43 protein-coding genes, 2 tRNA genes and 1 pseudogene (1 of these 46 only partly in view) are annotated in these 57,671 nt (G+C 71.3%); 26 read left to right on the top strand and 20 right to left on the bottom strand.

Annotated elements, in window-relative coordinates; translation table 11 throughout:
• Positions 1-27: 27 nt before the first annotated feature.
• Complete coding sequence (locus ACZ4TG_RS24765; protein ID WP_468166390.1) at positions 28-1,077, bottom strand: FUSC family protein; 1,050 nt, start codon at positions 1,075-1,077, stop codon at positions 28-30.
• Positions 1,078-1,223: 146 nt separating this feature from the next.
• Between ACZ4TG_RS24765 and ACZ4TG_RS24770 the strand changes: the two genes are divergently transcribed.
• Together ACZ4TG_RS24770 and ACZ4TG_RS24775 are read left to right on the top strand one after the other, a co-directional pair.
• Positions 1,224-1,424: a hypothetical protein gene (locus ACZ4TG_RS24770; RefSeq protein ID WP_468166392.1), complete on the top strand. Its 201-nt coding sequence runs from the start codon at positions 1,224-1,226 to the stop codon at positions 1,422-1,424.
• 316 nt (positions 1,425-1,740) lie between these two features.
• On the top strand, positions 1,741-2,010 hold the full coding sequence (locus ACZ4TG_RS24775; RefSeq protein ID WP_468166394.1) for a hypothetical protein: 270 nt from the start codon (positions 1,741-1,743) through the stop codon (positions 2,008-2,010).
• A 108-nt stretch (positions 2,011-2,118) separates the two neighbouring features.
• Here the strand turns inward: ACZ4TG_RS24775 and ACZ4TG_RS24780 are convergent, their stop codons facing one another.
• From ACZ4TG_RS24780 to ACZ4TG_RS24805, 6 genes are all read right to left on the bottom strand, one after another.
• Positions 2,119-2,541, bottom strand: coding sequence for a hypothetical protein (locus ACZ4TG_RS24780; RefSeq protein ID WP_468166396.1), 423 nt, complete (start codon positions 2,539-2,541; stop codon positions 2,119-2,121).
• A gap of 272 nt (positions 2,542-2,813) precedes the next feature.
• Positions 2,814-3,764: an oxidoreductase gene (locus tag ACZ4TG_RS24785; protein ID WP_468166398.1), complete on the bottom strand. Its 951-nt coding sequence runs from the start codon at positions 3,762-3,764 to the stop codon at positions 2,814-2,816.
• A gap of 77 nt (positions 3,765-3,841) precedes the next feature.
• The gene (locus ACZ4TG_RS24790; protein ID WP_468166400.1) at positions 3,842-4,888 is read right to left on the bottom strand and encodes a glycoside hydrolase family 26 protein; all 1,047 of its coding nucleotides are present in this window, start codon (positions 4,886-4,888) and stop codon (positions 3,842-3,844) included.
• A gap of 162 nt (positions 4,889-5,050) precedes the next feature.
• Positions 5,051-5,950 (bottom strand): NAD-dependent protein deacetylase, encoded by a 900-nt coding sequence (locus ACZ4TG_RS24795; RefSeq protein WP_468166402.1) that lies wholly within the window; start codon positions 5,948-5,950, stop codon positions 5,051-5,053.
• A 151-nt stretch (positions 5,951-6,101) separates the two neighbouring features.
• Positions 6,102-6,175, bottom strand: a tRNA-Met gene (locus ACZ4TG_RS24800).
• Between the two features lie 57 nt (positions 6,176-6,232).
• Positions 6,233-6,589, bottom strand: coding sequence for a hypothetical protein (locus ACZ4TG_RS24805; protein WP_468166404.1), 357 nt, complete (start codon positions 6,587-6,589; stop codon positions 6,233-6,235).
• Between the two features lie 55 nt (positions 6,590-6,644).
• Between ACZ4TG_RS24805 and ACZ4TG_RS24810 the strand changes: the two genes are divergently transcribed.
• Together ACZ4TG_RS24810 and ACZ4TG_RS24815 are read left to right on the top strand one after the other, a co-directional pair.
• Complete coding sequence (locus ACZ4TG_RS24810; RefSeq protein ID WP_468166406.1) at positions 6,645-7,298, top strand: hypothetical protein; 654 nt, start codon at positions 6,645-6,647, stop codon at positions 7,296-7,298.
• Between the two features lie 424 nt (positions 7,299-7,722).
• Positions 7,723-9,687 carry a HelD family protein gene (locus ACZ4TG_RS24815; RefSeq protein ID WP_468166408.1) on the top strand — a complete coding sequence of 655 codons (1,965 nt, stop codon included), beginning with the start codon at positions 7,723-7,725 and terminating at the stop codon, positions 9,685-9,687.
• Between the two features lie 107 nt (positions 9,688-9,794).
• Here ACZ4TG_RS24815 and ACZ4TG_RS24820 read toward each other — a convergent pair whose 3' ends face one another.
• The gene (locus ACZ4TG_RS24820; protein ID WP_468166410.1) at positions 9,795-9,920 is read right to left on the bottom strand and encodes a hypothetical protein; all 126 of its coding nucleotides are present in this window, start codon (positions 9,918-9,920) and stop codon (positions 9,795-9,797) included.
• Between the two features lie 311 nt (positions 9,921-10,231).
• On the opposite strand from ACZ4TG_RS24820, the gene ACZ4TG_RS24825 reads away from it, so the two are divergent.
• Positions 10,232-10,306 (top strand) — tRNA-Trp (locus tag ACZ4TG_RS24825).
• 99 nt (positions 10,307-10,405) lie between these two features.
• Here the strand turns inward: ACZ4TG_RS24825 and gyrB are convergent.
• Positions 10,406-12,457, bottom strand: coding sequence for a DNA topoisomerase (ATP-hydrolyzing) subunit B (gyrB, locus tag ACZ4TG_RS24830; RefSeq protein ID WP_468166412.1), 2,052 nt, complete (start codon positions 12,455-12,457; stop codon positions 10,406-10,408).
• Positions 12,458-13,048: 591 nt separating this feature from the next.
• On the opposite strand from gyrB, the gene ACZ4TG_RS24835 reads away from it, so the two are divergent.
• Complete coding sequence (locus ACZ4TG_RS24835; protein WP_468166414.1) at positions 13,049-13,810, top strand: DsbA family protein; 762 nt, start codon at positions 13,049-13,051, stop codon at positions 13,808-13,810.
• On the opposite strand, the gene ACZ4TG_RS24840 is transcribed toward ACZ4TG_RS24835, so the two are convergent.
• Positions 13,807-14,190 carry a ribosomal protein L7/L12 gene (locus ACZ4TG_RS24840; RefSeq protein WP_468166416.1) on the bottom strand — a complete coding sequence of 128 codons (384 nt, stop codon included), beginning with the start codon at positions 14,188-14,190 and terminating at the stop codon, positions 13,807-13,809. The genes ACZ4TG_RS24835 and ACZ4TG_RS24840 overlap by 4 nt on opposite strands.
• 70 nt (positions 14,191-14,260) lie before the next feature.
• Positions 14,261-14,462 (bottom strand): annotated as a pseudogene (locus ACZ4TG_RS24845) (IS5/IS1182 family transposase); the annotation flags it as partial.
• Positions 14,463-14,646: 184 nt separating this feature from the next.
• Between ACZ4TG_RS24845 and ACZ4TG_RS24850 the strand changes: the two are divergent.
• From ACZ4TG_RS24850 to ACZ4TG_RS24875, 6 genes are all read left to right on the top strand, one after another.
• The gene (locus ACZ4TG_RS24850; RefSeq protein ID WP_468166418.1) at positions 14,647-15,084 is read left to right on the top strand and encodes a hypothetical protein; all 438 of its coding nucleotides are present in this window, start codon (positions 14,647-14,649) and stop codon (positions 15,082-15,084) included.
• Positions 15,085-15,306: 222 nt separating this feature from the next.
• A complete protein-coding gene (locus ACZ4TG_RS24855) occupies positions 15,307-15,549 on the top strand; it encodes a protealysin inhibitor emfourin (protein WP_468166420.1) in 243 nt (80 codons plus the stop codon).
• 1,369 nt (positions 15,550-16,918) lie between these two features.
• The gene (locus tag ACZ4TG_RS24860) at positions 16,919-20,065 is read left to right on the top strand and encodes a non-ribosomal peptide synthetase (RefSeq protein WP_468166422.1); all 3,147 of its coding nucleotides are present in this window, start codon (positions 16,919-16,921) and stop codon (positions 20,063-20,065) included.
• A gap of 9 nt (positions 20,066-20,074) precedes the next feature.
• The gene (locus ACZ4TG_RS24865; RefSeq protein WP_468166424.1) at positions 20,075-22,681 is read left to right on the top strand and encodes a beta-ketoacyl synthase N-terminal-like domain-containing protein; all 2,607 of its coding nucleotides are present in this window, start codon (positions 20,075-20,077) and stop codon (positions 22,679-22,681) included.
• Positions 22,678-26,130 carry a non-ribosomal peptide synthetase gene (locus ACZ4TG_RS24870; protein WP_468166426.1) on the top strand — a complete coding sequence of 1,151 codons (3,453 nt, stop codon included), beginning with the start codon at positions 22,678-22,680 and terminating at the stop codon, positions 26,128-26,130. The genes ACZ4TG_RS24865 and ACZ4TG_RS24870 overlap by 4 nt, the downstream gene beginning before the upstream one ends.
• 78 nt (positions 26,131-26,208) lie before the next feature.
• Complete coding sequence (locus ACZ4TG_RS24875) at positions 26,209-33,444, top strand: hybrid non-ribosomal peptide synthetase/type I polyketide synthase (RefSeq protein ID WP_468166428.1); 7,236 nt, start codon at positions 26,209-26,211, stop codon at positions 33,442-33,444.
• 89 nt (positions 33,445-33,533) lie between these two features.
• Here ACZ4TG_RS24875 and fabD read toward each other — a convergent pair whose 3' ends face one another.
• Positions 33,534-34,487, bottom strand: coding sequence for an ACP S-malonyltransferase (fabD, locus tag ACZ4TG_RS24880; RefSeq protein WP_468166430.1), 954 nt, complete (start codon positions 34,485-34,487; stop codon positions 33,534-33,536).
• A gap of 26 nt (positions 34,488-34,513) precedes the next feature.
• Between fabD and ACZ4TG_RS24885 the strand changes: the two genes are divergently transcribed.
• The 6 genes from ACZ4TG_RS24885 to ACZ4TG_RS24910 are packed head-to-tail and all read left to right on the top strand — an operon-like array spanning position 34,514 to position 42,867.
• Positions 34,514-35,413: a thioesterase II family protein gene (locus ACZ4TG_RS24885; RefSeq protein WP_468166432.1), complete on the top strand. Its 900-nt coding sequence runs from the start codon at positions 34,514-34,516 to the stop codon at positions 35,411-35,413.
• Positions 35,404-36,774 carry an MATE family efflux transporter gene (locus ACZ4TG_RS24890; RefSeq protein ID WP_468166434.1) on the top strand — a complete coding sequence of 457 codons (1,371 nt, stop codon included), beginning with the start codon at positions 35,404-35,406 and terminating at the stop codon, positions 36,772-36,774. The genes ACZ4TG_RS24885 and ACZ4TG_RS24890 overlap by 10 nt, the downstream gene beginning before the upstream one ends.
• A gap of 24 nt (positions 36,775-36,798) precedes the next feature.
• Entirely contained in the window at positions 36,799-37,065 is a 267-nt protein-coding gene (locus ACZ4TG_RS24895) for an acyl carrier protein (RefSeq protein ID WP_468166436.1), read from the top strand.
• Positions 37,062-37,394, top strand: coding sequence for a phosphopantetheine-binding protein (locus ACZ4TG_RS24900; protein WP_468166438.1), 333 nt, complete (start codon positions 37,062-37,064; stop codon positions 37,392-37,394). The genes ACZ4TG_RS24895 and ACZ4TG_RS24900 overlap by 4 nt, the downstream gene beginning before the upstream one ends.
• Positions 37,387-41,955, top strand: coding sequence for an amino acid adenylation domain-containing protein (locus ACZ4TG_RS24905; RefSeq protein ID WP_468166440.1), 4,569 nt, complete (start codon positions 37,387-37,389; stop codon positions 41,953-41,955). Before ACZ4TG_RS24900 ends, ACZ4TG_RS24905 begins: the two co-directional genes overlap by 8 nt.
• 54 nt (positions 41,956-42,009) lie before the next feature.
• Positions 42,010-42,867 (top strand): phytanoyl-CoA dioxygenase family protein, encoded by an 858-nt coding sequence (locus ACZ4TG_RS24910; RefSeq protein ID WP_468166442.1) that lies wholly within the window; start codon positions 42,010-42,012, stop codon positions 42,865-42,867.
• Positions 42,868-43,036: 169 nt separating this feature from the next.
• Here ACZ4TG_RS24910 and ACZ4TG_RS24915 read toward each other — a convergent pair whose 3' ends face one another.
• Entirely contained in the window at positions 43,037-43,825 is a 789-nt protein-coding gene (locus tag ACZ4TG_RS24915) for an MBL fold metallo-hydrolase (RefSeq protein ID WP_468166444.1), read from the bottom strand.
• 120 nt (positions 43,826-43,945) lie between these two features.
• Between ACZ4TG_RS24915 and ACZ4TG_RS24920 the strand changes: the two genes are divergently transcribed.
• Positions 43,946-44,542 carry an ABATE domain-containing protein gene (locus tag ACZ4TG_RS24920; RefSeq protein ID WP_468166446.1) on the top strand — a complete coding sequence of 199 codons (597 nt, stop codon included), beginning with the start codon at positions 43,946-43,948 and terminating at the stop codon, positions 44,540-44,542.
• An 18-nt stretch (positions 44,543-44,560) separates the two neighbouring features.
• Here the strand turns inward: ACZ4TG_RS24920 and ACZ4TG_RS24925 are convergent, their stop codons facing one another.
• Positions 44,561-45,307 carry a GbsR/MarR family transcriptional regulator gene (locus tag ACZ4TG_RS24925; RefSeq protein WP_468166448.1) on the bottom strand — a complete coding sequence of 249 codons (747 nt, stop codon included), beginning with the start codon at positions 45,305-45,307 and terminating at the stop codon, positions 44,561-44,563.
• A 265-nt stretch (positions 45,308-45,572) separates the two neighbouring features.
• Between ACZ4TG_RS24925 and ACZ4TG_RS24930 the strand changes: the two genes are divergently transcribed.
• The 3 genes from ACZ4TG_RS24930 (at position 45,573) to ACZ4TG_RS24940 (ending at position 48,890) form a co-directional block, all read left to right on the top strand.
• The gene (locus ACZ4TG_RS24930; protein WP_468166450.1) at positions 45,573-46,565 is read left to right on the top strand and encodes a hypothetical protein; all 993 of its coding nucleotides are present in this window, start codon (positions 45,573-45,575) and stop codon (positions 46,563-46,565) included.
• A gap of 119 nt (positions 46,566-46,684) precedes the next feature.
• The gene (locus ACZ4TG_RS24935; RefSeq protein ID WP_468166452.1) at positions 46,685-47,794 is read left to right on the top strand and encodes a serine hydrolase domain-containing protein; all 1,110 of its coding nucleotides are present in this window, start codon (positions 46,685-46,687) and stop codon (positions 47,792-47,794) included.
• A 787-nt stretch (positions 47,795-48,581) separates the two neighbouring features.
• The gene (locus ACZ4TG_RS24940) at positions 48,582-48,890 is read left to right on the top strand and encodes a hypothetical protein (RefSeq protein ID WP_468166454.1); all 309 of its coding nucleotides are present in this window, start codon (positions 48,582-48,584) and stop codon (positions 48,888-48,890) included.
• 132 nt (positions 48,891-49,022) lie between these two features.
• On the opposite strand, the gene ACZ4TG_RS24945 is transcribed toward ACZ4TG_RS24940, so the two are convergent.
• A complete protein-coding gene (locus ACZ4TG_RS24945) occupies positions 49,023-50,114 on the bottom strand; it encodes a PP2C family protein-serine/threonine phosphatase (protein WP_468166456.1) in 1,092 nt (363 codons plus the stop codon).
• Between the two features lie 168 nt (positions 50,115-50,282).
• The gene (lepB, locus tag ACZ4TG_RS24950; RefSeq protein WP_468166458.1) at positions 50,283-50,957 is read right to left on the bottom strand and encodes a signal peptidase I; all 675 of its coding nucleotides are present in this window, start codon (positions 50,955-50,957) and stop codon (positions 50,283-50,285) included.
• Positions 50,958-51,342: 385 nt separating this feature from the next.
• On the opposite strand from lepB, the gene ACZ4TG_RS24955 reads away from it, so the two are divergent.
• Together ACZ4TG_RS24955 and ACZ4TG_RS24960 are read left to right on the top strand one after the other, a co-directional pair.
• Complete coding sequence (locus ACZ4TG_RS24955; RefSeq protein ID WP_468166460.1) at positions 51,343-51,897, top strand: hypothetical protein; 555 nt, start codon at positions 51,343-51,345, stop codon at positions 51,895-51,897.
• A gap of 153 nt (positions 51,898-52,050) precedes the next feature.
• Positions 52,051-53,394 carry a hypothetical protein gene (locus tag ACZ4TG_RS24960; RefSeq protein ID WP_468166462.1) on the top strand — a complete coding sequence of 448 codons (1,344 nt, stop codon included), beginning with the start codon at positions 52,051-52,053 and terminating at the stop codon, positions 53,392-53,394.
• Between the two features lie 103 nt (positions 53,395-53,497).
• On the opposite strand, the gene ACZ4TG_RS24965 is transcribed toward ACZ4TG_RS24960, so the two are convergent.
• Positions 53,498-53,899: a restriction system modified-DNA reader domain-containing protein gene (locus ACZ4TG_RS24965; protein ID WP_468166464.1), complete on the bottom strand. Its 402-nt coding sequence runs from the start codon at positions 53,897-53,899 to the stop codon at positions 53,498-53,500.
• Positions 53,900-54,183: 284 nt separating this feature from the next.
• Between ACZ4TG_RS24965 and ACZ4TG_RS24970 the strand changes: the two genes are divergently transcribed.
• Together ACZ4TG_RS24970 and ACZ4TG_RS24975 are read left to right on the top strand one after the other, a co-directional pair.
• A complete protein-coding gene (locus ACZ4TG_RS24970; protein ID WP_468166466.1) occupies positions 54,184-54,747 on the top strand; it encodes a papain-like cysteine protease family protein in 564 nt (187 codons plus the stop codon).
• 10 nt (positions 54,748-54,757) lie between these two features.
• Positions 54,758-55,663 (top strand): hypothetical protein, encoded by a 906-nt coding sequence (locus ACZ4TG_RS24975; RefSeq protein WP_468166468.1) that lies wholly within the window; start codon positions 54,758-54,760, stop codon positions 55,661-55,663.
• Positions 55,664-55,753: 90 nt separating this feature from the next.
• Here the strand turns inward: ACZ4TG_RS24975 and ACZ4TG_RS24980 are convergent, their stop codons facing one another.
• From ACZ4TG_RS24980 to ACZ4TG_RS24990, 3 genes are all read right to left on the bottom strand, one after another.
• A complete protein-coding gene (locus tag ACZ4TG_RS24980) occupies positions 55,754-56,122 on the bottom strand; it encodes a hypothetical protein (protein WP_468166470.1) in 369 nt (122 codons plus the stop codon).
• Positions 56,123-56,172: 50 nt separating this feature from the next.
• Positions 56,173-57,093 carry a hypothetical protein gene (locus ACZ4TG_RS24985; protein WP_468166471.1) on the bottom strand — a complete coding sequence of 307 codons (921 nt, stop codon included), beginning with the start codon at positions 57,091-57,093 and terminating at the stop codon, positions 56,173-56,175.
• Between the two features lie 205 nt (positions 57,094-57,298).
• Positions 57,299-57,671 carry the 3' end of a hypothetical protein gene (locus ACZ4TG_RS24990; RefSeq protein WP_468166473.1) on the bottom strand. Its footprint extends 461 nt past the window's final position, so the window shows 373 of its 834 coding nt (coding positions 462-834); its start codon lies beyond the right edge, outside the window; it ends in the stop codon at positions 57,299-57,301.

A 57,671-nucleotide genomic window follows, 5' to 3' on the forward strand; every position in this document is an offset into this window, starting at 1 on the left:
TCTTGCCTCGCCCGCGCCGCCCGGGCGTCAGGGGCGCGGCGACAGGTGGTCGGCGATCGCCTCGTGGGTCAGGTGGAGACCGGTCCGCAGCACGGCGTCGTGCCGGGTGGGGTGTGCTTCGCGGTGGGCGAGCTCGAGGGCGCGGGCCCGCATGAGGTCCGCGGCGCAGTCGTCGCCGCGCAGCGCGGCGTCCAGGGCTGTGGCGGTGGCCCGGACCACAGGGGCGAGGTCGCGCAGGGCTGGGTCGGACTCCGCGGGCGCGCCGGGGCCGCGGCTCCTGGCCCGTTCTTCGAGCTCCTGGGTGAAGTACTGGAGGGTGAGGGCCGTCCGGGCGGCGAGCCGCAGGCGGTCGCCGAGCCCGTCGGGCGGCCGGATCGGCGTACGTCCGAGCGGCCGGAGTGGCCGGGGGAGCCCGGCACGGTGAGCGGCCCGGTCGAAGTCGTCGCGGCCGGTCCCGGGCCGCAGCCACAGCCGCGCCCCCTCGGGCGGAGGCCCGGGTGCGGCCGCCGGTCCGCCACGGGCGAGCCGGGCGGCAACCCCGTCGAGGAGGCTCCCGACTTCGGACCGGTAGGCGTCGAGGCCGGCCGCGGCCGACCGGTACGGGTCCGGCGGCCACAGCAACGGCCCGAGCAGGACCACCGTGGCGATCCCGACCACGCTCTCCGCCAGGCGCGCCAGGGGATAGCCGGGCAGCGCGGTGGCGTAGATCACCAGAGCGGTGATGAGGACCTGCTGGTTGGGGGAACCGCCCCGGCTCAACAGGTACATGCCGACACAGCCGCAGGCCAGCACGACGAGGAAGGACAGCGACGAGGGCGGCAGCCAGCGCAGCACGAGCGTGCTCAGCGCCACGCCCGCGATGACGCCCGTGAGGCGGTCCCACGCCAGGCGGGGGGCGGCGTACACGTCCTCGCGGAGGATGAGTACGGCCGGCAGGGCGGCCGGCACCGGCAGCGTGCTCGTGTCCCACCACAGGCAGAGGTACCAGGACACCGCGGCGCACACGGCCAGGCGGGCGGCGGACCGCAGCCGCGGGCCAGGGGACGGAACGTGCGGAACGGGGACCGGACCGGGCATACCGGAGATCGTAGGCCGCGCGTACCTCGGCGGACCGGTCCCCCACCCTTGGGCCACGGTCAGATCGGAAATCGTGCGGAATGTGGTGGTTCATGTCAGCGTGAAGGCGAGAAATCCGTACCTCACACCTCTAAGGAGTCGCCGTCATGGGCGGTAGGCAGGACAAGCGTCAGGAACCGGGCCGGGGCCGCGAGGAGCAGGGGCACCAGCGCCCCGGCGACCCGGCGCACCCCCAGCCGGGCAAGCAGTCCCGCGAGAAGGGCCGGCAGCAGGAGCAGAAGGAGACCCCACGCCGTCGCGAGGACGACCTGCTGCGTGAAGAGGACCTGCACGACGAGACGTTCTGACCAGAAGACGGATCGCCCGCCCGCCTTCCCGCGGCTGCCGATCGGTACGACGGAACCCGCCGCTGCCGGCCCCGGCCGGGCCGCACGAGCCGCCGCCACCCCGGCTCCGGCCGGCGCGGCTGGGTTCTACGGCCGGGTTCTACGGCCTGGTTCTACGGTCCGGTTCTACGCGACCTCGGGGCCGCAGCGCCTGCCGATGTAGCTGGACCCGCTGGCGCGCGCGGTCCAAGAGGCCGCTCAGGTCTACGACCGTGGCCGGCCGGCCGCGACCGCGGAAGACCTGCGGGCCACCCTGGCCCGGGTAGCCCCTGATGCAGTGCCGAGCTTCGACGCCGAACGCGCTGCCGCTGTGGCCCGTGCCCGCGAGCAGGTCAGTGCTGCTCCCGTGCGCCGATTCCTGCGGCAGTGGGCCGTGTACGTGGCGATCGAACGCCGCCCCGACCTTGCCGCGCTCCTCCGTGGTCTGGAATGCCGCGCGGCCCGTGTCACGGACCCTGCGGAGGCGAGGGCGATCGCCGCCGAGACCGGCCATGTCCTCGACAGAGCCGCCGCCGAGGCCGGTATCCCTCTCGGCGGAGCCCAGTGACTGCCTGGCGGGGGAGTACGACCCGAACGCGGACGAGGTCATCAATGGGCTCCCTCGCCGATGTCGAAGTCGACATCACCGACATCGGCGAAGGACCTGTGGGGGAAGTCAGGGTTGGCGGTCGTCCTCGACGGTCACCTCGGGGGGCCAGGTCCCGTGCTCGATGAGGTGTGCCACGGCGTGGCCGGCCACGGAGAAGGTCACCGTGTCGCGGTCGGCGTAGGTGTCGATCTGCCCGTTCGACAGCACATAGCCGCCGGAGCTGCCTTCGCCCTGAGGATCGACGAGATGCTCCCCGGGGCCGCCTTCCGCGTTGAGCAGCGCGACCATGGCGCGCTCGCCGTTGGTGACGACGGTCAGCAGTTGGCCCTGGCCGTCCGCGAACCATGTCTCTTGGCTTGCCCAGTTCAGCCGGTTGACGAGCAACTGCCTGGCCTCCTCACCGGTGTAGTCGTGACCGGCAGAGCCCCGCAGGTGCCAGCGGCGTGAGGAGAGCAAAGGGTTCCCGTCCGTCCGATCCGTTCGATCCATCCGATCCGGCCTACCCGGGCGCGCGGAGCCGGGCACGCGCAGTCGACCACGCCGAGTATGTGATGAGCCACCAGTCTGACAAGTCTCACACTCCGCTCGGCCGCCGACGTCCGATGCCCCGCCGGTATGGACCCGGACAGGCGCTGCTCCGCTTCGAGGTCCATCACCTTGTCGCCCGCGTTCGCGCTGTTCAGCCAGGTCACGGGTCGGTCCGGGTGTCGTAGTCCCCACTCGCCCGCGACGCGCAGCGGGTGGCCGAACCCGAAGCCGTCTCAGAACGCGCTGGTCCCCGTGAGCTCGGCCGAGAGGTCCCAGAGCCGGGAGGCGGCTCGGGCGTCGACGGCCCAGGGCTTCACCCCTCCGATGAGCATGTCCTCGGTTTCGGCCGGGCCGGCGATGTCGCAGTCCTGGCAGTAGGCGCCACCGTAGGCGCCGAGAAGGGGGGAAGTCGCGGCCCAGACGGCGGTCGAGGCGCCCTGTTGCGGCGTCTTGAAGCCGTCGGCCGGTCGGCCGTCGGGGGTTACCCAGCCGTGTGCGAGCCACTCGTCGCGCGGGATGTGGCGCTGCAGCGGAGTCAGGATGCTGCCGGGGTGCACAGCGAAGGCACGCAGTCCGCTCGCGGCGCCGAGGCGGTCGAGATGCATGGCGAAGAGGGCGTTGGCGGTCTTGGACTGGGCGTACGCGAGCCAGCGGTCATATCCGGTACGGAAGTGGATGTCATCCCACCGGATGTCGGACAGGAAATGGCCCGACGACGCCACGGAGATCACTCGGGCGCCGGCCGCGAGGCAGGGGCGCAGATGGTTGACGAGGGCGAAGTGTCCGAGGTGGTTGATCGCGAAGTGCGCTTCCCAGCCGGGACCGACGCGGGTCTCCGGGATGGCCATCACCCCCGCGTTGTTGATGATGATGTCGAGGGTGGTTCCGCCCGCGAGGAAGCTGTCGCAGAAGGCCCGTACGTTTCGCAGATCGGCCAGGTCGAGGGCGTGCACTTCGATCCGCCGATGGTCGCGCAAGGCCGCCTCGGCGGCGGCTGCGCGTCGTGCCGGCACGATGACGCGGGCTCCGGCGCGGCTCAGGGCCCGGGTGGTTTCCAGGCCGAGCCCTGAATATCCGCCTGTGACCAGGGCGGTGGCTCCGGTCAGGTCGATTCCGTCGAGGACATCGTCGGCCGTGCTGTGCGCGCCGAACCCGGTGCCGATCTGCTGCTGCTTCGTGATCATGCGCATGACGCTAGAACCTGGAGCGCAGGCGAGGTCAAGCCACATTACGCTCCGACGCCGCAGGACGGCGAAACGGCTCAGCCTCTCGGCGGGCCCTCGTAGTCCTCACGGTCGAAGCCGGAAGGCCGGCCGCGGCCGCGTTCGCCGGACAGGAACTCCCGGAACACCCGCGCCGAGCGCGGGTTCTGGCTGCACTGCCACACGCCGTGCGGGCAGTAGTCGGTGATGCTGTGGTAAAGCGGCTGGTGCTCGGAGATCCATGCCAGCATGCTCCGCATGTAATCGGGGTTGTCGCCGTTGCGGAACAGGCCCCACTCCGGGTACGAGATCTGCTTGCCGTGCGCCTGCGCGAAGTCGACCTGCTGCTGGAGCCCGTAGGGCTGGGTGACCTGCTCCTCGAAGCTATCGCCGGGCGGCTGGTCGTAGCTGTCCATGCCGACGATGTCGACCACGTCGTCGCCGGGGTAGCACCTGGTCCAGGCGATCGCGTCACTGCCGCGGTTGGGGGCGAAGTCGAACCGGAACCACTGCCCCTCCACAGAGCGCATGGCAGCCACGATGCGCCGCCAGTACCTCTTCCAGTTCTCGGGGTCGGGCCGGCACCGGTGGGTGTAGTCGAAGCCGTTCATCTCCCAGCCGAGCACGATCACCGTGTCCGGCACCCCGAGGGCGACCAGCCGCTCGGCCAGCCGCTGGAAGTGGTGGTCGTACTCGCCCTGCGCGCCGGAGCGGAGCAGCTCGGCGACCCGCCAGTCGGGGACACCGGCCTCGTTGTGGTCCAGCATGGGCACGTTCAGGACGAACAACCGATCGGCCCTCGCATTGCGCCACCGTGCCCAGCTGCGCAGGGAATCGGGCGCCCCCTCGATGTTCGACCAGGTGTCGCCGGGCAGGTAGGTGTGCCCGGCGCGCAGCTCGGTACCCCCCAGCCAGTGCGAGAGACCCTGCATCCTCTCGACGCCGGGCGAGCCGTAGTGGAGATAGGCGCCCACGGCGACCTCGGCCCCGGCGCTGTTGCCGGGACCCATGTGCGGCGCCGTGGTGCGGCTGCCCCCGCTCAGGAGCAGGCCGACAGCGACCGTGGTCGCGCAGGCCCCCGCCAGCCAGCGGCCCCGATGGGACATGACGCCTCCACAAGCCTCGCGAAACCGATGTCTCCGGCAGCACGACGTTAGACATTTCATCCGGCCGGGGCACCTCGGGTGTCCCGATGCTGGGCCACTCGCGGCAGCCGACCGCCTCCGCTTGGCCCGACCAGGTGAACCCCGGCCCCGTCACGACCCGCTTCAGACCGCCGTCTCGCCGTCCACGGGGATGTCGAGTCGGTCGGCCAGGGTGGTGAGGGCCGCCCCCAGGGAGAGCGCGACCCGGGTGACGGCGTGCCGGTCGCCGCGGGTCGGGTCCCGGTTGACGATCAGTACGGGCTTCCCGGCCTGGGCCGCCTGGCGGACGAACCGGAGCCCCGACATCACCGTCAGCGAGGAACCCAGGACCAGCAGTGAGGTCGCTTCGCCGACCAGCTCGCGGCAGTGCTCGACCCGCCGCGGCGGAACGGCTTCACCGAAGAACACCACGTCCGGCTTGAGGACGCCGCCGCACCCCGAGCAGGGCACCACGCCGAAGTCCCCGACTTGATCGTCGGTGAGGTCCGCGTCACCGTCCGGGTTCAGTCCGGCGGCCACCGGCTCGAAGCCCGCATTGGCCTCCGCCAGCCGCCGGGCGAGCTCACGGCGCGAGCTGAAGGCGCCGCAGGACAGGCACACGACCCGGTCCAGGCCTCCGTGGAGTTCCACCACGCCCTCGCTGCCGGCGGCCTGATGCAGGCCGTCGACGTTCTGGGTGATCACACCCGAGAGCAGACCGTGCCGCCCGAACGCCGCCACAGCCCGGTGCCCGGCGTTGGGCCGGGCACGGCCGAACGTACGCCAGCCGAGGTGACTGCGCGCCCAGTACCGGCGCCGGGCCCGAGCACTGGTGGTGAACTCCTGGTAGGTCATCGGGGTGTGCCGGCTCAGGCTCCCGCCCTCACCCCGGTAGTCGGGTATGCCCGACTCCGTCGATATGCCCGCCCCGCTGAGCACCAGCACACCGCCGGTCCGCAGCGCATCGGCGACCGGCTCCGGATCCGTGGTGCCGGGCCGCAGGTCCTCGGTGGGCGTCCAGCTCAGTGTGGGGCGCATGCGCATGCCGCCAGCGTACGCAACGGGCGGGCACAGTGCCGTGGCCCTCCGGGGCGCGCAGGGGGCCGCCTCCGGCGTGTGGCTCTACCACCAGGGAACCTGGGCCGGGATACGACTGAAGGCCCGGATCCATGGGATCCGGGCCTTCAGCCTTCAGTAGCGGGGACAGGATTTGAACCTGCGACCTCTGGGTTATGAGCCCAGCGAGCTACCGAGCTGCTCCACCCCGCGTCGTGAACACAACCCTACGGCACTTCGGGACCCCCCTCGACCAGCGGCTTCCCAGGGTCACCTGCCGCCCAGGAAGGAGCGGGCCGGGACGAAGACCTCGTGACCGGTCGGGAAGCGGACGCGTACGCCGGACTCCGTCCAGGTGGCGGATTCGATCCCCTTCGCCCCCAGGGCGGCGTCGACGTCCACCCAGTGCCCGTAGGACACGCCGGGAGACCTGCCGATCACCATCCTGTAGGAGTGCCGCCCGGACAGCGTGTGTTCGTGCACCAGGCTCAGGAAGTGCGGTGACTGGTCGCTGTAGACGATCGCCGAGGGAGCGCTGCTGCCGTACGTCACCTCGCGCTGGGGCCACCACAGGACGGTCAGCAGCACGGCGGTCAGCAGGACCCCCGCCACGCCGCCCAGCAGCACCCTGCCGACTCCGGCCGTCCGGCGGGGCCGTGCGGTCTGGTCGGGTCGATCAGAGATGAACGCGCCGATGACGCCCCTCCAAGGTTCGCGTTGCTCCGCACCGGTGGCCGGAGATGCTCTGCGTGAAGGACGCGGAACCGGGCCGATTGGTTGTGGTGAGCTCGCCCTCGCCGCCGTCTCTGCAGCCCTGCTCACCGTGGCCACCGCCACCGCGGCATCCGCCAGCGTCGACCAGCACGGATACGCGATGGTCACCGTCTGGGACGGCAGCGCCGCGAAGTGCCGCGCGTACACCACGAACATCAACGAGAGCGACTTCAACTCGGACATCAAAGGCGTCTTCCAGTCGTACAACGGAGGCCTCTGCCAGGCCTGGCTGGAGCGCAAGCGCTACAACGACAACGGCAGCGTGAACTACGACTGGACCAAAGTCTCGGACACCTACACGTTCGGCTCCGGCACGGTCCAGACCGGCTGGCACTGGAACGGCACCAACGCGGGCTCCCGCGTCTGCATCATTCGCCTCGACACCCACGAGAGGGCTGCTCGAAGGGCATCTGGTAGTCCCGCGGGGCGGGCGCCAACGCGTGCCCAACCCGCGTCCGTCGCAGACCCGGACGGTGTGGCAGCAGCGGCTCGATCCGCTCCCACAGGCCATCCGACACGATCCACGGCGAAGCCCCATTCCCAGACAACGCTGAAGTCCTGACGCGGGCAGGGTCACCAGGACCCATCCACCTCATTGTGTTAGCCGGCGTTGACCCATTCTGTGCTTGTCTCCTCGGTCGGGTCGCGAGACGAAGCGACCAGATGCCCCCTGGCAGCGAGCTCGATAAGGCAGGCGGGCATAGGGAGCGCAATGAGCGATATACGGAACGGCGGAATGCACGGCACGCCACGCCATACGGTCAGCCGCCATGGATTAAGCCGTAAGGCCATGGTCAACCAAGTAAGTCAAGACTTACCTTCAGGGAACTTTGACCGTAGGGTGTGGCTCGAATCGAAGGAGCTCCCTGTTGTCGAAAATGAATGATCCCGCTGTGCGTGCAGTTGAATCGGAGCGGGATTATGTGTCCTCGTTGTATGAGTTGCTCACCGAGCGGCTTTCCGAGGCGCGAGTACACCGAGCAGGTGTGCTGAAGGCCCCGGCGGAAAGCGCCGGTGAGGCATACGAGAGAGAAATCGCCGCCGAGCGGCTGGCCAAGGAAATCGGCCGCCTGGAGGGCGCCGAAAGGGGTCTGGTCTTCGGGCGCATCGACTGGACGGACGGCACGGCCCTGCGCATCGGGCGGATCGGACTGCATACGGAGGACGATGACCTGCCTCTGCTCGTGGACTGGCGCGCGAACGCGGCGCGGCCCTTCTACGAGGCGACACCGGTCCACCCGATGAACCTGCGCCGGCGCCGGCACCTGCGCCTAGAGGAGCGCACGGTCATCTCGGTGAGCGACGAACTGCTGGACGGGACCGCCCCGACCGACGAAGACGTCGTGGGGGACGGCCCGTTGACCGAGGCGCTGTCGGCACGGCGTACGGGCAGGATGCACGCGGCCGTCGCGACGCTGCAGGCCGAGCAGGACGAGATCGTCCGCTCCGCCCACCGCGGGGTGACCGTGGTGCAGGGCGGGCCCGGCACCGGCAAGACGGTGGTCGCCCTGCACCGGGCGGCCTATGTCCTGTACGCGTTCCCGCGCGCCGCGGAGGAGGGCGTCCTGGTGGTGGGCCCGAACGCCCGGTTCCTCGACTACATCTCCCAAGTCCTTCCCTCGCTCGGAGAGAACGACGTCGTACTGGCGACCTGCCGGGAACTGGCCGGAGTATCCACGGACACGGTGGACCCGTTCGATACGGCGCGTCTCAAGGGCAGCTCCGACCTCGCCGACGCCTTGGCCGGCCTGCTGCGCGTCCACCAAGCCCCCGCCGGTGACTTCACCGCGCGGGTCGGACAGGAACTGGTTCACCTCTCCGGCGAGGAAGTCGCCGCGGCACGCGACGCCGCCGTGTCAGCCGTACCGGGGCACAACCCCGCGCGCCAGGTGTTCAAGGAGCTCTTGGTCGACGCCGTCACCGACGCGATGCAACGGGACATGGGCGACCTCCTGGAGCAGATCGACGCCGACTCCGAAAAGATGACGGGCATCAACCTCGACCGGTTCACGGGAGCCGCCCAGCGCCGTGTCGAAGGCGCACCCGAGGCGGGTCCGGTCCACGAGCTGGACCTGGACGCCATCCGAGCCGATCTCCTCGACGACGCCGCCGTCGACCGAGCGGTCGAGGTGTTGTGGCCGCGGCTGGTACCCGGTGACCTCGTGAAGGCGCTCCTGACGGACGCCGGCGCACTCGCCGAGCGCATGCCCCGCCTGACCGCGCAGGAGCGGTCCCTTCTGCTGCGCGGTCCGGAGGACCCGTGGACCGATGCCGATGTGCCGTTGCTGGACGAGGCGGCGAGCCTGGTCGACGGCGCCCCCGAGCGGACGTACGGGCACGTCGTCGTCGACGAGGCGCAGGAACTGACCGCCATGCAGTGGCGGATGATCGTCCGCCGCTGCCCGGCACGGGCGATGACGCTGGTGGGTGACTTCGCCCAGGCAGGCCCGGTCGCGACGGCACGCGACTGGAAGGAAGCGCTGAGCCCTCACGTCGGACCGCGGTTCAAACTGCACAACCTGACCGTCAGCTACCGCACCACGCAAGAGATCCTGGAGGGCGTCCGGGACCTGCTCACGCGGATCGCTCCGGACCAGAAGCCCACACGCTCACTGCGAAGCGGTGAGACCCCTCGCACCGTGACCACACCTCCGGACGGGTTGGGCACCGCCGTCGTCTCGGAACTCCGCGCCCAGAGCACCGCGCACCCGGGCGAGCTTCTGGGAGTGATCTGCGCGGACACCAGGGTGAGCGAGCTGACGGCCCAGGGCATCGCTCACCACGCACGCATCGTGCCGGCGTCCGAAGCACGCGGCCTGGAATTCGACGGGGTCGTCGTCATGAACCCCGAGGAAATCATCACGGCCCGCCCCGGTGGGGAAAGGGACTTGTACGTAGCCCTGACCCGGGCCACCAAGCGCCTCTGCACGATCACCGTCCAGCCCGCCTGACGACTCGGCGCCCGCGTCGTCGCCGCGGGCGCACCCGGCGTGGTGCAGACACCGGCCCGTGCGCGCAGGGCTGCTCGCCGCCTCACCGCTCGTGCCCGCACCCGGCATCACGCTGCCTGCTCCAAGCCGACGACGACGTTCACATCCCCTTCGCGCAGCAGGGTGAAGTCGACGCCGAGCTTCGGGTCGTACGCGCCGACGGTTTTAGTGAGACCGGTTTTTCCAGTGCGCACTGACGGCCATACGACTGACCCGGTTCAGCTCTGGAACGATATATTGAACCCCATTAAACGTATGGGCCTCCGAGGCGCCCATCAGGTGTACTTCCAAGCTTTGAGGACGCTACTGCCGGTCTTTTCGTCAGCCTCTCTCAGCGAGCTGGAGCTGACAGCCGCCGAACCGGTTGTCGGTGTCGATGCCGACCGTCACCGTGCGGTCGTTGTCCGCTCCTCTGATCACGCCCTTGGGGGAGGGCGCCCGCGCGTGGTGGCTTTCGCCGGCACCGCGGTGCAGAGGATGAACCGGCCTAAGATGCCGGGTGGGCGGGGCCGTAGCGCAGAGGTCGACGCGCGCGGTCTCCAAAACTGCGAGGACGCCGGTTCGAATCCGGCCGGCTCCGTCCGCAGCGCCCGGGCGCAGCCCTGGCGCTGTGGACGGAAGGCGGCCGTTCTTCGTGGCTGGTCGCCGCGGGAGCGTCCCAGCGGAGACGGACTCAGATTCAGATGTCGAGGAACCGAACGTCCTTGGCGTTGCGCTGGATGAAGGAGCGCCGGGCTTCGACGTCCTCGCCCATCAGCACCGAGAACAGGTCGTCGGCCTGCGCGGCGTCGTCCAGGGTGACCTGGCCGAGCACGCGGTGGTCGACGTCCATCGTGGTGATGCGCAGTTCCTCGGCGTTCATCTCGCCCAGACCCTTGAAGCGCTGGATGGTGTCGTCACGCAGGCGCTTGCCGGTTTGTCGGCCGAGTTCGACCAGGGCGTCGCGCTCGCGGTCGGAGTACGCGTACTCGAAGTCGTCCCGAGCCCACTTGATCTTGTACAGCGGCGGGCGGGACAGGTACACGTGCCCGGCCTCGACCAGCGGCCGCATGAAGCGGAACAGGAAGGTCAGCAGCAGGGTGTTGATGTGCTGGCCGTCGACGTCGGCGTCCGCCATCAGGATGATCTTGTGATAGCGGAGCTTCTCGATGTCGAAGTCCTCGTGCACACCGGTACCGAAGGCACTGATCAGCGCCTGGACCTCGGTGTTCTGGAGGATCTTGTCGATACGGGCCTTCTCGACGTTCAGGATCTTGCCGCGGATCGGCAGGATGGCCTGGTACATCGGGTTGCGGCCGGACTTCGCGGAGCCGCCGGCCGAGTCGCCCTCGACGATGAAGATCTCGCACTTGGTCGGGTCGTTGGACTGGCAGTCCGACAGCTTGCCCGGCAGCGAGGCGCTCTCCAGCAGACCCTTGCGGCGCGTCAGGTCACGGGCCTTGCGGGCCGCGACGCGCGCCGTGGCCGCCTGGATCGACTTGCGGATGATGTCCGCGGCCTCGACCGGGTTGCGGTCGAACCAGTCGGACAGGTGCTCGTACGTCACGCGCTGCACGAAGGTCTTGGCCTCGGTGTTGCCCAGCTTGGTCTTCGTCTGGCCCTCGAACTGCGGCTCGCCCAGCTTCACCGAGATGATCGCCGTCAGACCCTCGCGGATGTCGTCTCCGGCGAGGTTGTCGTCCTTGTCGCGGAGCAGCTTCTTGTCGCGGGCGTACTTGTTGACCAGGGCCGTCAGGGCGGTGCGGAACCCTTCCTCGTGCGCACCGCCGTCGTGGGTGCGGATGGCGTTGGCGAAGGAGTAGACGCCTTCGTTGTAGCCGGTGTTCCACTGCATCGCGATCTCGGCGGACAGTGTTCGCGCGGGCTCAAAGGCTCCGATGGTGATGACGGTGGGGTGGACGGTCTCGCCCTTGCGGGAGTTGAGGTGCGTGACGAAGTCGGCAATGCCTCCCGCGTAGTGGTACGTCACCGTGCGGGCCTGCGGGACCGTGTCACCGCCGGGTGATTCGGCGCCTGCGGTGGCTCGTGCCGACGCGCGTTCGTCGACGAGTGAGATGGTCAGGCCCTTGTTGAGGAAGGCGACTTCCTGGAAGCGGCGGGAGAGGGTCTCGAAGGAGTAGTCGGTGGTGTCGAAGATGCTGTCGTCGGCCCAGAAGGTGATGGTGGTGCCCGTGGCGGTGGTGGCTTCGTGCCGGGCGAGCGGAGCGGTGGGGATGCCGTCCTTGAAGTCCTGGCTCCACCGGTATCCGTCCTTGCGCACCTCGGCGGACACCCTCGTGGACAGGGCGTTGACGACGGAGAGGCCGACACCGTGCAGGCCTCCGGAGACGGCGTAGCCGCCGCTGCCGAACTTTCCGCCCGCGTGCAGCACGGTGAGCACGACCTCCAGGGCGGGCTTGCCCTGGGAGGCGACGATGTCGATGGGAATGCCGCGGCCGTTGTCGGCGACCTGGACGCCGCCGTCGGCGAGGATCGTGACGCCGATGGTGTCGGCCACGCCGGCCAGCGCCTCGTCCACGGAGTTGTCGACCACCTCCTGCACCAGGTGGTGCAGGCCGCGCTCGCCGGTCGACCCGATGTACATGCCCGGCCGCTTGCGGACCGCGTCCAGGCCCTCGAGGACGCTGATGGTATTGGCGTCGTAGGACGGCGCCGGAGCCGGGCCGCTGCCGGCGAGCGGAGCGGGAACGGCGGCCGGGGCGAGCTCGGTCGGATTGCCGGGATCGGTCACGAAAGACTCCTTCAGGGCAGCACAAGTCGCGCTCCGGCGGGGGAGCGGCGTGTGGTGAGGGGGGGTGTTGCGGGCAGTGCGGACTGGCGGGACGGGGTCATGGACGGATGCCCGACTCCGGGGCCGACATCCACTCCATTCTATGAATCGTCGACGTTTAATCCATGGGGCATTGCCACTCCAAGCCGCCTGAATGGCTGCGTAAGGCGCTACGACGGGGTTGGTCTATCCCCCCTGCGTGAGGCGCATGTTCGGCGCCCAGGCGGCCGCATGGGGCTTCGAAGGGGCCTCGGGCGGGAGGGGTCGCGGGGGCAGTTCAAAAACCTGGTCGATGGCCCGTCAGTACGGGTTGGTCGAGTTCAGCGGCCGCGTGCCACACGCGACGGTTCAACGGCGCGGTGAGGCAGCTCACTTACAGCCACATCGGACCCGATGCGATGCGGCAGGTCCCTAGAGTTCCAGAGGCACCGGCAACCAGGTTCGGTGATGTCGCTCAGGTCAGGGGCGTGTTCCGCCGGGCCGGCGTCCCGCCCGGTCCGGGGGTCCAGGGGACGGCTCTGGTGTGTGCGCGTTGTTCAGGGGAGGGGTTCGATGCAGGTCAGGCATGTCAGAACGCTGGGGTACGCGGCCGTGTGGGGGGCGATCGCCGTGGCTGCGGTCGTCTTTGTTCCGGGCGTGCTGGCGGACTTGGCGCCCGAGGACGAGCCGGCGCCGCAGGCGTACGCGGAAACCGGGGAATTACCCGAGGTGCTGTTGGGGGACGGCACGACGATCGTGGTGGGGGACCCGGACGCCAAGACGGTCGTCCGGCTCGTCGAAGACCCGCGGTGCCCGGTCGTCGCGGACTTCGAGTCGAGGGGCGCCAAGGCGATCCGCGCGCACACCCTCCAACGCAAGACGCGCACGGAGTACACCCTCGCCTCCTTCAAGGACAACTCGCTCGGTGGAGACGGCTCCAAGCGCGCGGTCAACGCCCTGCGGGCCGCTCTCGACGGGCAGAAGTTCACCGAGTACCACGCCGTCCTGATGGAGCACCAGGCAGAGGTGGAAGCGTCCGGCGGGTACACCACGCAGCGCCTGCTGAGTCTCGCGGACCAGGTGCCGGGTTTGCGGGGCGAGGCCTTCGACATGGCGGTGTCCACCATGAAGTACGGCGATTTCGTGGCCGCGTCGCAGACGGCGTACCAGCAGATCGGGGACGACCCGGCGGGACCGGGCACCCCCGCCTTCGCCATCAACCGGACGATGCTGGGTGGCGAAGACCACGCGGACCTCTTCGATGAGGACCTCGCCGCGAGCCTGCTGACCGCGGTCGAGAAGGCGCCCGAGGCCCTGTGGAAGCGGCGGGGCTAGAGCGTGTCTCTCGGATGTGGCTGTGAGTCCGTCAGCAATGGCCGCACCCAGTCCGTTGCCGGAGGGCAACTCGCCCGACAGGTCCCGGGAGGCCATGGCCCACCACACGGGGCCGGGTCAAGCGGGCCAGACACTCGCGTGATGGTGCGGTCGCACCAGTCGCAGAGCACTGTCGCGTGGGCACCCGCGGCCTTGAGGACACCGGCCGCGTCCTGGGCGGCTTCGAGCCAGTCGGGTTCTGTGACCGCTACGGGCGCACTGTCCAGCAGAAGCTTGCTGTTCCACAGGCTGAGGCCGGTGACCGTTCGGATCGCACGGATCACCTCCGTCCTCCGGTCTCCTGCCCCCGTCAGCAGGACCCGGAATCCTGGCTCTTCCACACACCCTCCCCGGCGGCCTCACGGTGTCCAGCAAGTGGATCATCTCCGCAGCTGAACGCCATGGGGCAGGCTATCGCCGGGCCCAGACAAGGATGGCGGCGAGGTGGAGTGCGGCCCGGTAGGCGATGGCGAGCTTTTCCGTTCGCCTGGCCAGGCCGCGCCACTGCTTGAACCGGTTGATGCATCGCTCGACCGCGTTGCGCTGCATATACATCGGCGCCGAAAGCAGGCGGGCGTCCGCCGGTGCGGCCTCGCCGCAGACGCTGGCCGACGTGCACGGCTGTCGCCGGCGAGGTGAACTTGCTTGCGCCCGCTCGGCCTCCTTCCGCCACAGCGCTGCCTGGTCCCGGTCGGACCCGCTCTGCCCCGCCGGCATTGGCCCGCGGTTTCGGTGGGGGACCTACCGGGTCCGGGAGGTTCCTGGCAGCATCAGCGCGACCGATCAAGGGGGGTTCCATGCGTTTCCGTTTCCGTGTCCGCGTACGGACTGTCGCCACCGCTGCTGTCGCCGCCGCGGTGCTGCTCACGGGGTGCAGCTCGTCCCCGGCTGGGGATCTGGAGGACTGGTGGTCCTCGGGGGGCGAGGGCAGCAGCAAGGCGCTGTCCGATAGTTCGGGCCGGGTGAACGAGGTGAGTACGCGCTCGATGGATCACTGGAGCGCCCCCTGCGAGGAACTGCTGGCCGAGGTGGCGAGGGCCAAGAAGCTCGGCACCCTCCCGAGCGAGGCTGCCCGGGGCGCCTGGGCGGACGCCCTGACCGCCTTCGAGCACGGAGGCAACGAGTGTGTCGCGGGGGTGGGCAAGAAGAACGAGGCCCGGGCCGCGGCAGGCATCCGCGAGGTGCAGACGGGCAGCAGCCGGCTGGCATCCGCCATGTCCACGATCAGAGGGTGACCGGGAGGCTCAATCGGCCCCGACCTCCGACGCGTCCCACCCGCCCCTCCCGCCGCACCGCATCCGGCCCGCGGATGACAGGTCGGCCACTCGGCGATGCCTTCCGGACGTTCCGGCCGCCGGGACCCTGCTCCCTGACAGCGGGCCGCTGTTCGGGGCACCCGCGGCAGTGGCTGCGACGTGCAGACCGTACGACACCACCGGGAACAGGGAGCAACAGTCATGCAGATCACGGTCACCCGCTCCGGAGGCTTCGCCGGCTTCGAGAAGCTACGGGCACTCGACACCTCCGGCCGCGCGGACGCGGCGGAGGTGGAGGAACTCGCGCACCGCGCCATCGCCTCCGTGGCCGACGGCTACCACTACCGGATCACCGTCGACGACGAAGTGCTCGACCTCCAGGACCCGTACCTGTCCGACGCCCAGCGGGCACTGATCCGCACCGTCCTCGACGAAGGCGCCTGACCGGCGTCACGCCGTACGGCGGCCGCCGGCCCGGGCGCCGGCCCCGGTCCCGGCCCCAGCCCGCGGCCGTCTGACCGGCCACGTCTTCCCTGCGAGCTGCGGCAGTGCCGCCAGGCGGGGGAAAGCGCGGCTGCCAAACCCGACAACACCCGATTACCTCACTGGCAGGCGCGTGAAAATCTATGCTGGCCAGAGTAGACATTGGGCTCTGATGTGGTTATGGTTTCTCACGTAACCGAGATCGGAAGGGCCCGGCAGAGACGAACTGCCGGGCGGCAGTGCCGCAGTGGCAGTACCCGCAGTACCTCGCTTGGCAAGTAGTTGATCGCCGAGGAAGAACGGAGGGACCAGGCGCCATCAGGATCGCCCGGGCGGAAGTCTTGAGCCCGGGTACCGCAGGACATCGATAGTGAGGTGGTCTCCGGTCAAGCAACCGCGATCCCCGCACCCCCGACCGCCCATGAGTCGGGTCTGCGGAAACAGAAGGCCGGCGCAGCAATAAGGCCGGCAGATGGCGTAGCAGTTCCTTCGGGGCCCTGGTGCCGGTACGGCACCAGGGCCCCTTGCGCTACTGGCGCAGCCAGCCGTGTTGGGCCGCCTTCCCGGCCTCGAAGCGGCTCGACGCGTCGAGGCGTTCCATGAGGCCGGCCAGCTGCCGGCGATCACCATCCTCGTCCTCGTGGTCGGCCTGTCCCTTCCGCCCCTGAGGATGCTGGGCCGCTACCTCCACGACCAGTACGCGCTGGCGGTTGCACCCGCAGCCGTCCGAACTACAACACCGACGGCAACCCGTACGCCTCCACCCTGGCCAACCACCCCACCAGCAGCTACTCGGCACTGCGCTACGACAACATCACCGAGAACACGACCCTTCGACCGCGGGTGTGTACCGGCCGGGGACCCGGACTTTCCTGCTGACTGGTGACAACAGTTCGGTGGGGACGGAGAGTACGTTCGGCAACCCGGGCGACGTGCCCATCACCGGCCAGTGGTAGCCAGCCCCTGACGCGGCCGCCCTCCGCGCGGTCGTGGGAGTGAACTCCGCCACACGTGGGGCCGGCCTTCCCGGGTGTGCCGGGGAGGCCGGCCCCACCCTGTTGTGCAGGAACGAGGCCGCCGAGCAGCTCGCTGCCCGCTCCGAACGCTCTTCTTTCGGCCATCTGTCAAGTCCCTCGCAGGGCGCCGTGAAACAGCAGCTCATGACGCCCTTACCGAGGGTTGGGTCTGGAGGGAAAACGGCTGTTTCGCGTCATGGCCCGTTTAATTCATTGACGTGTACATCGATAACCGCTCAAGATCGCCATAGTCTTTACTGGTGTGCGCCAGCGATCCCATGGCCTGGGGTCGAGGCGGAGCTACGGGGGAAACCATGCCTGCCTACGCAGGGCACCGAGTGGCGCCCTTGACACGTCAACAACAAGCCATGTGGGCAGCGCAGCGGCTCGGCGCTGCCGGCGACGCGTACAACATCCCGGTCGTCCACCGGTTAGCCGGGCCGTTGGACGCGACCGCGTTAGACCAGGCCCTGTGCCGGCTGATCGCCCGTCACCCGGTGCTGCGCTCACGTCCCGACGCGCAGGGCGCATTCCTTGAGGTGAGCGACCAGATCCCGGACGGTGTGCTGCGTGTGCACGAGATTCCGGGCCAGGACGGGCAGGCGCATGCGGCCGAGGCGGCCCGCACGCCCTTCGCCGCCGATGCCCCGCTGCGCCTGAGCGCCGACCTCTTCCGCAGCGGTCCGCGGGAGGCGGTGCTGCTGTTGCTGCTGGACCACATAGCCGTGGACGCGCCATCCGTGGGGCTGCTCCTGGACGACCTGTCCGCCCTCTACGCCGCCTACGCGGACGGGAGCGCGCCGCGTCCCGGTCCGGGCGAGCAGGACGGCTACTTCGCGTATGCGATGGCTCAGAAGGAGTTCGAAGAGTCGCCCGAGGGCCGCCAGGACGAGGAGTTCTGGGCCGAATACCTGCAAGGTGTGACCGCCGCGCCGGCCGCGGCGGAGCAGCTCGCGGACGGGGAATCCAGCCCGCAGACCTCCTCGGTCGAGGTGCGGGTGCCCGAGGACCTCCGCCGCCTCTGCGAGCAGCGGGGCGTCACGCCCTTCGCCGCACTGCTCGGCGCCTACTCGCTCACGCTGCAGCACTACTTCCGCACCGATGACATCGTTATCGGATACCCGGCCGTCGACTGGCGCCGCTCGCAGTACCCGGCAGTGGTCGGGCTGTACTCCGAGATGCTCCCCTTCCGCCCGCCGGCCCGGCAGGACAGGACCGCGGACGAGTACATCGAAGAGGTCCAGGACTCGCTGCTGGACTGCCTGGCCCACCAGGGCGGTTCGCTCACGAAGGCGTGGGCCGCCGTACGCAGTGGAGCGCAGTCCGCCTCGGCCTCGGTGTTCCCCACCCTCATGTCGTTCAACGAGGCGACCGCCGACGAAGTGCTGCGCCTGCCGGGTGTCCGTGCCCGGCGCGTCCCCATGGTGCCGCGCGACGGCAAGGCGGGCCTCCTGCTGTCCGTCAACGCCGACGGCGCGGGATTCACCGGCCGACTGGACTTCGTGCGCGACCAGTACCCCGCCTACGTCGCCCGGAGCATCGCCCGTGCCGTCGAGACGGTGCTCGGACAGATGCTGGTCACCCCCGGTCCCCCCGCCGTGCTCGGCATGGCACTCGCCGACGCCGACGCCGAGGACCGAGCGGCCGCGGCCGCGCACGGCCGTACGGACACCGACAGCGCGCCCCCGCCGCTGGTCGTCGGGGCCTTCGCGGAGCAGGTGGCGGCCCGGCCCGGTGCGGTCGCCCTCATCGAGGGCGAGCGCACCGTGACCTACCGCGAGCTGGACGACGAAAGCCGTCGCCTGGCCGCCCGCATCGCCGCGCTGGGGCTGCCCGAGCGGAGCACCGTGGCGCTGTGCCTGCCGCGGTCCGCCGCGTTCGTCGTCGCCGCTCTGGCGGTGCTCCGCTGCGGCATGGCCTACCTGCCCGTCGACATGGCGCAGCCGGCCAGGAGGCGTTCCTTCGTCGTGACCGACGCCGGCGCCGCGGCCGTTCTGGTCGGCGACGCCCAGGCACGTGGGCAACTCACCACGGATCTGCCGGTCCTCGACATCGGCGAACCCCATGACGTGACGGACGCGGCCGGATTCGCCGACGCCCCGGTCGACGGCACGCAACCCGCCTACCTCATCACCACGTCGGGAACCACGGGCCTGCCCAAGGCCGTCGTGGTCCCGCACCGGGCCATCGCCAACAACCTGGCATGGAAGCGGCGTGCCTTCGGCCTGGGCCCGCAGGACCGCTTCTACTTCAAGACGCCCCCCGTGTTCGACGCCTCGGTGTGGGAGTACCTGGTTCCGCTGACGATCGGCGCGTCGACGGTCATCGCCGGTGCCGACACGCACCGGGACCCGGCCGCCCTCCTCGCGGAGATGCGCCGGCACGACGTGACGGTGGCGCAGTTCGTACCGACACTGCTCAAGGCCCTGCCCGGTGACGAGGGCCTGAGCGCCTGCCCGTCGCTGCGCTGGCTGTTCTGCGGAGGCGAGCAACTCGACCGCGCGGTGGTGCGGATGGCGCACCGCACGAGCACGGCCCGGGTCGTCAACCTCTACGGCCCCACCGAGGCCACCATCGACGCGACGTTCCACGTGTGCGGGGCCGAAGACGACACCGGTCCCGTCATGCCGATCGGCCGCCCGGTGGACGGCGCGAGGACGTACGTACTGGGCGCCGGCGGTCAGATCCTGCCCCCCGGATTCACCGGCGAACTGCACCTCGGGGGCGTCGTCCTCGCCGACGGCTACGTCAACCGCGAACAGCTGACGGCGGAGCGGTTCGTCGCCAGTGCGCTGGAGGAACACGCCGGCGCGCCGACGCCGCCGCGGCTGTACCGCACCGGCGACCTGGTACGCCGGCGCGCCGACGGAGTGCTGGAGTTCATCGGGCGCGAGGACGGCCAGGTCAAGATCCGCGGGCTGCGCGTCGACCTCGACGGCATCCGCAGCACGCTGCTGGAGCACGACGACGTGAAGGACGCCGCGGTGGTCGTGCACCCCCGCCGCAAGGACACCCTGGTGGCGTACGTCGTCGCGCCGGAAGGCACGACGACCGAGGACGTCCTCGGTCACCTCGCCGAGCGCCTTCCCGCCGAACAGCTCCCGGCCCACGTGGTGCGGCTGGACGAGCTGCCGGTCACGGCGACGGGCAAGGCCGACGCCCGGTCCCTGCCGGTGCCGGAGGCGGGACAGGACGCCACCGCGGAGGCCGCGCCGCGCACCGCCCTGGAACAGCGGCTCACCGCCTTGTGGGCCGGGGCGCTCGGCGTCCCCCCGGAACGCGTGCCGAGGTCGGTGAGCCTCTTCGAACTCGGCGGCAGCTCGCTGACCCTCATCCAGCTGCACAGCAGCATCAGGCGGGAGCTGTCGGTGGAGGTCCCGATCACCGACCTGTTCAAGTACCCGACCGTATCGGCCCTCGCCGGCGCGCTCAGTCGCCGTGGCCGCACACCGCAGAACTAGGGGAACCCCGTGAGCGTGCAGAACCCGGACGATGCCATCGCCGTGATCGGCATGGCATGCCGCTTGCCCGGAGCGCGGGACGTCGACCGCTACTGGTCGAACCTGCTGGACGGAGCCCAATTCCTGGACCCGCTCGACGAATCCGGCCTCCGGTCCAAGGGCGTGCCGCAGGACCGCTACACCCGCCGGGGATACGTCGCGGTCTCGGGCGCCGTCGACGGTGTCGAACACTTCGACTCCTCCTTCTTCGGCATCGCGCCGGCCGAGGCCGAGACGATGGACCCGCAGCACCGGCTGTTCCTGGAGGAAGCCGTGCACGCCCTGGAGGACGCGGGCTGGGCGGGCCGCGCCGCGGGACGGCGCATCGGCGTGTTCTGCGGCAGCGGCGAGAACCAGTACGGCCGGCTGCTGCCGGAACCGGACGAGGCCGCGGGCAGTCACCGCAGGATGTCGGACGCGTCGGCGATGCTGCCCCTGCGCGTCTCCTACCACCTCGACCTGCGCGGCCCGAGCGTCTTCGTGAACACCCTGTGCTCCACCGGGCTGACCGCCGTACACCTCGCCCGGCAGAGCCTGCTGGCGGGTGACTGCGACGTCGCCCTGGCCGGCGCGGTGTCCGTACAGCTGCCGCACGAGCACGGCTACGTCTCCCAGGAGAGCGCGGTCCTGTCCCCCGACGGCGCGCTGCGTCCCTTCGACCGCGCCGCGAACGGGACGGTGCCGGGCAGCGGGGTCGGCGTCGTCGTCCTCAGGCCGCTGGCCGCCGCGCTCAGGGACGGGGACCGCGTCCACGCGGTGCTGCACGGCACGGCCGTCAACAACGACGGCTCCGACCGCCAGAGCTTCGCCGCGCCCAGCGTCGCCGGACAGCGCGACGTCATACTCGCGGCCGTCGCCGACGCCGGGGTCGATCCCCGCGCCATCGGCTACGTGGAGGCACACGGCACCGGCACGCCGCTCGGGGACCCCGTCGAAATCGCCGCTCTGCGCGAAGCACGCGAGCGGCTCGGCGTGGACGACCCGTGCGCGATCGGCGCCGTGAAGTCGTCCATCGGGCACCTGGACACGGCCGCGGGCATGGCCGGACTCATCAAGGCCGTTCTCACCGTGCGCGAAGGCGTCATTCCGGCGACGGTCGGCCACCGCGAACTGCTCCCGTCGGCCGATGTGGAAGGCAGCGGACTCTACGTCAACACCCGGCGCCGCCCCTGGCCGGAGAACGGGCTGCCGCGGTACGCCGCCGTGTCCGCGCTCGGCGTGGGCGGCACCAACGCCCACGTCGTGGTCGGCCACCACGGCACCGCCCCCGAACCGGGCGGCACCGACGGCGCCGCCCCACAGGTGTTCCCGCTCTCGGCGCGCACGGCCACCGCCTTCCACGGACTGCGGGAGAGCCTCGCCGACGCCGTGAGCGCCGGTGGTGACGGGGCGGGCGCGGACGTCGCCCGTACGCTCCAGGACGGCCGCATGCCGCGCGAACTGCGGCGCGCCTGGGTCGCCCGCTCGCTGCCCGAACTCGCGGCACTGCTGAAGGAGGAGGCGGACCCCGTCCCCGCCGGACCGCTCCAGATAGCCGTCGACCTCGGCTCCGCCGTACGCCCCGAGCCGTCCCTGACCGACCGGATACCCGCGTTCGCCACGGCCCAGGACCGTCCAGAAGCGACCGAGCGCGCCTTCCTGCTGGGATACGCCGCTCTGGAAGAACTCGCGGCCCTCGGCGTGCGGGTCGGCACGCTCACGGCCCACGGGTCGGGGGAGTACCTCGCGGCGGCCCACGCCGGTGCGCTGGACCACGACGTCGCCCTGCGGTGCGCCGTACGGCACGAGGCCATCCGGGCCGTCGTCCACGGCGGCGGCGACCTGAGCGCGTGCGAGCGGCACCTGGCCGCCATGGAGGACGACCTGCGGGCGCATCCGCCCGCCCGTACGGAGAACGCCCTGCGCTCGCTCAGCCTGGGCGAGACGGTGCCCGCAGGAACCGCGCCGTCCGTCGACCACTTCCTCGACGTGGCGCAGACGTCCGTCATGGACGGCGAACCGGCCGCCCTGCCGGGGGACGCCGCGGACCTCATGGGCGCGCTGGCCTCGTGGAAGGACTGGCTGGAGCTGGCCGCGTGGTGCTGGGAGCGCGGAGCCGACCTCGACTGGGCCCGGCTGCGCGGCGGGTCCGGGCGCACGGTCGCCCTGCCCCTCTACCCCTTCGACGCGCGGCGGCACTGGGCGATCACGGCCCCGGGCGCGGCCGTGGCCGCGGCCCTCCCGGATCCCGAGCCCGAGTCCGAGCCGGATTCCGAGCCCGCGGCCGCGCCGGCCGCAGGTGCGCAGGAGGACGTGTCCGCCGTCGTCATGGACATCTGGCGGTCCGTGCTCGGCGAGCCGGACATCGAACCCGACTCCGACTTCTTCGAGCTGGGCGGACATTCACTGGTGGCCGCCCAGATCGTGGCCCGGCTGCGGGACCGCCTCGGCGTCAGCGTCCCCCTCGGCGACCTGCTGGACGCCGAAACACCCGAAGGCATGGCCGAGCTCGTGCGTGAGCAGCGGGCGTCCGCCGAGCTGTACAGCAAGCTGACCGCACATCACAGTGCCGACTCGACAGGGAGCTTCGAGCTGTGACGACCACGACCGGCATACTCCGGCAGCTCGCGGACCTCGGGGTACGGCTGGAAGAGCGGGACGGCAGGCTGTCCGTCACCGGCCCCACCCAAGCGCTGACCGACGAGTTGAAGCAGACCCTGCGCGACCACCGCGACGCCATCCTGCGGTTCCTGCGCGAACAGCGGCGCGAGGACGCCGAACGCACGCTGCCCGTCACCCGCGCCGACCGCTCGGACCGCATCCCCGCCTCCCGGGCCCAGCAGCAGATGTGGCTGAGCGAGCAGCTCGCCGACGACGGCCCGCCCGTCTACAACATGTACTTCGCCGTGGAACTGCACGGCGATCTCGATGTCGCGGCCCTGCGCTGGGCGGCCGGGGAACTGGTCGCACGGCACGAGATCCTGCGCACGGCGCTCTCCCGGAGCGAGGGCGTGCTGGTCCAGACGATCACACCGGAGTGCCCCGCACCCTTCCACGAGCACGTGGCCGCCCCCGACGACGCGGACGCCCTCGTACGCACCCTCGTCTCGCACCGCTTCGACCTGTCCCGTGCCCCGCTGAGCCGGTTCGACCTGATCGGCACCGGCCCCCAGCAGTGGATCTTCCTCGTCACCCAGCACCACGCCGTCTCGGACGGGTGGTCGACCGGCATCCTCAAACGCGAGCTCGCGGAGCTGTACCGCGCCCGGGTGGCCGGCCGCCGCCCCGAGCTCGCGGAACTCCCCCTCCAGTACGCCGACTTCGCCCACTGGGAAGAGCGCTGGCTGGCCGGCCCGGCGGCCGAACGGCAGCGCGACTTCTGGCGCCGGACACTGGCCGATCCGCCTGCGGCGCTCGACCTGATGCCCGGCCGGAGTCACGGGACGACCCCCGGATACAGCGGATCGGCTCTGGAGATCCGCTACGACGAGGATCTGCTGGAGCGGGTCCGCACCCTGTGCGCCGAGACCGGCACCACCCCCTTCACCGTGCTGGTCTCGGCGTACGCCCTGCTGCTCTCACGGCTGTCGCGCAGCGAAGACGTCGTGGTGGGCACGCCCCTGGCGAACCGTCCGCACGCCGACCTGGAACGGGCCATGGGCCTCTTCTTCAACCTCGTCCCGGTGCGGACGCGCGTGGACGAGCGCCAGACCACCCGCGCGTACCTGGCCTCGGCCAGGCGTGCGGTACACGAGGCCTTCGCCCACCGGGAACTCCCCTTCGAGCAGGTCGTCCAGGCCGTCGCACCGCGGCGCGAGGCGGCGCACACCCCGGTCTTCCAGACCGTGTTCCTGTTCCAGACGTTCCCCGACACCGACTTCGACCTGCCGGGCGTGCGCAGCACCCCCGTGGACGTGCCGACGTACTCCACCCAGTACGACGTCATGTTCCGCCTCAGCCAGCACGAGGACGGCCTGCGCGGCCTGCTCACCTACAGCGACCGGCAGTTCACCGAGGACGAGGCCCGGCGGTTCGTCGCCGCCTACCGCGGCCTGCTCGACGGCATGTGCCGGGTGCCGGACCGCCCGCTGGCGGAACTGGGGCTCCTCGACGCCGAGAGCGCAGGCCTGGTCGAAGGGTGGAACGCCGCGACGGCCCGGCCGGTCCCGGACCGCCCCGTCCACGAGGACATCCTGGCTCGGCTGGCCGAAGACCCCCAGCAGCCGGCCCTGACCTTCCGCAGCACCACCCTGACCCGCGGCGACCTGGCGCGTCGCGCCGCGTCCGTCGCGGCGGGGCTGCGCGCCGCCGGTCTCCGGCCCGGCCGGCGCGTGGGCGTCCTCATGCCGCGGACCCCCGAACTGGTGGCGGTACTGCTCGGCGTGATGTCGGCGGGGCTGGTGTACGTGCCGCTGGACGGCTCCGCACCGGCGAGCCGGCTGGAGGCGATGGTGGAGACAGCCGACTGCACCGCGCTCATCGCCGACGACGCCTACCGCGCGGCCTGCCCCGGTTTCGGCGGCCCCCGCCTGGCCGCGGCCGAGCTGCTGCACACCCCGGCCGGCGATCCGCCACCCCGCCCCACGACCGGGTCGGCGTACGTCATCTTCACGTCCGGCTCGACCGGCGTGCCCAAGGGCGTCGAGGTCACGCACGCCAACCTCGCCAACCTCTTCACCGCCCTCGACGACGTCATCCGGCCCGCCGACGCCACCGTATGGCTGTCCGTCACCGCGGTCACCTTCGACATCGCCGTGGTCGAGCTGCTGTGGACGCTGGCCCGGGGCATACCGGTCGTGCTCGCCGAGAACCTGGAGACCCTGCGCCGCTCCACGGCCGGCGCGGAGCCGGCCGGGCCCGTGGCCGTCCCCGACCTGATCCTGGCCTCCGGCGCGACCGCGATGCAGGCCACCCCCACCCTCCTGCGCACCGTCCTCATGCTGCCCCGCGCCGCCGAGGCCCTCGGCACGCTGAAGATCCTGATGGTCGGCGGCGAGCCGCTCGACCTGACGCTGGCGCGCAGGCTCAAGGCGCTCGGCATCCCGCGCGTGGTGAACATGTACGGCCCCACGGAGACCACCGTCTGGTCCAGTTCCTGGGAGCTGCCCGACAGCCCCGAACGCGTCCTCGTCGGCCGGCCGCTGCACAACACCGCCCTGTACGTCACCGACGCCCGGCTCAACGCGCTGCCCGTCGGCATGTACGGCGAACTCGTGATCGGCGGCGCCGGAGTGGCCCGGGGGTACGTCGGCAAGCCGGAGCTCACGTCCGAGCGGTTCCCGCTGCGCCCCGATCTGCACCCGGACGGGCCGGTCTACCGGACCGGGGACCTGGCCCGGCTGCTGCCGGACGGCTCCGTGGAACTCTCCGGACGCCTGGACAACCAGATCAAGCTGCGCGGGCACCGGATCGAGCTGGAGGACGTCGAACAGGCGGTCAACGCCGTCCCCGGCGTCACCCAGTGCGCCGTGGTGCCCCAGGGCGACGGCGCGCAGCAGGTGCTGGTCGCCCACTACGTGCCCCGGCCCGGCGCGGTGCTCGACGAGGCGACGCTGCGCTCGGCCGTATCCGAGCGGCTGCCGGCCGTCATGGTGCCGTCGGCGTTCGCCGCGATCACGCGCCTGCCCACCACCACCGGCGGCAAGGTCGACCGCGCCGCACTGCCCGTCGTACCGCTGGAGCGCCCCGACGACGCCACGGCGCAGCCGGCCCACGTGCTGGAACAGCGGCTGCTGGAGATCTGGAGCGGCGTCCTCGGCGTCGACGGCCTGCGGGTCACCGACGACTTCTTCGAGTCCGGCGGCTCCTCCCTGCTGGTCGTACAGCTGCTGGCGGAGGTGCGCGAGCACGTCCACCCCGAGGCGCGCGTCATCGACTTCTTCAGCTACCCCAGCGTCCGTGCGTACGCGGCGCACATCGCCGACCGCGCGGAGAGCGCCCCCGGCGGTGTCCCGCGGTCCCGCGTTCCCGCGGACACGGGCGGCGCCGGCGGCCGACGGGAGCGCATGCGGCAGGCGGCGCAGCGGCGCCGGGAAAGGGCCGGCTGATCCGACCCGCCCCGGGCCGCCCCGCGGCGGCCCGGCCCCGCCCCGACCCCCACCCGCTGATCAGATGGAGAGCGTGAAATGACCGAAGCCGCCGAGCTGTCCGACGACGTGCCGGCCATCGCCATCACCGGCCTGGCCTGCCGCTTCCCGGGCGCCGAGTCGGCCGAGGAGTTCTGGGACCTCCTGCGCGAGGGCGTCGACCCCCGCGAGGAGGTGCCGGAGGCGGACCTGCGCCGGGCGGGCCGCGCCTGGGCGCTGTCCGACCCCTCCTACGTCGCGGTGCGCAAGACCTTCGCCGATCCCTCGCTGTTCGACGCCGACTACTTCGGGATGTCCCCGGCGGAGGCCGCCGTCACCGACCCCCAGCAGCGGTTCCTGCTGGAAACCGCCGTACACGCCCTGGAGGACGCCGGGCTCGTACCGGCGTCGTTCCCCGGCCGCATCGGCGTCTACCTCGGCGTCAACATCTCCGACTACCTCCTGCAGAACGTCCTGGCGCACCCCGAGGCCATCGAGCCGCTCGGCTTCCACCGGGTCCTGATGGGCAACGACCGCGGGTACACGGCCACCCAGCTCTCCTACCGCCTCGGACTCACCGGGCCCAGCCTCGCGGTGGACTGCGCGTGCTCCTCCAGCCTCGCCGCGGTGCACCACGCGTGCCGGGCGCTGATGGACTACGAGACGGACGCGGTACTCGTCGGCGGCGCCGCGATCAACCCGACGGACGTCGGCTACGCGCACGTCGAGGGCGGCATCTCCTCGCCCGACGGCCGCTGCCGGCCCTTCTCGGCGGACGCCGCGGGGACGGTGTTCTCCAGCGGCGCCGGCATGGTCGTCCTGCGCCGGCTCGACGAGGCGCTGGCGGACGGCGACCGCATCCTCGCGGTCATCCGCGGCGGCGGGCTCAACAACGACGGCGCCCGCAAGAGCGGATACACGGCGCCCAGCGTGCAGGGGCAGGCCGAACTCATCGCCGAGGTACACGAACTGGCGGGGGTCACGGCGGACCGGATCTCCTACGTCGAGGCGCACGCCACCGGCACTCCGCTCGGCGACCCCATCGAGGTCGGCGCGCTCACCGAGGCGTTCCGGCGGACCACGGACTCCGTGGGCCACTGCGCCATCGGCTCGGTGAAGTCCAACATCGGCCACCTCGACTCGGCCTCCGGCATCGCCGGCCTGATCAAGGTGGTGCTCTCGCTGCGTCACCGGCAGCTCCCCGCCACGCTGGGCTGCGAACGGCTCAACCCGCACATCGACTTCGAGGCCTCGCCCTTCCGGGTCAACACGGGGTTGCGGCCGTGGACCGGGCCGCGGCCCCTGCTCGCCGGCGTCAGCTCGCTCGGCGTGGGCGGCACCAACGTTCATCTGCTGGTCGAGGAGGCCCCGGACGCCACCGACCTGCTGGTCGAGGAGGCCCCGGACGCCACCGACCGGCCCGCGGTCGGGCAGCCGGCCGCCGAGCCCCGGCACCTGCTGCTCTTCTCCGCCCGGTCCACCGCCGCACTGGACGCCCTGGAGGACGCGGTGCGGGCCCGGGTCGACGCGAGCACGCCGGACGACGCCCGTGACGTCGCCTTCACCCTGACCGCCCGCCGGACCCCGCACCCCCTGCGCCGCGGTCTGCTCTGGCGCGGAGACGGTGAGCCGGTGCTGCTGGACGCCCAGCTCCCGGATCCGGAACTGGCCGGACGGGCACCGGCGTTCACCCTCACCGACGAGGTCCTGCCGGGCGAGGCCCTGTCGGCGCTGCTGGAGAGCCGGCCGGCCTTCGCGGAGCAGGTGCGGCGGCTGACCGCACACTGCGCACCCGCGCCGGCGGCGGACGCCGACCCGCTGGCCCACCTGCGGCGGACGGCTCCCAGGGCCGCGGCCGCGGTGACGGCGCTCGCCTGCGCCGCGCTGTGGGCCGAGCACGGCGTACGCCCCGGCGCGGTCGTCGCCACCACCGGGAACCGGCCGGCGGCCGCCGTGATCAGCGGCGTGGTGGCCGAGGCGGACGCGCCCGCGATCGTGGCGGCCCTGGCCCGGGGAGCCGATCCCGCGCAGGCGCTGGCCGGTGTGGCGCTGCGTGCCGCGACGATCCCCTGGTACGACGCCGACGGAGCCGAACTGTGCCCGGCGGGCCGGACGCCCGACGCGAGCGCGGTGTTCGGCGACGCCCCCGCCGCTCCCGGGCAGCGCACGCTGCCACCGAGGGTTCCGGTGCTCCTGAACCCGGTTCCGGTCGCCGAACCGGCGCCGCCGATGCCTTCGGTGTTCCCCGAAGCGGTCGCGCTCACGGTCCCCAAGGACGTCCGGCCGGGCGGCGAAGCCCTGACGGCCGCACTGGGACAGGCCTGGGTGGCGGGACTGGTCGAGGACTCGGAACGGCTCGCGCCGGCCGACGGCTCCCGCCGGTTCACGCAGGCGCCCCGCTATCCGTTCCAGCGCGGGCGCCACTGGCTGGAGGCGCGGCCCGCGACGGGCGCCGCGGCCCCCGCCGTCGAGCTCCCCGCCGGCCCCGACGGGCACAGCGCCGACGGACACGGCCCCGATGGACACGGCGCCGACGAACAGGGCGCCGACCGCCTCGAACAGACGGCTCGGCGGATCTTCGCCCAGGCCACCGGCAGGAGCGACATCGACCCCGCGGCCGATCTGTTCTCCCTCGGCGGTGACTCGCTGCTCGCCACCCGCATCGTGGCCCAGGCGCGGCAGCACTGGGGGAGGAGGATCCCGCTCGGCTCCTTCATGCAGGAACCGACCCCCGCGGGGCTGGCCCGGCTCGCCGCCATGACGGCGCCGCCCGCCACCGGTGCCGGCGCGTCCGCCGCCGCTCCGGCACCCGCCGTCGCGGCCGAGGACGCCGGACCGGCACCGGCCACCTCCATCCAGGAGGCGTTCCTCTTCCTCAGCGAGTTCGAGGGAGCCGCCGAGGCGTACAACGTGCCCGTGCTCGCCGACCTGCGCGGCCCCGTGGACCGCGGCGCGCTGCGGCTGGCACTGGCCGATCTCGTCGCCCGTCACGAAACCCTGCGCACGGTGTTCCGTACCACCGGCGGCACCCCCCTCCAGGTGGTCGAGGAGCAGGCACAGGCGGACGTCGTCGAGGAGGACGTGGCCGACGACGACGCCCTGCGCGAGGCGATCGCCTCGCTGCTGGACACCACCATCCCCACCGACCGCGCCCCCCTGTGCGCCGTCCGGCTGTTCCGCATGGGCCCCGACCGGACCGTCCTGGCCCTCGCCCTGCACCACCTCGTGGCCGACGCCACGTCCATCGGGATCCTCCTGCGCGATCTGTACGCCCTCTACCAGGGCCGTACCGGTGACGGCGCACCCGGCCTGCCGGCCATCGCGACCCTCGCGGCCCAGCACGCGAGGGCCGAGGCCGACTGGCTCACCACGGCGGACGCGGACCGGCAGCGCGCCTTCTGGAGCCGGGAGCTGGCCGACCTGCCCGCGCCCCTGGAACTCTCCGGAGACCGTCCGCGCGGTGCCCGGCGCAGCTACCGGGGCGACAAGCTCAACTTCACCCTGCCGCCGCAGACCGCGCAGTCCGTGCACACCCTCGCCGCCGAGGAGTCGACGACACCGTTCGTGGTGGTCCTCACCGCGTTCTCCGTGCTGCTGGCCTCGCTCTCCGACCAGCGGGACCTCGTGGTCGGCTGCCCGGTCTCGGGCCGCCACCGTCCCGAGACCCGCGACCTCATCGGCAACTTCGTCAATACGCTTCCGATCCGGAGCACGATCTCGGCCGGTCAGTCGTTCCGTTCCCTGCTGCGGGAGACGGCCCGGCGCGTGACCGGTGCCATGGACCACCAGGAACTGCCGTACGAGGTCATGGCGCGGGACGCCGTCCGCGGACCGGACGGACGCGGTGAGGCCTCCCCGGTCTTCCAGGCGCTGTTCAACCTGCTGCACCCGGGAAGCATGACCGCATCCCCGCCGACGGGAGTCGACGTCAGGCCGCTGCCCTTCGACCGCGCCACCAGCCCCTACGAACTGTCCCTGGACTGGTGGACCGAGGACGGCACCATCGGCGGCCGCTTCATCTACGACACCGACCGCTTCAGCCGCCGGACGGTCGACGCGTGGCGGGAGTCGTTCGCCTTCCTGCTGGAAACCCTCACCCGCACACCCGACACCGCCGTCGACGCCGTCCCCGCCGAGCGCCCGGCCCAGGCCCTGCGCACGGCGGCGGCGCTGACCGGCCCCCGGGTGCCGGTTCCGGACCTGCCCGTGCACGCGGTCTTCCTGGAGCATGCCGCACGCCACCCGGAGCGGGAGGCGGTGAGCGACGGCCGGCAGACGCTCACCTACCGCGAGCTGGCACGCCTGTCCGCAGGCGTCGCAGGCCTCCTGACCTCGCACGGGATCGGCATCGGAGACCCGGTCGGCATCGCCCTGCCGCGCGACGCCCGGATGATCGTCGCCCTGCTGGGCGTGCTGCGCGCCGGCGCCACCCCGGTGCCCTTCGACCAGAGCCACCCGCGCCCCCGGCTCGCCGCCATCGCCGAGCACTGCGGTACCCGCCTGGTGCTGTGCGACGCGGCGGAGGACGCGGACTTCGTCCCCGAGGGCGTACGACGGATCGTCCTCCCGGCGGTGTCCGCGATACCGGCGCCGGACGGCTCCGCCCCCGGCGACCGGGTCGCCCCGTCGGTCGGCGCCTACCTCACCTACACCAGCGGCACCACCGGCCGCCCCAAGGGCATCCACTTTCCCCACGGTGCGCTGGCCAACCTGATCCACTGGGAGACCGACGGCTACACCGAGGCGAGGCGCTGGCTGCAGTTCGCCTCCTTCGGCTTCGACGCGGCCTTCCACGAGACCTTCGCCGCCCTGTGCTCCGGCGGATCGATCCACGTGGCCGACGAGGAGACCCGCCACGACCACGACGCGCTCGCCGAGTTCGTCCGTCGCCACCAGGTGCAGAAGGCGATCCTGCCGGTGTCGTTGGCGCACGCCCTGGCCACCCGCTTCGAGCAGGACCCCGCCCCCTTCGCCTCGTTGAAGGAGATCGCCACCACGGGTGAGCAGCTCCGGCTCAGCGCGTCGATGTCGGCGTTCTTCGAGAAGCTGGACGGCTGCCGGCTGATCAACAACTACGGTCCCGCCGAGACCCACGTCGTCACCTCCTACACCTTCTCGGGCCCGCCGCGGGACTGGCCGCGGTACGCGCCGATCGGCCGTCCGATCCAGAACGTCACGCTGGGGCTGGAGAGCTCCGACGGACTGCGGGCCGTGCCGTGGGGATCCGTCGGCGAACTGGTCATCGGCGGACCGTGCGTGGCCACCGGCTACCTGGACGAACCCGGGCTGACCGAGGCGCGGTTCACCGTCTCCGCCGACGGGGAGAGGCAGTACCGCAGCGGGGACCGGGCGCGTCTGCTGCCCCAGGGCGACGTGGAGTTCCTCGGCCGCCACGACCAGCAGGTCAAGATCCGCGGATACCGGGTGGAGCCGGGCGAGATCGAGGTGGTGATCCGCGAGGACGCCGACATCGCGGACGTGGCGCTGGTCGTGCGCGGCACCGAGGGCGACCGGCGCATCGACGCCTACCTGGTCCCGGTTCCCGGGGCCGAGGCGATCGGCGCGCGTACGCGCGGGCGCCTGGCCGGGGTCCTGCCTCCGGCGCTGGTGCCCTCCACCTTCACCGTGGTGGACCGGCTGCCGGTCAACGCCAACGGAAAGGTGGACCACGCCCTGCTCCCGCCCCCCGGCACGGCCGCTCCCCAGGCCGGCACGCGGGACCCGAGGCCGGAGCAGGCACCGCCTCACGAGGCCGAGCACGAGCACGAGTACGAGCACGGTCACGAGGTACTGGGGCGTGTCCTGGAGGCGTTCCGGCAGGTGCTCGACCAGCCCGGCCTCGGACCCGACGACGACTTCTTCCACGCCGGCGGGCATTCGCTGCTGGCCACCCGGCTGGTCCACCTGGTGCGCGAAGACCTCGAAGTGCGCCTGTCCATCGCCGACTTCTACGAATGCGGCACCGCCCGGGACGTCGCAGGCCTGGTAGCGGGGCGCCGGAGGCTCGGCGCCGCGCACCCCGACGAGGAACTGCCTCCGGCCCCCGCGACGATCGCCCTGCCACCGGGCCTGGCCGCCCTCGCCGACCGTCCGGGACCGGACCGGCAGAAGACCGCCGTGTACGACACCGGCCGGCAGCTGGACCCGGAGCGGTTGCGGGACGCCGTCGCCGTGCTGCTGGAACGGCAGCCCGCGCTGCGCCTGCGCGTCGCGGAACCACACCGGGCCGAGCCGGCGGACACGGCCGCGGTCGTCGCCGACGCCGTCGTGCGGCGCCGTCCGCCGCAGGACGTTCCCTCCGAACGGCTGGTGGACTGGCTGTACGAGCGCGGCCAGGCCGAGCCGATCGACCCGCGCACCGGCCCGCTCGTACGCGTCTCCACCGTCGACGGGCCCGACGGCGCCGGCCTGCTCGCCGTCACCGTGCACCTGCTGGCGCTCGACGGCCGAGGGCTCGACAACCTGTGCCGCACGCTGGACGAGGCCTACACGCGGACGGCGGCGCCGCGCGCGACGGACGACGGGTTCCTGCGCTATCTGGCATGGCGCAACACCCTGCCGGGCAGCACCCGGCGAACGGAGGCCGTCGGACTGTGGCGGCGCCTGCTCGCCCCGCTCTCCGGAGCCCCGCGACGCGCTCCCCACCCGGTCCGGGAACCCGGCCGCCGGACCTGGGCACCGGACGCGATCCTCCAGACGGCGCTCCGGGCGCGCTGCGCGCAGCAGCGGACCACCCCGTTCACCCTGCACCTGACCGCGCTCGCGGTGGCGCTGGGCCGGATGGGAGCAACGGACGCGGTGTGCCCGGCGATACCGCTCGACGGACGCTTCCAGCGGGGGCTCGACGGATCGGTGGGCGCGTTCGCCAACATCGTGCCGATGCCCCTGGTGGTATCGGGCGACCGCCCGCTCGGCCGGATCCTGGACGAGGCGCGGCAGGCCGTCGACGAGGTGCTGTCGGTGAGCGCGGTGCCGTACGCGGATCTCGCCGCGGAGCACTCCGATCTCGCGGCCTTCGACGACCTGGACGTGGTGTTCAACTACGCCCGGGACGACGAGCCACTGCGCTTCGGGACGGGAACGCTGCGCGAGGTGGGGCCCGATCCGCTGGCCCCCGGCCGGCGGCTGCACCTGACGGTCGTCGACAGCCAGAGTTCCTTCCGGGCCCTGCTGCGCCATGACGCGGCGACCGGCGACGACCGGCTGCTCGACCTGTACCGGCAGGCCCTGTACGGCCTCGTCTTCGAACCGGAGGCGACCGCCGGCTCGCTCGACCCGCGAGGAGCCGGCGCATGACCGCCGCCGAGCATCCCGTCGGCACGGCGCACCGGACCGCGCGCCGCCCGCGGTGGGCGCCCCGCACCGGGGCGCCCACCGCGGGCCCGTCACACCAGAACCCCGCTCAGCTTCTCCACCGCACGGTCGATCTGGCGGCCGGTCCCCGCGGGCATCGCGGGGACGGCCGGATGCACGGAACGGCTGAGGTTGCTCAGTACGCGTCCCGGGCCGGGCTCGACGAACGCGGACACCTCCTCGCGGCCGAGCAGGCCCAGTGTCTCGTGCCAGCGCACCGGGGCGGCGAGCTGCTCGGCGAGCAGGGCGCGGGCCTCCTGTCCCGAATGCACGTAGGAAGCCGTCACGTTGGCCACCACGGGGACGTCCGGAGTGCTGAAGGCGGTGGCGGCGAGGTGCTCGCCGAACTCCGCGGCGACATCCGCCATCAGGGAGCAGTGGAAGGGGGCTCCGACGCTGAGCTCCTTCGCGTGGCTCGCGCCTTCCTCCAGCGCCCGGCGCGAGACCTCGGCCACGCCGTCGGCATCGCCGGACACGACCGTCTGCTGGGCGGAGTTGTAGTTGGCCACCTCGACGACCCGTTGCCGTGCCCCGGAGACCTCCTCGCACAGCTCGCGGATCCGTGCGGCGGGCAGTCCGATGACGGCCGCCATGCGCCCGGGGGTACGCCGGTTCACCTCCGCCATGAGCAGGCCGCGCCGGCGGACCAGCTTGAGGCCGTCGACCCAGTCGAGCACTCCGGCGCACACCAGCGCCGTGTACTCGCCGAGGCTGTGCCCGGCCACCACCGACGGCCTGACCCCCTTCTCCCGCAGAACCGCCGCGGCCACCAGGCTGACGACGTAGACGGCGGGCTGGGTCACGGACGTGTCCCGCAGCTCCTCGGCGTCGCCTTCGAAGCACAGGCGGCTCAGCGGTATGCCCAGCACCTCGTCCGCGGTGTCGAAGTACGGACGCGCCAGCTCGGGATACCGCTCCAGGAGTTCGGATCCCATTCCGGGAACCTGCGAACCCTGGCCCGGAAATACAAATGCAAGTCGACTCACGGCAGTCTCCTGCTCAAGGGAAAGTGATGCATAAAACGCGCTTTGACGGTAGAGTACATTACCGGCCCTCCGGCGCCAGGACAAAGCCCTCCACGGCTTTTCTGAGGGATCTGAGGAACGGCCCGGGGGCATACCGCGGCGCGACCGGGGAAGAGGAATTCACGCTCGTTCTCGTGCATCACGCCGGCGGCTCCGCCATGAGCTTCATGCCGTTGCGCGACTCCCTCCCGGACGGCTGGCGGCTGCTCGCGCTCGAACTGCCCGGCCGGGGCTCGGTGGCCGCGGCCCCCGTCCCCGCCACCATGGCGGAGCTGGTCTCGCTCCTGCTGCCGGCCCTGACCGCAGAACTGACCGGTGAGCTGACGGGAGAACTGGCCAGGCCTTATGCCCTGTTCGGGCACAGTATGGGCGCCCTGGTCGCCTACGAGCTCGCACGGGAACTGGAGAGGCTCGGCATCCCGCCCGTCCTGTTGGGCGCCTCGTCGAGCCCGGCTCCGCACGTACGGGACGTGCGCGACGGATTCGGCGGCCTGCGGACGCGGGAGGACCTCGCCGGATTCCTGCGCGACCTCGGGGGAACCCCTCCCGAAGCATTCCGCGAACCGGAACTCATGGAGTATCTGACCGACGTCCTCCGGGTGGACCTGGACCTCTTGTGGAATTACACGGCAGAACCCTCGGGCATTCTCGGCGTTCCGCTCGCCGTTTATTACGGAGAGGATGACCCGATGGCGGGGAGCGATCTGGTGTCCCCATGGGCCGGATATTCATCGGTGGGTGCCGAATTCCGCTCGTGGCCGGGCGGCCATTTCTATCTTTTCGACCGGCCCGAGGAATTCGGTGCGCGATGGACGCGGGACGTGCACGCGGCGGCACGGCGCGCGGCACCGCATCAGGCCGCGCGGCAGGGAGCGTCATGGGCCTGACCCCGCAGGCCGCCGCGGCCTCCGGTGCCGGTGACCGCGGGCTGGTCAGACGCACCATCACGGCAGCCCTGCCGCTCTACCTGACCATGGTCGCCTCCTCCGCGGCCGGCCTGGTGGACACCGCCATGCTCGGCCGGCACGCCACCGCCTCCCTGGCCGCGTTCGCCCTCACCATGGCCGTCTACACCCCGGCCACCGCGACCGTCGCCGGCGCCATGCGCGGAGTGATGCCCTTCGTGGCCGCCCACGACGACGACCCCGACGCCCTCGTGCCGGTGGTGCGCAACGGCATCTGGCTCGGCATCGTCACCGGGCTGCTGGGCGCCGCGGCCGTCTGCGCGGTGCCGCTCATCGGCCTGGCCTCCGGCGTCCCGCAGGAGACGCTGTCGGCGCTCGGCCCACTCCCCGTCCTGCTGGCGGCGAGCGTGCTGGTGGCCGCCGTCGGCAACTCGGCCACGTCCACCCTGGTGGGCCTCGGCCGGTCCAAGCTCGTGATGCGGGCCGGGACGACCGGCACCGCCGCGGCCGTACTGCTCTCCCTGACGCTGGTGAACGGCGTCGGCCCGTTCGACGGATTCGGGCTGCCCGGTGCGGGAGTCGCCATGCTGGTGTCCAGCCTCATCAGCGCGGTGGTCGCGCACTGGGGGCTCCGCCGGTCCACCATCCTGGCCGGGCATCGGCTCACCCTCGGCCGCCCGCGCCCCCGCGCCGTGCTCGAACTGGCCGGCGTCGGCCTGCCGCTCGCCGCGACCGTACTCATCAAGTTCGCCGTCCTCGGCGTGCTGGCCATCGCCGCCGCACGGGTGGGCACCGTCAGCGCGGCCGCACACAGCATCGCCGTGTCCCTGGTCAGCCTCATGTTCACGGCAGCCGTCGCCATCGGCCAGGCCACCATCCCGCTGATGGCTCCCTACCTGAAGACCAAGGACGTCCGCGGGCTGCGCGCCGGAGTACGCGCCGGAGCCAAGACGGCCCTGGGCGCGGTGGTCCTCCTGGGATGTGTCCTGGCGGTGCTGCGGGGGCCCGTCCTGTCCCTCTTCACCCACGACCCCGCAGCACGGCACCAGGTGCTGGCCCTGATTCCCCTGGTGCTCCTGGTGGTGGTCACGGACGCGCTGCAGGCGGTGTTCGGCTTCGGGCTCATCGCGATCAGGAACACGGTGCCCAGCCTGATCGCCTTCGCCGTCTGCTACGGCCTGCTGGCCCTGGCCGCCGTGCCGCTCTCGGCCCAGGGCGGCCTGACCGCCCTGTGGCTCGCCCTGCTCGGCGCCAACGTCCTGCTGGTCCTCGGGCAGGTCGGCTTCTTCCACCAGCGCAGCGGCAGGCTCGCCGCTCCCGAGGCCGCGCTCGGCCGGACCTGAACCGCAAAAGGAGAACACGTACCCATGACACATCCGCAGAACGCCATGCCCGCGACGCAGGCCGACTTCCAGGCCGCCGTCCGGGAGACCTGGGAGGAGGTGCTCGGACACGCCGAATTCGGCGACGACGACGCCTTCCTGTCGGTCCACGGCGCCAACTCCCTGACCGCGGTGAGGGTGATGGTCAGCCTCAGCGGCCGCCTCGGCGCCCGCCTGCAGGTCCGCCTCATCATGCGGCACCGGACCGTGCAGGACCTGGCCACCGCGATCCGGGAACAGGTGAGCGCGTGAGCGCCCCGGTCCGCCCCGGGGCGGCTCCGGACACCCGGCCGCCCCGGCAGCGGCGGGAGGAGATGTGCGAGGCCGACTACCGGGAACCGGACGGCGGGTTCGAAGCCACCGTGGCCGCCGTCTTCGCCGAGGTGCTCGGGATCGACCGCGTCGGACTGGACGACAGCTTCTACGATTTCGGCGGTACCTCCCTCCAGGCCATCAGCCTGTGCGTCCGCCTGGAGAAGGCCACCGGCCGCGCCATCGAGCCGGTCGACGTCCTGGAGTACGACGTCCTGGCCGATCTGATCGCCCTGCTCTCCGACGCATCGGAGGGCAGCCGTGCCTGAGCCGTCCCTCGACGCGTCGCTGGTCCACCACGCGGTGGCCCGGCACGCGCGGGCCACCCCGGACGCCATCGCCCTGATCCACCGCGACACGCGCATCGACTACGCGACACTGCACGCGGCGGCGGGCCACTACGCCGCCGAGCTCGCCGAGCGCGGCGTGGGCCCGGGCGCCATCGTGCCGCTGCTGCTGCCGCGCTCGCCGGAACTCGTCGCCGTGCAGCTGGCCGTCCTGCGGCTCGGCGCCGCCCACACCAGCCTGGACGGCCGCTGGCCGGCCGCCAGGCTGCGGCAGGTGCTGGGCATGCTGGGCAACCCGGCCGTCGTCGTCGCCGACGGCCCGGTCCCCCTCGACCACCCGCACGTGGTGTGGACACCGCGAGAGGATCCGCACCGGGCGGCCTCGGAAGGCACACGTCAGGCGCCCATGGGGCACCCCTCTCCGGCGGACCCCGCCGCGGTGATCTTCACGTCCGGTACGACCGGCAGGCCGAAGGGCGTCGTGCTGCCCCACCGGGCGATCACACGCATCTTCCGCGACGGCGGGCCGGTCGGATTCGGCCGGGGCAACGTCATGCCCCAGGCGGCACCGCCGTGGTGGGACATGTACGCGTACGAACTCTTCGGGCAGCTCATGACCGGAGGCACCTCGGTGCTGACGGACGGCGACCACCTGCTGCCGCAGACGCTGCGGCGCATGGTCGCCGACCAGGGCGCCACCACCCTGCGCCTGACCACGACACTGTTCCACCTCTTCGTGGACGAGGACCCGGACTGCTTCACCGGACTGCGGCAGGTCTACGCGGGCGGCGAGCGCATGTCACCCGCGCACGCCTCGGCGTTCCTGGCCCGCCACCCCGGCATCACCCTGGTCAACGGCTACGGGCCGGCCGAGAGCTGTATGCACACCACATCCCGCGCGGTACGGCCCGAGGACTGCGACCGCGCGGACGGGATCCCGCTGGGCACCCCGGTTCCCCACACCGAGGTGCTCGTCCTCGACCCGCACGGACGCCCCTGCCCGGCCGGCCAGGCGGGCGAGATCCACGTGGCGGGGGAGGGGCTGGCCCTCGGGTACCTCGACGAACCCGGGCCGACCGCACGCGCCTTCGTCCCCGTCGAGCTGCCCGGAACGACCGTGCGCGCCTACCGTACGGGCGACTTCGGCTACCTCGACGAGACGGGCACGCTGCACTTCCGGGGGCGTACGGACCGGCAGCTCAAGATCCGTGGCCACCGTGTGGAGGCCGCCGAGATCGAAACCGCCGCCGCGTCCGTGGCCGGCGTGCGCTCCGCGGCGGTGGTGCCGCTGCGCGCCGCGGACGGCGCCGTCACCGGGATCGCCCTGTTCTACACCTGCGCCGACGAAGACGCGCAGCAGGCCGCCGCAGAGCCCGGCGAAGGCCACGACCCCCTCCACGTGCACGAGCACCTGGCGGCCGTGCTGCCGGACTACCTGGTCCCCACGGTCACCTCCGCCCTGAAAGACCTCCCCCTCACCCCGAACGGAAAGCTGGACCGCGCCGCGCTGGAGAGCACGGCCTCGCGCCAGCGGCGCCGACGGCCCGCACGGCGGCCGGCGCGCCGAGCACCGGTCCGTCCGCCCCATCGAACGGAGCGAATCATGACCCTTGCGGCCGACAGCGGTCCCACCGGCACCGGCACCGGCACCGGCACCCGCACCGGATCCGCCACCCACCGGCTGACCCGCGAGCAAGAGGCGATATGGATCAACGACGCGCTCTCCGAGAGCCGTTCGTGCTACACGGTGCTGTGGGCGCACCGCCTGCGCGGCGACGTCGACCCGGTCGCGGCCGAGGGCGCGCTCGATGACGTCATCCACCGGCACGAGTCCCTGCGCAGCCGGTTCCTCATGGAGGACGGGATCCCGGTCCAGCGCGTCGAGGAGCGGTCCTGCCGCCCCCTGCTCCGAGCGGACTGCCCCGAGGGCGAGCTCGACGAACGGCTCGCGGCACTGGCGGCGCAGCCGCTCGACCCGGCCGACGGCCCGCTCCGGCCGGTGCTGCTGCGCCTCGCGGACGACGACTGGGTGCTGGCCGTCCTGATACACCACCTGGTCATCGACGACTGGTCGCTGTCCCTCCTGGACCGGGAGTTCAGCCGGCTCTACCGGGCCCGCAGCCGACCGGACACCACATCGGCCACTCCCGGCGCGGCCCCGCCGCCCCCGCAGCTCGGTGCCCACGCGGACGCCCAGCGCGAGACCCCCCTGAGCGAGGACGATCTGCGCCACTGGACCGCACGCCTGGCGAACGTGCCGGAGACCTGCACGATCCCTCCCGACCGGCCCCGCCCCCAGGAGCTGGGCACGGACGGGGCGCGCATCGCCTTCCGCCTCGACGAAGACGTCGCCGGCGGCGTGCGCCGGCTCGCCCGCGCCACCCGCACCACGCCGTTCACCGTCTTCACGGCCGCGGTCACCGCCCTGCTGCACCGCCACGGCGCCGGCGACGACATCGTCGTCGGAACACCCGTCTCCCGTCGCGGGAACGCGAACCTCGACTCCGTCATGGGCTGCCTGAGCGACCTCATGCCGCTGCGGATCGACGTGGACGCCGACGGATCGTTCCGCGAACTCGTCCGGTCGGTCCGCTCCGAAGCCCTCGGCATGCTCCGGCACCGCGACGTCGCCTTCGGCGAGCTGGTCCGACGGACCGTCACAGCCGAACAACTCGGCAGGTTCCCCCTGTTCCAGACGGTCGTCCAGGTCAACGACTCGCCGGAACCCGGCCTGGAACTGCCGGGCGTCACGGCCGAACGGCTGTCCGTCCACCCCGGCACGGCCAAGTTCGACCTGTGTTTCGACCTCTCGGCCGAGGACGGCTCCTTCCGCGGGTTCCTCGACTACGCCACCGACCTCTACGACCCGGCCACCGCCCGGCGGATCGCCGACCGGTTCCGCACCCTGCTCGCCGCCGCGGTCGCCGACCCCGACCTGCCGCTGGCCGAGGCGCCGCTGCTCACCGCGGACGAAACCGAGCTGGTGACCCGGACCTGGGCCCGGGCCACGCGCCCCGCCGACCCCCCGCCGCCGGTGCACGTGGCCTTCGAGGCCCAACGCCGGCGCACACCCGACGCACCCGCCGCCGTCTGGCACGACCGGCAGCTGACGTACGAGGAACTGGGCACCGCCGCCGACCGGCTCGCCCACCAGCTGATCTGCACCGGTGCGACCGGCCGGCCCGTGGGCATCCTGATGGACCGCAGCCTGGACATGGCCGTCGCGGTCCTCGCCGTACTCAAGTCGGGCTCCCCGTACGTGCCGTTGGACCCGGCCTATCCGGCCGACCGCCTCGCCTACATGATCGAGGACAGCGGCCTGCACACCCTGCTCACCCAGCCGTCCTTGCGCGAGAGGTGCGCCGTACCCCGGTCCGTGCACGTGCTCCAGCCGGAGCAGTGGGCCCAAGAGGCGGCGCACGGCCCCGCGGACACGAGCCTGCCCGAGACCGGGCCGGACGACCTGGCCTACCTCATGTACACCTCCGGCTCCACGGGACTGCCCAAGGGCGTGGCCATGCCGCACCACCCCGTCGCCGGGCTGGTGCGGTGGCAGTGCCAGGATTCGGCGGCCGGCCCCGGAGACCGCACCCTGCAGTTCTCGGCGCTGAGCTTCGACGCCTCGTTCCTGGAGTTCTTCAGCACCTGGTCCACCGGCGGCACCCTGGTCATCATCGACGCCGAGCAGCGCACGGACTACGACGCCCTGCTGGAGGTCATCGACCAGCAGCGCGTGATGCGCATCTTCCTTCCCTTCGTGGCGCTGCAGAGCATCGCCTTCTACGCCACCGCGATGGACCTGCCCGCCCCGGCGCTGCGCGAATGCGTCACCGCCGGCGAGCAACTCCATGTGACTCCGGCCATCCGCGAGTTCTTCGGCCGGCTCGACGATGCCGTGCTCTTCAACCAGTACGGCCCCACGGAGACGCACAGCGTGAGCTCGCTGCGCCTGGACGGCGACCCGGCCGGCTGGCCCCTCATGCCCACCATCGGCTATCCGATCAACGGCGCCGAGGTGTACATCCTCGACGAGCGGCTGCGTCCCCAGCCGGCCGGAGTGGTCGGCGAGCTGTGCGTCGCAGGCCCGCCGGTGTCCCAGGGGTACTGGGGACGCGCCGACCTGACGGCGGAGAAGTTCGTCCCGCATCCCCTGGAGGACGGTGCGGGGACCCTGTACCGCACCGGCGACATGGCGCGGTACCTCCCGGACGGCCAGATCGAGTTCCTCGGCCGCCGGGACGGCATGGTCAAGATCCGCGGCTACCGAGTCGAACTCGGAGAGGTCGAAGCCAGGATCCGCTCGCTCGACGGCATCGCCGACGCCGTCGTGATCGCCCGGTCGTCAGACGTGGGCGACACCCGGCTCGTCGCCTACTACCGGCCCAGCACGCACCCGGCACCGCCGGCGGCGACCCTGCAAAAGGAGCTGGCCGACCTCCTGCCGGAGTACATGCTCCCGTCGGCCTACGTCCCCATGGACCACGAGTTTCCGCGCACACCGAGCGGAAAAGTCGACCGGCGCGCCCTGGCGGCGCTCCGATAGCCGGTCGCATCCCATCGAAGACCAGTCAGAACCACTCTCTGAAAGAGGTGACGTATGTCCACAGCCACCGAGTCCGCGGTCAAGGACCTGAAGGGCGCCTACGACCCCGAAGGCTGGTGCGAGCTCCCCTATCGCTTCACGGACGAGGCGGTGAAGCTCCTCAAGGAAGCAGTGGCCGCGATCAGCCGTGAGCGCAGGCCCGAGGTGGTGTACGAGAAGGACTCCGACACCGTCCGCGCCATCCACGGATGCCACGCCTTCGACGACCTGTGCGCCGCACTGGTCCGGCACCCGCAACTGGTGTCCCTGGCCGAGGAACTGACGGGCAAGCCGGTCTACGTCTACCAGTTCAAGGTCAACCTCAAACAGGCCCACGAGGGCGCGGCCTGGCCCTGGCACCAGGACTACGCCTTCTGGAGCGAGGAGGACGGGATGGCGCGGCCCGACGCGGTCAACATCGCCATCCCGCTCGACGACATCCACGAGGACAACGGCCCGCTCGTCGTGATCCCCGGGTCCCACCGCCTGGGCCTCTTGGACCTTCCGGACAAGAGCGCCGGCGAAGGCTCCACCTGGCAGCAGCACGTGTCGGCGGACCTCGCCTACACGGTGAGCGAGCAGCGGGCCGAAGGCCTGGCCCGAGAGCACGGAAGCGTACGGATCATGGGGCCGGCCGGTACGGTCCACGCCTTCCACCCGAGCATCGTGCACTCCTCGTCGAACAACCTGTCGCCCGATCGCCGTGCGCTCCTGCTGATCACGTACAACGCCGTCGACAACGCGCCCCCGAACCCCACGCGGCCCGAGTTCCTCGTCGCCAGGGACTCCACGCCCGTCACCCCGGCCACCGACGACCGTCTCGCCATCGAGCCCCGGTCGCTGGTGCGAGGGCGGCCGGAAGGGACGAGGTGACCGGGCGGACCGCCCGGAGGAGGACGGCCTGGACCCCAGCGTCATGGGCCTCCGGCGCGCGGCGATTACCCCGTGCGATGTCCGACGAGGTGTGCTGCCCGGTCTGCATCGCCCTTCTGGCACGGGGCATCGTCGGCCACGGGCACACCCGCACCGCTCCGGGGGTCTGTTAGTCCTGACTGCCCAGGTCCAGGCGGTCGGCCAGGCCTGCGGCGGTGAAGGCGGCGACGAGCTGATCGCGGCCTTCGGTGAAGTGGGCCCAGCTGTCGTAGTGGACGGGGACGACCCGGCGGGCGCCGAGGATCTCGGCGGCTTCGGCGGCCCGGGCGCTGTCGAGGACGAGCGGTTCGCCGTCGAAGAGGACGGCGAAGCGCGGCGCGCCGGCGAAGAGGACGGCGGTGTCGACGGGGGCGAACGCTGCGGCGATCTCCTTGACCGAGTCGAGGGAGGCGTTGTCGCCGCTGACGTAGACGGTCGGCAGTCCTTCGCCGGTCAGGACGAAGCCGACGACCTGGCCGACGACCGGTTCGACGGCCTCGCGCGGTCCGGGGCCGTGGATGGCGGGCGCCCCGGTGACGGTGACGGTGCCGCCGCCGGGGCGCTCCAGCTCGACGGACTCCCAGTCGGCCAGGCCCTTGGCCTTGTCTCCCAGGCGCTGTGCGCCGCCGGGCGTGGTGAGGGTGAGGGGGACCTCGGCGAGCAGGGCCCGGCCGGAGGTGTCGAGGTTGTCGGGGTGCTCGTCGTGGGAGAGCAGGACCACGTCGATGCGGCCCAGGTCGGTGGGGGTGCCGGTGGAGGGCGCGGTCTTGACGAGGTGTGCGCCGGGCGACGGGTAGTCGCCGGGGGCGTCGAAGGTCGGGTCGGTCAGGAAGCGCAGACCGCCGTACTCGAAAAGGGCGGTGGGGCCGCCGAAGACGCGGACGGGGAAGGACTCGGGCGTGGAGCTGGCGGCAGGCATGAAGAAGTTCCTCACGGATAGAGGGCGGTTCATCCGTGAGTCACGGTAGGCGCTTCTCACGGATGGATGCAAGCAGTAACGTGAGAATCATGGAAAGGGGGGAGTTGTACCATGAGGCTCATGCAAGAGAGCGTGACCGCCGAACGACTGCCGCCGGCGCCTGGCGCCGAGCAGTACCCCGCCCTCGACCTGGCCAACAGTGCCGTCACCCTGCCCGGCGGGCACCGCATCGATCTCCTCGGCACCCCCGGCGCCGCCGAAGAGTGGCTCGTGGCCCGCGGCCTCGCCCCGGCCGACACCGGCCTGATGGACATGTGCGCCTCACTGGTGCGCTCGCTGCGCGAACAGGTACGCGCCCTGCTCGCCGCGCACGTCGCCGGGCTGCCCGCCCCGGCCGCCGCGCTGACCGCCGTCAACGACGCGCTCACCCGGGCCCCCGCCGCCTCCCTGCTGCACTGGGACCCGGCCCGCGGCCTCCATCGCGAGGCGGCCCACCCCATCACCCAGATCGTCGAGCACGCCCTCGCCGTCCTCGCGGCCGACGCGGCCGACCTCCTCACCGGCCCCGATGCCGAGCGCCTCACCGCCTGCGGCTCCACCCCCTGCAACCGCTACCTCCTCCGGCACGGCCGCCGTCACTGGTGCTCCACCCGCTGCGGCGACCGCGCCCGCGCCGCCCGCGCCTACGCCCGCCGCACCCAGAGCGCGACGGACTGACCGCCGGGCAAGACCCGCTCAGCCTCGCGTGGTCGGGCGCGCGGCATGGGCCCGCCGCCATTCCTCGGCCGCCTGGATCATGGTCTGCCCGACGTGCTCGAAGAAGTGGCCGAGGTCTTGCATACGGGTACCGGCGGGTGTGGTCGCGCCGAGGGTTCGGGCGCCCTGGCAGGCGAAGTCGGCCAGCATGGTGTTCTGGCGCGCACTGGCCATCCAGCCCCGGAACCAGGCGTCGGCGTCGATGACGTACCGGTCGCGGCGCCGCCCGGGGTCACGTTCGCGCCTGATGAGCTCCTGCTGTTCGAGTTCGCCGACGGCCTTGGAGATGGAGGCCGGGCTGACCTTCAGGCGCCGGGCGAGCTCGGTGGCGGTCAGGCTGCCGTCGTCGGTCACGTACAGGCAGGTCAGCACCCGGGCCGTCATCCGCGGCAGGCCCGTGCCGACCATCAACGCGGTGAACCCTTCCTCCAGTTCGTGGACGGCGCCGGGGTCGCGCCCGTGTGCGCCGTTTCCGGTCGGGTCGGCGGACGGGCCGGTCGAAGCGGCGGGGCCCGTGTCCTGCTTGCGGCGGCGGGCGCGTCCGATGGTCGACCGCTGCGCCGCGTCAGCCCGGTAGGCGCCGACGCCGCCGTTACGGGCCACTTCCCGGGTGACGGTGGAGATGGGTCTGTCCAGGCGGCCGGCGATCTCGGTGTAGGTGAGTCCTTCCCTCAGCCCCTCGGCGATCTCGCGACGCTCCTGGTGGGTCAGTCTGCCTCCGGGCATCGGCCTTACCTCCGTGTTTTGTCCTCAGCTGTCCTCAGTATTGCGTTCAGAGGCAGTCCATTGCAAATCAGCCGAGGTTGAATTTGCATTCATGCTCAGGCTCATTGCAAATAACACCACCTGTGACCAGGATATTTGCAATCTCCATCACCTCGTCAATTGACTAAAAGCTGAAAGCAATTTAGCTTTTAGTCATTCGCGAACGAGCGATGCGAACGGAGCCCGCCCGCAAGAGGGTTGCTCGTCGCCGTGATCGGAGCCCTCCATGACGTCCTTCCTCACCCCGGTGCGCACCTGGCACAGGCCGCTGGCGCTCTGCTCCGCCCTCATGCTCGGCCTGGTGCTCGTCTCCGGCGCGGGGCTCGTGGTGGACAGCCGGACACTGCTGGACGAGTCGGTGTGGGTGAAGCCGCTCAAGTTCGGCTTCGCCTTCGCCCTCTACGCCGGCACGCTGGCGTGGCTGCTGACCAAGCTCACCAGGGGCAGGCGGCTGGGGAGATGGCTGGGCACCGTCTTCGCCGTGGCCGCAACCGTCGAGGTGGGCGCCATCACCGCCCAGGCGGCACGCGGCACCTTCAGCCACTTCAACGCCGACCAGGCCGACCCGATCACCCAGGCCCTGGTCCCCGTCCTCACCCTCGGCGTGATGGTCATCGTCATCGCGCAGTTGATCCTGGCGGTCGTCGTGCTGATCCAGCGCACCGGCGGGGCGGCACTGAACCGGGCCATCCGCGCCGGGCTCGCGCTGGCCACCTTCGGCATGGTCGTGCCGGTCTACTGGATGGTCACCGAGATCCACTCCCGTACGGTGACCGACGCCAACGGCCACCCCGTGCAGATGTACCAGGGTCACGGCATCGGCGACCCCGACGGCCACGGCATGCCCCTCACCAACTGGAGCGTGACCGGCGGCGACTTCCGGGTGCCCCACTTCTTCGCCCTGCACGGCATCCAGGTACTCCTCCTGACCGCCGCGGTGCTGGCCGCCCTGGCTGCCAAGCACGTCTGGCTGCGGGACGAGAAGGTGCGGGCCCGCCTGGTCGGCAGCGCCACCCTCGGCTACACCGGGCTGGTTGCGGTGGTGACCTGGCAGGCGCTGCGCGGCCAGTCCCTGATCCACCCGGACGCCGCGACCCTCCTCGCCCTCGCCGCGGTGCTGCTGCTCACGGCGGCGACCACCGCAGGAGTGATCGTCACCGCCAAGCGCGCCACCACGGCACCGGCCAAGGCCCCCCGACACCCCCAGATGGCGCGCTGACCCCTTCCTGCTTCACGAACCGAACCGAACCGAACCGAGCCGAGCCGAACCCAACGGCACCGAACGGCACCGAACGGGACCGAACCGAACGGGACCGAACTCCCGAAAGGAAGACCAACATGACCATGACCACCACGCCCACCTCCCCCCGCCCCGGAGTGCAGCACGCCCTCGACCTTGCCGTGGCCCGGAGCGGCGCTCCTGGCATCGTCGCCGAAGTCCGTGACCACAACGGCACCTGGTTCGGCTCGGCGGGCTTCTCCGACACCGGGACCAGGCAGCGGCGCCGGCCGTCCGAGCAGTTCCGCATCGGCAGCACCACCAAGGCGTTCACCGCCACCGTGGTCCTGCAACTGGCGGCCGAAGGCAAGCTGAACCTTGACGACACGATGGAGCAGTGGCTGCCCGGCCTGGTGGCGGGCAACGGCTACGACGGCCATGCGATCACCATCCGGCAGTTGCTCAACCACACCAGCGGCATCTTCAACTACGGCAACGACGCCGAGTTCTTCAAGAAGGGCATCGGCGCGGCGTGGTTCCAGCACCGCTACGACAGCTACGCCCCCGAGCAGTTGGTCAGGATCGGCCTCGCCACCCCGCCCCTCTTCGCCCCGGGCAAGGCCTTCCTCTACTCGAACACCAACTACTTCCTGGCCGCCCTGATCGTGGAGAAGGCCACGGGCGGAACGCTCCGCGAAGAGCTCGACCGGAGGATCATCCACCCGCTGAAGTTGGACGGGACGTACCTCCCGGGCACCGACGCGAAGATCCCGGGACCGCATCCGCAGCACTACTCCACCCTGTTCTCCTCCGACGCCGAGCCCGAGATCCACGACGCGACCGAGATGAACCAGTCCTTCGCCTGGGCGGCCGGCGGCATCGTCTCCACCACCGGTGACCTACAGAGCTTCTTCGGCGCACTGCTCGGCGGACGCCTGCTGCCGGCCGACCAGCAGCAGGCGATGTTCACCACCGTCGAGACCACAGGACCCGTCCCGTGGATCCCCGGCACCCGCTACGGCCTGGGCATCTTCTCCCAGGCACTGCCGTGCGGCGTCACGGTCTGGGGCAACGCGGGCGCGACCTACGGCTCATGGACGTACGCCGTGGGCTCCCGCGACGGCAATCACCTGCTCACCAGCCAGGTCAACGGCGACTGGAGCGGCCTGAGCGTCTTCGACGACCTGCTCAGCACCGAATTCGGCCCGACCGAGCCCATAGCCGCCTGACTCCCAACCTCAGGCTCGCTGACGAAGCCCACCACCATCCCCGCGGTGGATGAGAGCCACGGAGCTGGCAACCGCACTGAGCAGAGCCGCGATGGCGGCAACCTTCGCCACAGGCAAGGCGAGGGAGAGGCAGACAACGAGGATGACGATCAACACGACGTGCGCACGTCCCTTGAACGCCCTGAACCCCTTGCGCTGCCAGGGGTGGCATGAGAGGCGATGAGAGGGCGACGGACCCATCCGGTCACGTCCTTTCTGCCGACTATGTCGGCTCGCTGGGCCGCCAGTCGTCCTCTTGACCTTGCGAGGCCGAGGACGCTGGCGGCTGGCTAACTACGCTCCATCCAGCTTGCGTTGCCCTCTTGTGCTTGTTCAACCGATCGAGACAATACGAGCACAATCTGTCTACTACGCAAGACAACCAGCAGGGCGGGATGCCATGCCCAGACGGCCGTCACACCTAGCGCCCGAGGACGGGCCTCTCGCACGTTTCGCACTCGCCTTGCGAGCGCTACGCGACGCGGCAGGCTTCGATGCGCCAAGTGTCGATCAGATCGCTGCACGGTCCAAGATCCCTCGTTCTACGCTCTTCGCGGCACTGCGAGGACAGCGGCTGCCGACCCGTCTCGTATTGAAGGCGCTGGTCACGGCGTGGGGTGGTGACGCAACGGAGTGGCTCAGCCGACGCACCTTGACCGAAGCCGAGCTCGAGGCGTCAGGTGTTCCTCGGCCACCGCGGCCCCGCCCGGCACCGCTGACAACGCCGAGCGCTGTTTCGCCGGAGCCAGTGCAGGAGCGGACACGCGACGAGGACTTCCACGCGGCACTGCAGGAAGTGGCCGCACAGCTCAGAGAGCTCCGAGTCCGCGCCGGCGCACCGTCGTTGCGGCAGTTGTCGACGGAGATCGCGCAGGACGAGAGCCTTCCCGATGCTCCCAGTGTCGGGACACTCTCCGCTCTGTTCACCGGCAAGTCGCTGACCAGCTGGCAGGCCCTTGAGACCGTGGTCCGCGCTTTGGGCGGTGACGCGGAGGAGTGGTTCCACACGTGGAGGGACCTCGTGCGGCTCCGGGAAAGGCAAGTGAGGCTCATGTGAGCAGGGGTGTAACCCCGCATGCAGCCGCTTCGGCGGCCCAGCGCCCCGCCGAAGCAGCGTAGCCGCCGCGCTGGACCCCCTCCTGCCCCGGCCGCCGGCTCTGGACCAGCTCCTGGTGGTACGCCGCCGGCCTCAGGGCTCGCGCAGGCGGACGGCGAGGGCGGCGATGTCGTCGTCGAGGCGTCCTCTGCTGTAGCGGAGGAGGTCGTGGTGAAGGGCCGTGAGCAGTTCGCGCGGCGGTGTCGGGGGCTGTCGCCGCATCCAGGCGGCCAGCGGGAAGAACTCGCCGTCGCGGGCGCGGGCCTCGGCGATCCCGTCGGTATAGAGGAGCAGCAGGTCGCCGGGGATGAAGTCGAAGGTGTCGACGTTGTAGTGATCGCCGATCAGCTCCGCGAGGCTGAGCAGGGGCGAGGGGGTGGCGGACTCGAGGACACGGAGTTTCCTGCGGTTCAGGAGCAGTGGCGGGGGGTGTCCGCAGTTGAGGATGGCGATACGTCCGCCCTCGTGCGGGATCTCGACGAGAAGGGCGGTGGCGAAGCGCTCCATCGGCCCTTCGGGGGGAAAGGCAGCGTTGTAACGGGTGCTGCTGGCGTCCAGCCTGCGTGCGACGTTGATCATTTCGGTCTCGTCGTAGGCCGCCTCCCGGAAGGCGTTGACGATCGCCGCGGCCGCCCCCACCGCCGGCAGGCCCTTGCCCCGCACGTCACCGATGAGCAGCCTGAGCCCGTACGGCGTGTCGACCACCTCGTAGAAGTCCCCGCCGATACGGGCCTCCGCCGCGGCCGCGAGGTACAGCGACTCGATCTCGACGTTGCCGAAGCGGCGTGGCATCGGACTCAGCACCACCTGTTGCGCCGCGTCGGCGACGAGCCGTACCTGGAAGAGGGTGCGCTCCCGCTGGAGGCGGACATGGCTTCCGTACGCGGCGGCCACGGTGACCGCGATGATCCCCGCGGCCGTCCACCACGTTCCCAGATCGGGGAAGACGAGGCTGAGGCCGATCATCAGGCAGAGGCAGACCGTCCCGAGCAGGACGGTGGGCAGGACCGGCCACATGGCGGCTGCCAGGGCGGGGGCCGCGGGCAGGAGGCGGCTGAAGGCCATTTCCGGCGGAGTGGCGTAGGCCAGGCTGGCGATCACGACGGTCAGAAAGACCGGCGACAGCCGCACAAGCCACCCCCGGCGGTAGCGCCGACGGAGCCACGGCCGTCCAGACTCGATCACACTTCCCACAATATCTGCGCAATGAGGGCATAGCGCTCCGACGGACGGAGACGGCTTCCCGCCCCTCCCGCTGTGCAGACCTACACCCGTACAGCCCAAGGGCGAGGTCATGTTTCGAGCGTTACGAGACGGGGGCGAGCCCCCGGGGCCGTCCCCGCACGTCGTGCGCTACGGCTGGTCGACGGACACGGCGCCCCAGACGGGGCCCGCCGGCACGGGCTTGCGCCGCCGCACCACCAGTGCGGCGATCCCCAGCCCGACCCCCACGGGCAGGAGGCACACCCCGGCGAACATCGCCAGGCCGAGGCCCACGCTCATCGGGCTCTCCTGGTCCTCTTCGACCCCGGTCACGGCCGACACCGGCAGCGTGCCGCCGTTGCCGTCGGGGTGGAACCGGGAGTCCGCGGAGTTGCCGCGGTTGTCACCCAGGATGAAGACCCGGCCCTGCGGCACCGCAACGTCGAAGGGCACCCCGCCGTCCCCGGGGGCGTCGTTCACGTAGGGCTCGTCGAGCGGCTTCCCGTTGAGGGTCAGGGCCCCGTCCCCCATCGCGTAGGAGATCCGGTCGCCCCCCACCGCCACCACGCGTCCGAGGAACGGGCCCTCCAGCCCCCACGTGCCGGGGTCGTAGCTCACTACGTCGCCGCGCCGGACCTCGGGCGGATCCTGGCGCAGGACGATGAGGTCCCCGCGGACGAGCGTGGGCCGCATGTTGTCGCTGGACTGATGCGTCGCGGTGAACCGGCTCAGCATGAACGCGATCGGTCCGCCGATCAGTGCGACGCCCAGCACCAGCAGGACGATCGCCCAGATGCCTCTTTTGCGCCCAGCCCTGCGTTCCATGAATCCGTAACCCCTCCCACCAGCGCGAATGGCCTGAAGACTACGGTCTGGCCGAAACCGCACGGCAACCGGGGCCTGGGCGTCCGTCGCCCCTACCCGTGGGTAATCGGTATCCCGGCCCCGACAATCCGACGAGGGCGCACCGCGCTGTCGACAAGACGTTCCTCGAACACGTTCCTCGAACACGTTCCCCGAACAACCGTCCGTGCCGAATCCAGCCAGCGCATCGCATTGCCGCCAATCCCCGGCAATCTGGCCACAGGGCCCGTGACCTCCGGTTACACAAGGAGCCGGGGGCTGCCGTCCGCTTGCTCGCAGGGGGGAAGACCGCTTCACGCCGACCGCTGTCTCGGCGCAGCATGCCGCAGGCACCAAGGAGGATCTCGTGTCATCGTCCTACGACCCTCAGTACGCTCCGGCCGGCGACGTGGGTGCGGCGCTCATGGCGATCGATTCCCGGCTCAAAGCGGTCTATGACGGCAAGACCGGGACCGATCCCGAGCAGCTGCTGCTGATGGAACAGTTCATCGCGTCCTTGGGACCCCGGGGAGCCCGTGACCTGCTCGACGGCGCGTGCACGCTCATCTACATGTTCATGACGTGGCTGCGGAAGGCGTACGAGGACCACGACAGGGACGTCATCGAGTACGTGGTGCCGGAGCTCGTGGCCACGATGCGCACGATGCCCAGGAGCATCCGCCCCGAGGCGATTCCCACCATGGCCGGCATGGTCATCGCCGCAGGCATCGGTCTGAGCCCCAGCCTGTGGCGCAAGCAGTACGGGGACTGGACCAAGGAGGAGATGAACCCCCTGGAAGCCACCGCCCTCCTGCTCGCGGAACACGTCAACCGGCTCACAGGCGACCGCGACTACGCCACACGCCTGATCACCAATGCCCTGTCCAGCGCATCCAGCGCATCCAGCGCGGACCAGGACTGACAACCAGCGGCGGATCCTCCGCCTCCTCCTCCAGCGCCGCGCCTGCCGCCTCCGAACTCGACGCCGCACGCCCAAGGCAATGCCGCTGGATCTGACGATTGATCATCCCGTATGTTGCTCAGGTTTGTTGAGCAGTGATCGGGGGAGCAGGCGATGGAGAAGAAGTTCCGAGTGGCTGTGGGTGTGGTGACGGCGTTGGCCGCGCTGTCGCTGGCAGCGTGCGGGGGCGGTTCGTCCGGCGGCGGTGCGGACGGGTCGGACGGGGCGAAGGGTGGTGCGGCCCAGGGCGCGGAGCAGGGGCAGGCACCCGCGGTCGCACCGAAGGAGCCCGTACCGGAGGCGTTCGACAATACGAAGGGCTGGGAGGTCAAGGACGACGAACACGAGTTGTCCGGGCCCGTGATCTCCGATGGGGCCCGGCTGGTTCTGCTGCGCTGGCACGAACGGGGCGGCAAGACGGCGCGGGTGGTGGCCAGGGATGCCAAGACCGGCAAGGTGCGCTGGAGCAGCAAGCCGGTGGTCCGTCCGGAAGCCCCCAAGAGCGGGCTGCCCGTCGACTCCAAGGTGTTGCTGACGCGCGGCGGCGGCAAGGAGTACGCCGTTCTCGCGGTCACCGGCAGCGAGGGTGGTGACGGTGTCAACACGGCGCGCCCGGTCACGCGTCTCGCGGTGTACGACATCGCCTCCTCGGGCGACGGTGCGGAACCCCTGCGGGAGATCACCGTCCCGGGCCCGGCCCTCGGCTTCACGGCGCAGCGGGAACTGGGCGTCGTCACAGTGGCGTCGGACCAGGGCGTGTCGCTCGTCGACGTGGTCTCCGGCCAGGTCACCGCCTACGAAAAGAACCACCCCGCGCTGAAGTCGCCCAAGCCCTGCCAGCAACTGACCGGCACCTGCGACAGCAGGCGGGTGACGGTGGCCGGGCAGACACCCGCGGGCCCCCTGGTCCAGGGCTACGGCGCCTTCTGGACCGGCAGCTGGTTCAGCGGCGATGTGGTGCCTGCCGGCGCCGCGCCCGAGCACGGCGGCCGCACCGTCACGGCCTCCGGCCTGCCGAACGGGGACGCGCTGGCGTCCTGGCCCGACAAGGAGGGCAAGGCGCAGACCAACGTCTACGCGGTGCACGACGGAAAGACGGGCCTGGTGCGCGCCTCCGTCGCGTGCGCGAACGAGAGCGGCCCGGCCCTCACGCCCACGATGTCGGGTGACGGCCGCTACGTGCTGGCCGGCCGCGTGGTGATCGACCTCCAGTCGGGGCAGGGCCACTGCTTCGAGCAGACGAGCACCCGCAAGGCGATCACCATCGCGACGGTGGACAAGGACGGCGCGGCCTACGGCAAAACCTCCCAGTCGCCCGCCCGAATCGACCTCTCCTCGGGCCAGGCCTCCCCGCTGCCGGAGGGAACCCTCCTGCCCACCGCGATCGGAGCCGACGTCGCCGTCTTCGGCACGTCGACCGCCGGCGGGGAGAGCATCCTCGTCTACCCCCGCCGCTGATCCGTGCGGGCCGCAACGCCGCTACGCCGCAACGCCCGCCGTCGTGCGGCACAGGCGGGCGGCCGGGCCCGGCCGGATCTGGCCGGCCCCGCCGCCCGCATTCCTACTCGGCGTCCAGCTTCTGGCGCAGCTGGTCCAGGGTGGATCCGTCGGGCGCGTGCCACAGGGTCCAGCCGTTGATGACGTTCCCCGTAACGGCCTCGGCGGCCTTCGAGGGGGAGGGGAAGGGCGAGGAGTGGCCGTCGACGATGAGCTGGCCCTCGGCCGTCACGACGGCGCGGCCCGACCGGTTTGCGCGGCGCTGGTGGAAGGTGAGGACGGTGTCCGGCGCCAGCAGCCCGGCCTGCATCAGCCCGGCGAGCGGCCCGTGCGGGATGACGGGCGCGGCCGGCGCGACGGGGGTGCCGCCGCCGAGGGACAGGGTGACGTGGACGGTGTCGTCGCCGCTCGCGCTCGTGAGACGGGCGATGACAGCGGGGTCGAAGTGGATGCTGAGTGTGGCCATGCGGTTCTCCTGCCGATGATGGCCCGAAGGCCGTTCCGCTTGTCTCTGCTTCGACTTTAAGCGACACGAGCAGCTTCGGTCAACTCCCCTGTTCAGCTGTTAAGCAGAAGTGGCGGAGGGGTCGGACCGGGGGACTGTCACCCGATTTGTGCGATGAGCCGAGGAATAATCAATACGGGTCAACTTCCCGTAAGACCCCTATATGCCTTCGACATGATGCGCTGTCATATTCCTGCCAGATTGCCCCGCTCATCTCGTTGTACCCATCAGGGGAAGGCAGGAAAATGGGCAAATTCAGGTACGGAACCACGGCGTCGGCCATCGCGCTGGCCGCCTTGGGATCGCTCGCGGCCGCGGGAGGCACGGCTCACGCGGAAGCGGGTCAGGACACCATCAGCATGCTGAAGCAGGAGAAGACCCAGTGGTGCTGGGTCGCCTCCGGGCTGACCATCGCCAAGTTCCAGGGCTTCGGCTCCACACAGGCGGACTTCTGCAGCCGGGCCCAGCCCTCCTACGGCTGCAACAACCAGCCCGCCACGCTCGACGACATGGCCAGGGGCTGGAGCAGCCTCGGCATGGCCCACCCCGGCTCGGGCCTGAGCAGCGCGGCCACGTTCAACCAGGTGTACACCGACGTCAAGGCGGCCCGGCCGATCGGTGCCCGCATCGGGTGGACCTCCGGCGGTGGCCACATGAACGTGGTCTACGGCTTCGACACGTCGAACAGCACGATCGCCGTGGCCGACCCGTGGCCGGACACCACCACGTACACGTGGTGGAACTACAACGACTACGTGAGCAACAGCTCGTCCAAGTGGACCCACTCCCGCATCGGTATCTCCCGCTAAGGCAGGCGACATGCGCGACACCAGCGGCACCAGCGGCACCACAACGTCCAGCAAGCGGGCGGCCTCTCGCTTCTCCCGCCTGTCCACCGTCATCGCACTGAGCGCATCCGCACTGAGCGCGTCCGCACTGCTGTCCGTCGTCGGTCCAGCCCACGCGGCCCCGGCCAAGGACCCCCTCCCGGCCGACATCCCCGACTACCAGGCCGCCCTCGACGCGGTGAAGTCCACCGACGTCCGCAACGCCGTCTGCCGCTTCCTGCGCACTCCGGTGCCCACGGGCGGCGCCGGCGCGCCGGTGGAGACGATCCCCGAAACGGCCGAGCCGTGCCAGGGCCTCCCGGTCTTCACGATCAAGGACCCGGTGGCACGGAACGAGATCACCCCCGGCTTCGTCGCGGGCACCGCCCGGCCACTGCCCACCGAGGCGATCAAGCTGACGCAGCTGGTCTCCTCCCTGAGCACCACCGTCAACGGCCGCAACGCCACCGTCATGCTCGCCCCCACCCAGGGCGGCGGCTGGCACCTGGCGGCCGTGCGCGACGGCGACAGCGACGCCGCGTACGCCGGCAAGGCCACCGTGGGCACGCTGGTCTTCACCGAACCGCAGATCCGCGGCTGGTACCAGCTCAAACTCACCACCGTCGAGCCACTCAACGACCAGGCCCGGCAAGGACTGGGCGGCCAGGCATCGGTGTCGCTCAGCGACTACCAGAAGCTGGTCAAGGCCCGCTACGCCGACAAGCTTCCCGGCTCCGAGTACGACACCAAGGGCTACTCCAGCGGCTACAGCCCCCAGCGCAAGGCGGACGACGCCCCGTCCTCCACCCTGCTGCTGGCCGGCGGTTCCGGCACGGCACTCGCCCTCGCGGGCGCAGCCGCCGTGCTCCGCCGGCGTCGCCGCGTAAGCCCCAGCTGATCCCGACCCCGGAAGCCCTCTCGCTCCGTCCCGGCAGCCGGCCGCGACGGAGCGAAACCCCGTCCGGCCGGCCCCCACGAGGCCGGGGTGCTACCCGCAGTCGCCGAGGGCGATCCCCGACCCTGCCACCGAGTACACGGCGTACAGCTGTATGAGCTCCATCGGGATCGTCAGGACGTTGAACCACACCCCCACATAGGCGATCAGCCCCGGCCACGTCTGCCCGAGCCGGATGTCGCACCGCCTGCGGATCTGTTTGGCGAGCAGTGCGCACACGAGCACTGCCGTCACGCCGAGGACCAGCCCGGCCCAGGCTGCGACGTACTCAGTCGTCGGGAACGGCACGTGCCGGCAGACTTCCCGCTGCCGCTCGGCCCATGCGCTCTGGATGTCCTCCGTGTGCAAGGAAGCGGCCACACCGCCCACGGTCATGAGCGGCACGAGCAGTGCCGCGATCACCACGCCGGGTGTGACGGCACGCTGCCGCGCGGCTGCACCTGGTCCGGGCCTCACTCGTCGAGGAAGAAGCCGGGTTTGCGGACCGCGAGGGACTCGGCCATGGCTCGCAGGTCGCCGTCGGATACGGTCGGACCACCGCCGGCAAGGACCACGATGACGCCCTGGCGTCGCGCGATGTACCGGGTGGACCCGTAACTGGACCAGCGCCAGGTGTCGGGGGCCACTTGTTCGCACGGGCCGGCGCCGCTCAGTGTGCCGCCGGTCTCCACCTCGCATGCGTCCGGAGGCGCGAAACCGGAGACCTGCGGGCCGACGGTCACCCGGACACCGCGCTGTTCCCGGTCGGCAGCACTGGTCTTCACCGGCGAAGGCAGCAGCAGATAGCCGAACGTGCCGCGGTACTGGTTGGTTCCTGGAAAGTGCAGCCGGTAGCCGTCCACCTGGGGGGCCAGCAACGGGACTCGGGCAGCGGCCAGTTCCCGGACCTTGTCCTCGGACACCCGGTGATCGCTGAAGGCGCCCGTCAGCGGCCACAGCAGCACCAGGCCGGCGGCGAGCACCCCCCAACGCCGGAGGGAACCTACGCCGGGCAGCGCGACGGCTGCGGCGGCCGCGTACACCGCGGCGAGCACGACCGGCGCCGCGAATGAAACCCAGAGGCCCCCGCCCCCCGCCCGGGAGTACAGGAAATCGACCACCGCTCCCAACAACGTACCCAGGGCAGCCACCCGCCAGGCGGGACGGACGCCGGCCACACGCAGCATCAGCCAGCCGGCCACCGCCGCAGCGAGTGGTATGGCTGCGAGCAACAGGAGACCGAACCCCAGGCACCCCCAGGGCTCCTCGCTCGAGCAGAAGTCGTCGAAGCCCCAGGGCAGCGTCGCCACCAGCAGCCCCGCGGCGCCCAGCAGAGCGCCCACACCGGCGGGCCTGATCAACGGTTCGAGCACCTCACGGCCGCGCGGTGTCATCCCGCCGCCTCCCGCGTCGGCGGGTCTTTCCACCGTCAGGCCCATGCTTTCGTCCCCCTCGTGAAGATCAATCCGGGTGACCATCGTGGTGTCGCCGCCATGTCCACGCCATGAGTACGGATACTCATTTCGCCCGGCCGGACAACGAGACCCCGGCTGCCCAGGCCTGGTCCGGCACGGTCGTCAGCGGGCGCATCGAGGCCGTCTAGCGGCCGAGGAGCGAGCCCAGCGTCACGCCGTACCGGGTGCGCAGGCGCCGTACCTCCCACAGCGACAGCGCGGACACCGATAGCGGGCCGCCGAGCATGAACGTGTAGAGCACGGCGGGCGGTGCGGCTACGTCCGGGCCGTCGAAGAGCTGGAAGCCGAAGAGGGACCAGACCAGCAGCGGCGACAGCATGGCCGGCAGCAGCGCGTGCACGTCCCCGGTGCGGAAGCAGGAGTTCAGCCCGGCGAACAGGGCGGCCAGGGTGAAGAGCACGGCCGCGACGAGGACGGCGGCGCAGACGAGTGTGGCCGCCACGAACAGCAGCACGATGAGGAGACCGGTGAAGATCGTGCCCAGGAAACTGCCGAAG

The organism is Streptomyces sp. NPDC028314 (assembly GCF_055565795.1).

Excerpts from the sequence above, each read along its gene's own strand:
- ACZ4TG_RS24765 (WP_468166390.1), bottom strand. The coding sequence starts at position 1,077 with ATGCCCGGTCCGGTCCCCGTTCCGCACGTTCCGTCCCCTGGCCCGCGG.
- ACZ4TG_RS24770 (WP_468166392.1), top strand. The coding sequence starts at position 1,224 with ATGGGCGGTAGGCAGGACAAGCGTCAGGAACCGGGCCGGGGCCGCGAG.
- ACZ4TG_RS24780 (WP_468166396.1), bottom strand. The coding sequence starts at position 2,541 with ATGGATCGAACGGATCGGACGGACGGGAACCCTTTGCTCTCCTCACGC.
- ACZ4TG_RS24785 (WP_468166398.1), bottom strand. The coding sequence starts at position 3,764 with ATGATCACGAAGCAGCAGCAGATCGGCACCGGGTTCGGCGCGCACAGC.
- ACZ4TG_RS24790 (WP_468166400.1), bottom strand. The coding sequence starts at position 4,888 with ATGTCCCATCGGGGCCGCTGGCTGGCGGGGGCCTGCGCGACCACGGTC.
- ACZ4TG_RS24795 (WP_468166402.1), bottom strand. The coding sequence starts at position 5,950 with ATGCGCATGCGCCCCACACTGAGCTGGACGCCCACCGAGGACCTGCGG.
- ACZ4TG_RS24810 (WP_468166406.1), top strand. The coding sequence starts at position 6,645 with ATGAACGCGCCGATGACGCCCCTCCAAGGTTCGCGTTGCTCCGCACCG.
- ACZ4TG_RS24835 (WP_468166414.1), top strand. The coding sequence starts at position 13,049 with ATGCAGGTCAGGCATGTCAGAACGCTGGGGTACGCGGCCGTGTGGGGG.
- ACZ4TG_RS24850 (WP_468166418.1), top strand. The coding sequence starts at position 14,647 with ATGCGTTTCCGTTTCCGTGTCCGCGTACGGACTGTCGCCACCGCTGCT.
- ACZ4TG_RS24855 (WP_468166420.1), top strand. The coding sequence starts at position 15,307 with ATGCAGATCACGGTCACCCGCTCCGGAGGCTTCGCCGGCTTCGAGAAG.
- ACZ4TG_RS24860 (WP_468166422.1), top strand. The coding sequence starts at position 16,919 with ATGCCTGCCTACGCAGGGCACCGAGTGGCGCCCTTGACACGTCAACAA.
- ACZ4TG_RS24875 (WP_468166428.1), top strand. The coding sequence starts at position 26,209 with ATGACCGAAGCCGCCGAGCTGTCCGACGACGTGCCGGCCATCGCCATC.
- ACZ4TG_RS24885 (WP_468166432.1), top strand. The coding sequence starts at position 34,514 with ATGCATAAAACGCGCTTTGACGGTAGAGTACATTACCGGCCCTCCGGC.
- ACZ4TG_RS24890 (WP_468166434.1), top strand. The coding sequence starts at position 35,404 with ATGGGCCTGACCCCGCAGGCCGCCGCGGCCTCCGGTGCCGGTGACCGC.
- ACZ4TG_RS24895 (WP_468166436.1), top strand. The coding sequence starts at position 36,799 with ATGACACATCCGCAGAACGCCATGCCCGCGACGCAGGCCGACTTCCAG.
- ACZ4TG_RS24910 (WP_468166442.1), top strand. The coding sequence starts at position 42,010 with ATGTCCACAGCCACCGAGTCCGCGGTCAAGGACCTGAAGGGCGCCTAC.
- ACZ4TG_RS24915 (WP_468166444.1), bottom strand. The coding sequence starts at position 43,825 with ATGCCTGCCGCCAGCTCCACGCCCGAGTCCTTCCCCGTCCGCGTCTTC.
- ACZ4TG_RS24920 (WP_468166446.1), top strand. The coding sequence starts at position 43,946 with ATGCAAGAGAGCGTGACCGCCGAACGACTGCCGCCGGCGCCTGGCGCC.
- ACZ4TG_RS24925 (WP_468166448.1), bottom strand. The coding sequence starts at position 45,307 with ATGCCCGGAGGCAGACTGACCCACCAGGAGCGTCGCGAGATCGCCGAG.
- ACZ4TG_RS24930 (WP_468166450.1), top strand. The coding sequence starts at position 45,573 with ATGACGTCCTTCCTCACCCCGGTGCGCACCTGGCACAGGCCGCTGGCG.
- ACZ4TG_RS24935 (WP_468166452.1), top strand. The coding sequence starts at position 46,685 with ATGACCATGACCACCACGCCCACCTCCCCCCGCCCCGGAGTGCAGCAC.
- lepB (WP_468166458.1), bottom strand. The coding sequence starts at position 50,957 with ATGGAACGCAGGGCTGGGCGCAAAAGAGGCATCTGGGCGATCGTCCTG.
- ACZ4TG_RS24960 (WP_468166462.1), top strand. The coding sequence starts at position 52,051 with ATGGAGAAGAAGTTCCGAGTGGCTGTGGGTGTGGTGACGGCGTTGGCC.
- ACZ4TG_RS24965 (WP_468166464.1), bottom strand. The coding sequence starts at position 53,899 with ATGGCCACACTCAGCATCCACTTCGACCCCGCTGTCATCGCCCGTCTC.
- ACZ4TG_RS24970 (WP_468166466.1), top strand. The coding sequence starts at position 54,184 with ATGGGCAAATTCAGGTACGGAACCACGGCGTCGGCCATCGCGCTGGCC.
- ACZ4TG_RS24975 (WP_468166468.1), top strand. The coding sequence starts at position 54,758 with ATGCGCGACACCAGCGGCACCAGCGGCACCACAACGTCCAGCAAGCGG.
- ACZ4TG_RS24985 (WP_468166471.1), bottom strand. The coding sequence starts at position 57,093 with ATGACACCGCGCGGCCGTGAGGTGCTCGAACCGTTGATCAGGCCCGCC.